General features: G+C 68.1%; 49 protein-coding genes and 1 pseudogene (1 of these 50 running past the window's edge). 26 read left to right on the forward strand and 24 right to left on the reverse strand.

Annotated elements, in window-relative coordinates:
- Positions 1-924 (forward strand): annotated as a pseudogene (locus WI697_RS22980) (IS630 family transposase); the annotation flags it as partial.
- Here WI697_RS22980 and WI697_RS22985 read toward each other — a convergent pair.
- Together WI697_RS22985 and ruvX are read right to left on the reverse strand one after the other, a co-directional pair.
- Positions 912-2,921 (reverse strand): sensor histidine kinase, encoded by a 2,010-nt coding sequence (locus WI697_RS22985; RefSeq protein ID WP_345960046.1) that lies wholly within the window; start codon positions 2,919-2,921, stop codon positions 912-914. The pseudogene WI697_RS22980 and the gene WI697_RS22985 overlap by 13 nt on opposite strands.
- 119 nt (positions 2,922-3,040) lie before the next feature.
- Positions 3,041-3,532: a Holliday junction resolvase RuvX gene (gene ruvX / locus WI697_RS22990; protein WP_062769520.1), complete on the reverse strand. Its 492-nt coding sequence runs from the start codon at positions 3,530-3,532 to the stop codon at positions 3,041-3,043.
- A gap of 333 nt (positions 3,533-3,865) precedes the next feature.
- Here ruvX and gatC point away from each other — a divergent pair, with 333 nt between their 5' ends.
- From gatC to WI697_RS23025, 7 genes are all read left to right on the forward strand, one after another.
- A complete protein-coding gene (gene gatC / locus WI697_RS22995) occupies positions 3,866-4,153 on the forward strand; it encodes an Asp-tRNA(Asn)/Glu-tRNA(Gln) amidotransferase subunit GatC (RefSeq protein ID WP_014748549.1) in 288 nt (95 codons plus the stop codon).
- Between the two features lie 5 nt (positions 4,154-4,158).
- Positions 4,159-5,652 (forward strand): Asp-tRNA(Asn)/Glu-tRNA(Gln) amidotransferase subunit GatA, encoded by a 1,494-nt coding sequence (gene gatA, locus WI697_RS23000; protein ID WP_345960047.1) that lies wholly within the window; start codon positions 4,159-4,161, stop codon positions 5,650-5,652.
- On the forward strand, positions 5,649-7,100 hold the full coding sequence (gatB, locus tag WI697_RS23005) for an Asp-tRNA(Asn)/Glu-tRNA(Gln) amidotransferase subunit GatB (protein WP_345960048.1): 1,452 nt from the start codon (positions 5,649-5,651) through the stop codon (positions 7,098-7,100). Before gatA ends, gatB begins: the two co-directional genes overlap by 4 nt.
- 228 nt (positions 7,101-7,328) lie before the next feature.
- Entirely contained in the window at positions 7,329-7,667 is a 339-nt protein-coding gene (locus WI697_RS23010) for a hypothetical protein (RefSeq protein ID WP_298650236.1), read from the forward strand.
- A 53-nt stretch (positions 7,668-7,720) separates the two neighbouring features.
- Entirely contained in the window at positions 7,721-8,230 is a 510-nt protein-coding gene (locus tag WI697_RS23015) for a copper chaperone PCu(A)C (RefSeq protein ID WP_062764636.1), read from the forward strand.
- 27 nt (positions 8,231-8,257) lie between these two features.
- The gene (locus tag WI697_RS23020; protein WP_345960049.1) at positions 8,258-8,719 is read left to right on the forward strand and encodes a GNAT family N-acetyltransferase; all 462 of its coding nucleotides are present in this window, start codon (positions 8,258-8,260) and stop codon (positions 8,717-8,719) included.
- A 24-nt stretch (positions 8,720-8,743) separates the two neighbouring features.
- Positions 8,744-9,016: a type II toxin-antitoxin system HicB family antitoxin gene (locus WI697_RS23025; protein WP_385999951.1), complete on the forward strand. Its 273-nt coding sequence runs from the start codon at positions 8,744-8,746 to the stop codon at positions 9,014-9,016.
- A gap of 42 nt (positions 9,017-9,058) precedes the next feature.
- On the opposite strand, the gene WI697_RS23030 is transcribed toward WI697_RS23025, so the two are convergent.
- Positions 9,059-9,208, reverse strand: a complete 150-nt coding sequence (locus tag WI697_RS23030) for a hypothetical protein (RefSeq protein WP_345960050.1) — start codon at positions 9,206-9,208, stop codon at positions 9,059-9,061.
- 43 nt (positions 9,209-9,251) lie between these two features.
- On the opposite strand from WI697_RS23030, the gene WI697_RS23035 reads away from it, so the two are divergent.
- Positions 9,252-16,844: a neuraminidase-like domain-containing protein gene (locus WI697_RS23035; protein WP_345960051.1), complete on the forward strand. Its 7,593-nt coding sequence runs from the start codon at positions 9,252-9,254 to the stop codon at positions 16,842-16,844.
- Between the two features lie 63 nt (positions 16,845-16,907).
- On the opposite strand, the gene WI697_RS23040 is transcribed toward WI697_RS23035, so the two are convergent.
- Positions 16,908-17,591 (reverse strand): methionine ABC transporter permease, encoded by a 684-nt coding sequence (locus tag WI697_RS23040; RefSeq protein ID WP_062764631.1) that lies wholly within the window; start codon positions 17,589-17,591, stop codon positions 16,908-16,910.
- The gene (locus WI697_RS23045; RefSeq protein WP_385999960.1) at positions 17,575-18,627 is read right to left on the reverse strand and encodes a methionine ABC transporter ATP-binding protein; all 1,053 of its coding nucleotides are present in this window, start codon (positions 18,625-18,627) and stop codon (positions 17,575-17,577) included. Before WI697_RS23045 ends, WI697_RS23040 begins: the two co-directional genes overlap by 17 nt.
- Before the next feature lie 363 nt (positions 18,628-18,990).
- Between WI697_RS23045 and queE the strand changes: the two genes are divergently transcribed.
- Genes queE through WI697_RS23065 form a run of 4 tightly spaced genes read left to right on the forward strand, consistent with a single transcriptional unit; the run spans position 18,991 to position 21,341 of the window.
- Entirely contained in the window at positions 18,991-19,623 is a 633-nt protein-coding gene (gene queE / locus WI697_RS23050) for a 7-carboxy-7-deazaguanine synthase (RefSeq protein WP_345960053.1), read from the forward strand.
- Positions 19,623-20,009, forward strand: coding sequence for a 6-pyruvoyl trahydropterin synthase family protein (locus WI697_RS23055; protein WP_296716662.1), 387 nt, complete (start codon positions 19,623-19,625; stop codon positions 20,007-20,009). The genes queE and WI697_RS23055 overlap by 1 nt, the downstream gene beginning before the upstream one ends.
- A complete protein-coding gene (queC, locus tag WI697_RS23060; RefSeq protein ID WP_345960054.1) occupies positions 20,006-20,809 on the forward strand; it encodes a 7-cyano-7-deazaguanine synthase QueC in 804 nt (267 codons plus the stop codon). The genes WI697_RS23055 and queC overlap by 4 nt, the downstream gene beginning before the upstream one ends.
- Before the next feature lie 31 nt (positions 20,810-20,840).
- Positions 20,841-21,341 (forward strand): TrmH family RNA methyltransferase, encoded by a 501-nt coding sequence (locus WI697_RS23065; RefSeq protein ID WP_345960055.1) that lies wholly within the window; start codon positions 20,841-20,843, stop codon positions 21,339-21,341.
- A gap of 373 nt (positions 21,342-21,714) precedes the next feature.
- Here the strand turns inward: WI697_RS23065 and WI697_RS23070 are convergent, their stop codons facing one another.
- A complete protein-coding gene (locus tag WI697_RS23070; protein ID WP_345960056.1) occupies positions 21,715-23,208 on the reverse strand; it encodes a class I adenylate-forming enzyme family protein in 1,494 nt (497 codons plus the stop codon).
- 92 nt (positions 23,209-23,300) lie between these two features.
- On the reverse strand, positions 23,301-23,939 hold the full coding sequence (locus WI697_RS23075; RefSeq protein ID WP_385999944.1) for a TetR/AcrR family transcriptional regulator: 639 nt from the start codon (positions 23,937-23,939) through the stop codon (positions 23,301-23,303).
- 316 nt (positions 23,940-24,255) lie between these two features.
- Between WI697_RS23075 and WI697_RS23080 the strand changes: the two genes are divergently transcribed.
- Positions 24,256-25,071: a thioesterase family protein gene (locus WI697_RS23080; RefSeq protein WP_345960058.1), complete on the forward strand. Its 816-nt coding sequence runs from the start codon at positions 24,256-24,258 to the stop codon at positions 25,069-25,071.
- Between the two features lie 67 nt (positions 25,072-25,138).
- Here the strand turns inward: WI697_RS23080 and WI697_RS23085 are convergent, their stop codons facing one another.
- A complete protein-coding gene (locus WI697_RS23085) occupies positions 25,139-25,948 on the reverse strand; it encodes a DeoR/GlpR family DNA-binding transcription regulator (protein WP_062764611.1) in 810 nt (269 codons plus the stop codon).
- Between the two features lie 120 nt (positions 25,949-26,068).
- On the opposite strand from WI697_RS23085, the gene WI697_RS23090 reads away from it, so the two are divergent.
- From WI697_RS23090 to WI697_RS23110, 5 genes are all read left to right on the forward strand, one after another.
- On the forward strand, positions 26,069-26,713 hold the full coding sequence (locus WI697_RS23090; RefSeq protein ID WP_345960059.1) for an SLOG cluster 4 domain-containing protein: 645 nt from the start codon (positions 26,069-26,071) through the stop codon (positions 26,711-26,713).
- Positions 26,714-26,884: 171 nt separating this feature from the next.
- Positions 26,885-27,667, forward strand: a complete 783-nt coding sequence (locus tag WI697_RS23095) for an ABC transporter permease (protein ID WP_345960060.1) — start codon at positions 26,885-26,887, stop codon at positions 27,665-27,667.
- 4 nt (positions 27,668-27,671) lie between these two features.
- Positions 27,672-28,703, forward strand: a complete 1,032-nt coding sequence (locus WI697_RS23100; RefSeq protein ID WP_062764602.1) for an ABC transporter ATP-binding protein — start codon at positions 27,672-27,674, stop codon at positions 28,701-28,703.
- A gap of 76 nt (positions 28,704-28,779) precedes the next feature.
- Complete coding sequence (locus WI697_RS23105) at positions 28,780-29,877, forward strand: extracellular solute-binding protein (RefSeq protein WP_385999957.1); 1,098 nt, start codon at positions 28,780-28,782, stop codon at positions 29,875-29,877.
- Positions 29,878-29,977: 100 nt separating this feature from the next.
- Positions 29,978-30,799, forward strand: coding sequence for an ABC transporter permease (locus tag WI697_RS23110; protein ID WP_014748572.1), 822 nt, complete (start codon positions 29,978-29,980; stop codon positions 30,797-30,799).
- A 39-nt stretch (positions 30,800-30,838) separates the two neighbouring features.
- Here the strand turns inward: WI697_RS23110 and WI697_RS23115 are convergent, their stop codons facing one another.
- The 4 genes from WI697_RS23115 to WI697_RS23130 all read right to left on the reverse strand — a co-directional run bounded on the left by WI697_RS23115 (position 30,839) and on the right by WI697_RS23130 (position 34,658).
- Positions 30,839-31,927 (reverse strand): TRAP transporter substrate-binding protein, encoded by a 1,089-nt coding sequence (locus tag WI697_RS23115; protein ID WP_345960061.1) that lies wholly within the window; start codon positions 31,925-31,927, stop codon positions 30,839-30,841.
- Between the two features lie 76 nt (positions 31,928-32,003).
- Positions 32,004-33,326 carry a TRAP transporter large permease gene (locus WI697_RS23120; RefSeq protein WP_345960062.1) on the reverse strand — a complete coding sequence of 441 codons (1,323 nt, stop codon included), beginning with the start codon at positions 33,324-33,326 and terminating at the stop codon, positions 32,004-32,006.
- Positions 33,323-33,835, reverse strand: coding sequence for a TRAP transporter small permease subunit (locus tag WI697_RS23125; protein WP_062761834.1), 513 nt, complete (start codon positions 33,833-33,835; stop codon positions 33,323-33,325). Before WI697_RS23125 ends, WI697_RS23120 begins: the two co-directional genes overlap by 4 nt.
- A 67-nt stretch (positions 33,836-33,902) precedes the next feature.
- Entirely contained in the window at positions 33,903-34,658 is a 756-nt protein-coding gene (locus WI697_RS23130; RefSeq protein WP_014748576.1) for a DeoR/GlpR family DNA-binding transcription regulator, read from the reverse strand.
- 168 nt (positions 34,659-34,826) lie between these two features.
- Here WI697_RS23130 and WI697_RS23135 point away from each other — a divergent pair, with 168 nt between their 5' ends.
- From WI697_RS23135 to WI697_RS23145, 3 genes are read left to right on the forward strand one after another with little or no spacing between them, the layout of a single operon-like run.
- A complete protein-coding gene (locus WI697_RS23135; RefSeq protein ID WP_345960063.1) occupies positions 34,827-36,275 on the forward strand; it encodes an NAD(P)/FAD-dependent oxidoreductase in 1,449 nt (482 codons plus the stop codon).
- A complete protein-coding gene (locus WI697_RS23140) occupies positions 36,272-37,525 on the forward strand; it encodes an NAD(P)/FAD-dependent oxidoreductase (RefSeq protein WP_345960064.1) in 1,254 nt (417 codons plus the stop codon). Before WI697_RS23135 ends, WI697_RS23140 begins: the two co-directional genes overlap by 4 nt.
- A complete protein-coding gene (locus WI697_RS23145) occupies positions 37,525-38,952 on the forward strand; it encodes an FGGY family carbohydrate kinase (protein WP_345960065.1) in 1,428 nt (475 codons plus the stop codon). Before WI697_RS23140 ends, WI697_RS23145 begins: the two co-directional genes overlap by 1 nt.
- Here WI697_RS23145 and WI697_RS23150 read toward each other — a convergent pair.
- The 3 genes from WI697_RS23150 to WI697_RS23160 form a co-directional block, all read right to left on the reverse strand.
- Complete coding sequence (locus tag WI697_RS23150) at positions 38,928-39,803, reverse strand: DMT family transporter (RefSeq protein ID WP_345960066.1); 876 nt, start codon at positions 39,801-39,803, stop codon at positions 38,928-38,930. The two genes, WI697_RS23145 and WI697_RS23150, sit on opposite strands and share 25 nt — an antisense overlap.
- A 312-nt stretch (positions 39,804-40,115) precedes the next feature.
- The gene (locus WI697_RS23155) at positions 40,116-40,994 is read right to left on the reverse strand and encodes an HpcH/HpaI aldolase/citrate lyase family protein (protein WP_345960067.1); all 879 of its coding nucleotides are present in this window, start codon (positions 40,992-40,994) and stop codon (positions 40,116-40,118) included.
- Positions 40,995-41,095: 101 nt separating this feature from the next.
- A complete protein-coding gene (locus tag WI697_RS23160) occupies positions 41,096-41,725 on the reverse strand; it encodes a helix-turn-helix domain-containing protein (protein ID WP_062761842.1) in 630 nt (209 codons plus the stop codon).
- A 357-nt stretch (positions 41,726-42,082) separates the two neighbouring features.
- Between WI697_RS23160 and WI697_RS23165 the strand changes: the two genes are divergently transcribed.
- The 4 genes from WI697_RS23165 (at position 42,083) to WI697_RS23180 (ending at position 45,938) form a co-directional block, all read left to right on the forward strand.
- Entirely contained in the window at positions 42,083-42,829 is a 747-nt protein-coding gene (locus tag WI697_RS23165; RefSeq protein ID WP_345960068.1) for a substrate-binding periplasmic protein, read from the forward strand.
- Positions 42,830-42,959: 130 nt separating this feature from the next.
- Positions 42,960-43,616 carry an amino acid ABC transporter permease gene (locus WI697_RS23170; protein WP_062761844.1) on the forward strand — a complete coding sequence of 219 codons (657 nt, stop codon included), beginning with the start codon at positions 42,960-42,962 and terminating at the stop codon, positions 43,614-43,616.
- The gene (locus WI697_RS23175) at positions 43,613-44,344 is read left to right on the forward strand and encodes an amino acid ABC transporter ATP-binding protein (RefSeq protein ID WP_062761845.1); all 732 of its coding nucleotides are present in this window, start codon (positions 43,613-43,615) and stop codon (positions 44,342-44,344) included. Before WI697_RS23170 ends, WI697_RS23175 begins: the two co-directional genes overlap by 4 nt.
- 322 nt (positions 44,345-44,666) lie before the next feature.
- Complete coding sequence (locus WI697_RS23180) at positions 44,667-45,938, forward strand: NAD(P)/FAD-dependent oxidoreductase (RefSeq protein ID WP_345960069.1); 1,272 nt, start codon at positions 44,667-44,669, stop codon at positions 45,936-45,938.
- On the opposite strand, the gene WI697_RS23185 is transcribed toward WI697_RS23180, so the two are convergent.
- The 9 genes from WI697_RS23185 to WI697_RS23225 all read right to left on the reverse strand — a co-directional run.
- Positions 45,939-46,298 (reverse strand): bleomycin resistance protein, encoded by a 360-nt coding sequence (locus WI697_RS23185; protein ID WP_345960070.1) that lies wholly within the window; start codon positions 46,296-46,298, stop codon positions 45,939-45,941.
- A gap of 44 nt (positions 46,299-46,342) precedes the next feature.
- Complete coding sequence (locus tag WI697_RS23190) at positions 46,343-47,125, reverse strand: ABC transporter ATP-binding protein (RefSeq protein ID WP_345960071.1); 783 nt, start codon at positions 47,123-47,125, stop codon at positions 46,343-46,345.
- Complete coding sequence (locus WI697_RS23195) at positions 47,125-48,765, reverse strand: cyclic peptide export ABC transporter (RefSeq protein ID WP_345960072.1); 1,641 nt, start codon at positions 48,763-48,765, stop codon at positions 47,125-47,127. The genes WI697_RS23190 and WI697_RS23195 overlap by 1 nt, the downstream gene beginning before the upstream one ends.
- Entirely contained in the window at positions 48,762-49,529 is a 768-nt protein-coding gene (locus WI697_RS23200) for a siderophore-interacting protein (protein ID WP_345960073.1), read from the reverse strand. The genes WI697_RS23195 and WI697_RS23200 overlap by 4 nt, the downstream gene beginning before the upstream one ends.
- Complete coding sequence (fhuB, locus tag WI697_RS23205) at positions 49,526-51,505, reverse strand: Fe(3+)-hydroxamate ABC transporter permease FhuB (RefSeq protein WP_345960074.1); 1,980 nt, start codon at positions 51,503-51,505, stop codon at positions 49,526-49,528. Before fhuB ends, WI697_RS23200 begins: the two co-directional genes overlap by 4 nt.
- Positions 51,502-52,392: an ABC transporter substrate-binding protein gene (locus WI697_RS23210; RefSeq protein WP_345960075.1), complete on the reverse strand. Its 891-nt coding sequence runs from the start codon at positions 52,390-52,392 to the stop codon at positions 51,502-51,504. The genes fhuB and WI697_RS23210 overlap by 4 nt, the downstream gene beginning before the upstream one ends.
- Before the next feature lie 2 nt (positions 52,393-52,394).
- The gene (locus WI697_RS23215) at positions 52,395-54,905 is read right to left on the reverse strand and encodes a TonB-dependent siderophore receptor (RefSeq protein WP_345960076.1); all 2,511 of its coding nucleotides are present in this window, start codon (positions 54,903-54,905) and stop codon (positions 52,395-52,397) included.
- 108 nt (positions 54,906-55,013) lie between these two features.
- On the reverse strand, positions 55,014-56,000 hold the full coding sequence (locus WI697_RS23220; RefSeq protein ID WP_345960077.1) for a FecR family protein: 987 nt from the start codon (positions 55,998-56,000) through the stop codon (positions 55,014-55,016).
- A 91-nt stretch (positions 56,001-56,091) separates the two neighbouring features.
- Positions 56,092-56,606: the 3' portion of an RNA polymerase sigma factor gene (locus WI697_RS23225; protein WP_345960078.1), read on the reverse strand. 1 nt of this gene lie beyond the right edge of the window; 515 of the gene's 516 nt are visible here — the last part of the coding sequence; only part of the start codon is in view: it crosses the right edge, with 2 bases visible at positions 56,605-56,606; it ends in the stop codon at positions 56,092-56,094.

Here is a 56,606-nt window from a genome sequence, read left to right on the forward strand (position 1 = left end):
TCAGCGGCCAGCCTGGGCGGCGTGGGGCTGCAGATCATTCGAGACTGGGTTCTGCGTTTCAACGCCCACGGGCCAGACGGACTGATCGATCGCAAGGCGCCTGGTGCGGTACCGAAGCTGAATGCTGCCCAGCGTCAGGCTCTGGCGGAAAAAGTGGTGTGCGGGCCAACCCCGGCGGTTGACGGTGTGGTGCGTTGGCGGCTCAAGGATCTGGCGCATTGGATCTTCGAGGAATTCGGCATCTCGATCGACGAGACGACGGTGGGACGAGAGCTGAAGGCGATGGGGTTCCGCAAGCTGTCGGCCCGGCCCCGTCACCATGCCCAGGATGTCAAAGCACTTGAAGACTTTAAAAAAAATTCCAGACCAGACTGGCAGAAATCGACGCCGCCTTACCGCCGGGAACCGGGATAGAGCTGTGGTGGCAGGATGAAGCCCGATCGGCCAAAAGAACAAGATCACGCGACGCTGGGCCAGGCGAGGAACACGTCCTGTAGCACCCCAGGATCAACGCACCAACTCCGCCTACATCTTTGGGGCCGTGTGCCCTGAACGCGGTGTCGGCGCCGCCCTGGTCCTGCGCCGCTGCGACACCCGCGGCATGCAATGGCATCTCGATGAGATCGCCACCGAGGTCGCACCCGGAGCGCACGCCGTGCTCATGATGGATCGGGCCGGATGGCATATGACCGATAAGCTGATCGTACCGGCGAACATCACCATCGTCGCCCTGCCGCCCAGATCCCTGGAACTCAATCCGCTCGAGAATGTCTGGCAGTTTATGGTGACAACTGGCTGTCCAACCGCATCTTCGAATCCTACGACCAGATCAGCGCCGTGTGCTGCCATGCCTGGAACAAGCTCATCAGCCAGCCATGGAAGATCATGTCCATCGGGTTGAGGCGCTGGGCTCATGGGTTCTGATTATTGCAGATTGGTATAAGGTCCTTTGGAGATGGCGTTGTCAGGACGCAGTCAGTGGGGAGGGTGACCACAACCGAGGTTCCAGACTTCAGAGCGCTATGGATCTCAAGCCTGCCGCGATGAAGTTTTACGAACGATGCGACGATGGACAGACCCAGTCCCGCTCCCTCTTGCCGACGGACCAGTGGGTCGATATCGAGCCGCTTGAACGGCTCCAGGGCCCGGGGAATTTCAGCTGGATCCATGCCACGGCCGTTATCCGTGACGGTGAAGGTCAGCGACCGGTCGGGCATCAGCCGCACCACCAGAGAGATGCGGCCGCCATCGGGCGTGAACTTGACCGCATTGCCCAGCAGGTTGATCAGTACCTGACGCATCTTGCGGCTGTCGCACGAGACCGCGACCGGCCGGGAGGGCGTCATCAGGTGAAGCACGTGGCCAGCCTTGCGGGCCCGGGCCGAGACGATCGCGATCGCCGGGCGGACGATGTCGTCCACCGACACGGTCTCTTCGTCGAGCGTTGCTTCGCCGGCCTCGATCCGGGCCAGATCCAGCAGATCGTTGATCAGCTCCAGCAGGTGACTGCCGGCACCTGCGATATCGCCCGCATATTCCATCTGCTTTGGCCCGAGCGGGCCGAACACTTCGGCCTTCAGCGTCTCGGCCATGCCGATGACCGCGTTCAGCGGCGTGCGCAGCTCGTGGCTCATATGCGCCAGAAAGGCGGTTTTGGCGAGGTTGGCGGCCTCGGCCTCGTCGCGTGCCGCGGCCAGATCCTGCCGTGCCCGGTCCAGTTCTTCGACGCGAAGCGCCAGCGCCGTGCGGTGGCGGCTCAACCGGCGGAGCATCCGGCGATGCGATTCGAAAGCGCCCAGGATCATCATCAGCAGCAGGGCGGCGAGGGCTTCGGGCCACATGGCCGTCAGCACGGTGGTCTTCAGCCCCGACATCGCGTCGATATGGATCAGCGACCAGGGCGTGCCGGCGATGCGGGTGTGGAAAAGCGCCGCCGCGCCCGCCGGCTTCAGAACGCCGCGGGCCTGTGCGTCCATCCGTGCCGCAAGGGCGCCGGTCCCGCCGGCCGCCTGCCAGATCCGGTCGGGCATCCCGGTGTCGTCCACGGCCGGCAGTTCGCCGTCGCCGGCCGACAGGGCGATCACATGGCCGGCCTCGTCGATCAGCATCTGGGTGCCGTCGGGCAGGTCCATCTCGTCCAGCATCCGGGCGAGCGCCTGTTCGGTCAGGTCGATGCCGATGACGCCGCGAAACCCGGCCGGCAGTGTCGCGTCGGCGGCGATCACCGGCCGCACGATCGACACGATCCGCCCCTTGCCCGCCAGGTCTTCATAAGGCGCGGTCCAGAAGGTCCGGCCGGTCGGGTTGGTGTCGGGCCGCGCGCGCACCATCAGCTCGGCCGTCATCAGCGCGTCGCTGTAACGGGCAGCCTCTCCGGCGCCGAAGGGATAGAGCAGCAGAAACCGCCGCGCCGACATGTAGTAGATCCAGGCGCTTTCCGGCAGCTGGCGCAGGGCGCCGAGCACGAAAGGCTCGATCGTCGCCACCGCCGACATTTCGTCGAGCAGGGCGGGCATGGTCGACGGATCGTCGGGCAGGCGGCCGGTCAGGCGCCCGGTCATGCCGGGGCCGGGCGGCACCTCGAAACGGTCGTTCTCGCGCAGGAAGGGCAGGCGGAGCACCGGCGGGCGGTCCATGGCCTGCGCCGCCGCCGTGCCCAGGGCATCGATTTCGGCCGCCGCTATCCGGGCCGTGGTCGTGATCACGTCGCCACCGGTTCGCAGACGGGTCTGGCGCAGGTCGATCTGATGGTTCAGCCGGTCCTGATACTGCACCATCAGCCCGGTTCCGGCGGCGCCCAGAACCAGGGCATAGGCGGTCAGCGCCACCCAGCCGGCCATCGGCCGTCGCAGCCGCCGGATCGGGGGGACTGCCGGCCGTGCGGCCGGCGGGTCGATGTCGCTGGACGTCTCGCTCGCCATGCCGAGACGCTACACGACACCCGGGATCCCGTCATCGGAAATGGCGGAGAACAGCCGGTGTCCGCAGCCTTTGCGCCACTTCGCGCACCGGGTGTCGCAATGCTGCCGCAGTCGCGGGCTCAACTGTCGCCGGCGTCCTCGTCCTCCTCGCGCGCCCAGATCGGCGGCGGGCGGTTCATGGCGTCGAGCGCACCGTCCAGGATGTAGCCGGCGGCGGCCTTGTCGACCAGCTCCGCCCGGCGTTTGCGCGACATGTCGGCGTCGATCATGTAGCGCTGCACTGCGGCGGTCGACCAGCGCTCGTCCCAGAACATCATCGGCAGGTCGATGCCGTCGGCGGTCAGGAACTGGGCCAGATTCTCGCGGAACTGGCGGATCGACTGGCAGCGCGGGCCTTCGGTGCCGTCCATATTGACCGGCAGGCCCAGCACCACCGCCACCACGCCGCGTTCGCGCACGATCGCGGCCATGCGGGCGGCATCGACGCGGAACTTGGTGCGGCGGATCAGCTCGATCGGCGTCGCCACCCGGCGCAGCTCGTCCGAGACCGCGATGCCGACCGTCTTGGTGCCGACGTCCAGCCCCATGATCCGCCCCTTGGCGGGCAGCATCCGCGCCAGCTGCCAGGGGGTGAGGTCGGGCTTGGGGGCGGGCTTGGACGGCGCCTCGGGTCCGGCCTCCGAATCTGCCTCGGAATCGGCCTCTGAGGCGGGGTTGCGGTTCGTCATGGCGGGTGTTACCTTGCGGCCTCGCTGCCGCTGAACGGGTGTGTCGAGAGCCGCCATCTGGCCGCTTTTCCGCCAGGAATGTCAAGCACGGGGACCTGTGCCTTGCGCGAAGGTGCACGGGGTGCCCGTCGACCGGCCCGGGAAGCGGCCGTCGTCAGATTGACTGCCGGTTCTCGCGAAACCGGCCGCCGGAACCATTGGAGTGGGGCAGCGACGATGACGCTCGATCGAGCCGCCGTCAGGAAGATCGCCACCCTCGCCCGTCTGGATGTGCCCGAAGACGAACTCGACGGCTATGCCCGCGAGCTGGGCGGCATCCTCGACTGGGTGGAGCAGCTGCGCGAAGTCGACACGCAAGGGGTGGCGCCGATGACCGGTGCCGCCGACAAGGGGCTGCCGCAGCGCCCCGACGTCGTGACCGACGGCAATTGCCGCGACAAGGTGATGGCCAACAATCCGGCCGGCGACCCCGTCTTCTTCGTCGTCCCCAAGGTCGTGGAGTGATCGACATGACCACCAGACCGACGGATTTCACCATCGCCGGTGCCGCCGAGGCGCTGGCGAAGGGCGACATCTCTTCGCGCGAACTGACCCGGGCGCATCTGGATGCGATGGCGGCGACCCGGTCGCTCAATGCCTTCGTCGTCGAGACACCCGAGATTGCGCTCGCCCGTGCCGACGAGGCCGATGCCCGCCGCGCGCGCGGCGAGGCCCTGGGCCCGATGGACGGCGTGCCGGTCGCGATCAAGGATCTGTTCTGCACCGAGGGTGTGGCCACCACCGCATCCTCGAAGATCCTCGACGGCTTCGTGCCGCCCTATGAATCGACCGTCAGCGCGAACCTGAAGGCCGCGGGTGCGGTGATGCTGGGCAAGACCAGCATGGACGAGTTCGCGATGGGCTCGGCCAACATCACCGCGGCGACCGGGCCGGTGCGCAACCCCTGGGGGCCGGAGGGCGACGCCTTCCTGGTGCCGGGCGGCTCGTCCGGCGGCTCGGCCGCGGCGGTCGCCGCCCGCAGCGCGATCGCGGCCACCGGCTCCGACACCGGCGGCTCCATCCGCCAGCCGGCCGCCTATTGCGGCCTGGTCGGCCTCAAGCCCACCTATGGCCGCTGCTCGCGCTGGGGCATGATCGCCTTTGCAAGCTCGCTCGATCAGGCGGGGCCGATCACCCGCACGGTCGAAGATGCGGCGATCATGCTGGGGGCCATGGCCGGTCATGACCCGAAGGATTCGACCTCGGCCGATATCGCCGTGCCGGATTTCCGCGCTGCGGTGAACCGGGGCGTGAAGGGGCTGAAGATCGGTATCCCGAAAGAGTACCGGGTCGACGGCATGCCGGCCGAGATCGAGAAGCTCTGGGCCGACGGCGTCGCGATGCTGAAGGCGGCCGGTGCCGAGATCGTCGATATCAGCCTGCCGCACACGAAATACGCGCTCGCCACCTATTACATCGTGGCGCCGGCCGAGGCCTCGTCGAACCTCGCCCGCTATGACGGCGTGCGCTATGGCCACCGTACCAAGGCCAATGTGTCGAGCCTGGCCGAGATGTACGAGAAGACCCGCGCCGAGGGCTTCGGCCGCGAGGTCAAGCGCCGGATCATGATCGGCACCTATGTGCTGTCGGCCGGCTATTACGATGCCTATTACCTGAAGGCCCAGCAGGTCCGCACCCGCATCGCGGCGGATTTCGCGGCGGCCTTCGATCAGGTCGATGCCATCCTGGCACCGACCGCGCCGTCGGCCGCCTTCCGCTTCGGCGAGAAGATGGACGATCCGGTGCAGATGTATCTGACCGACGTGTTCACCGTGCCGGCGAGCCTGGCCGGTCTGCCGGCGATCTCGGTCCCCGGCGGCATCGGCGAGAGCGGGTTGCCGCTCGGCCTTCAGGTGATCGGCCGGTCCTTCGACGAAGAGACGGTGCTGGCCGTCGGCCGCGCGATCGAGGAAGCCTCGGGCTTCGACGGCGTGCCGGCCATGGTGCGGGAGATGCGGGGATGAGCCTGATCCGCGGCAACACGGGTGACTGGGAGATCGTGATCGGTCTCGAGGTCCATGCCCAGGTGTCGAGCAACGCCAAGCTGTTCTCGGGCGCTGCCACCGCCTATGGTGCCGAGCCCAATACCCAGGTCTCGCTGATCGATGCGGCCATGCCGGGCATGCTGCCGGTGATCAACGAATGGTGCGTGGCCCAGGCCGTGCGCACCGGCATCGCGCTGAATGCGCAGATCAACCGGCACTCGGTCTTCGACCGGAAGAACTATTTCTATCCGGACCTGCCGCAGGGCTATCAGATCTCGCAGTTCAAGCAGCCGATCGTCGGCGAGGGCCAGATGGTCATCGATCTCGACGACGGCGAGACCATGACCGTCGGCATCGAACGCCTGCATCTGGAACAGGATGCCGGCAAGTCGATGCACGACCAGCGCCCCGGCGAGACCCTGATCGACCTGAACCGGTCTGGTGTGGCGCTGATGGAGATCGTGTCGAAGCCCGACATGCGCTCGCCCGAGCAGGCCGGCGCCTATATGCGCAAGCTGCGCACGATCCTGCGCTATATCGGCTCCTGCGACGGCAACATGGAAGAGGGGTCGCTGCGCTGCGACGCCAATGTCTCCGTGCGCCGTCCGGGCGGGCCGCTCGGCACGCGCTGCGAGATCAAGAACCTGAACTCGATCCGCCACATCATGCGGGCGATCGAGTTCGAGGCGCATCGCCAGATCGGCATCATCGAGGATGGCGGCTCCATCTCGCAGGAGACCCGGCTCTACGACGTCAATAAGGGCGAGACCCGGACCATGCGCTCCAAGGAAGAGGCGCATGACTACCGCTACTTCCCGGATCCGGATCTGCTGCCGCTGAAATTCGACGAGGCCTTCGTCGAGACCCAGCGCGCGGCGCTCCCCGAACTGCCCGATGCCAAGAAGGCCCGCTTCCAGGATCAGTACGGGCTGTCGGCCTATGATGCCGGCGTGCTGGTGGGCGAGCAGATCTCGGCCGATTTCTTCGAGACCGCGGCGAAGGGGCGTGACGCCAAGCTGGTCGCCAACTGGATGAGCACCGAGCTGTTCGGCGCGCTCAACCGGCTGTCGAAGGGCATCGAAGACAGCCCGGTTTCGGCCGAGGCGCTGGGCGGTCTGGTCGATCTGATCCAGGACGGCACCATTTCGGGCCGCATCGCGAAGGAAGTCTTCGCCGAGATGCTCGAGACGGGCGAGACCGCCGGTCAGGTGGTCGAGCGCAAGGGGCTGAAGCAGGTCTCGGACGAGGGCGCGATCGCCGCCGCCATCGATCAGGTCATCGCCGCCAACCCGGACAAGCTGGCCGAGTACAGGGGCGGCAAGACCAAGCTGGCCGGCTTCTTCGTCGGCCAGGTGATGAAGGCGACTGGCGGCAAGGCGAACCCGCAGGTGGTCAACAAGCTGCTGAACGACAAGCTGAACGCCTGAGCCAGGACCGTTCGGCACGCCGGCGCATGATCAGGGCCCGGTCTCCCCAGGGAGGCCGGGCCTTTCTTCTGCGCGACCGATGCGCGCGGGCCGACGCTGCCGCTTGCCAACGCCGGCGTGACGGGCGATGGTCCTGATCCTGGCCATCCCAACCGCAGGGCACCGCCCCCGATGCTCCGCCACTCGCCCCGTACAGCCCCCCGTCAATCGCGCCGCAGAGCGGCGGCGGTGACGGTGCTGCTTTGTGCGGCGCTGGCCCAGGTGCTGGGGCTGATCGTGCATCTGCCCATGGCGATCGCGATGGAGCTGGCGCCGGGGCAGGTGCTGGAGATCTGCTCGCCCACCGCCCCGGACACCCGGCCGGATGATCGCGGGCCCCTGCCGGGCATGGTCTGTCACGATTGCCTGGCGGCGCAGATGGCGATGCCGCCGGCCGATGCCCCACCGGTGCCGCTGCGCATCGGCAGCTTCATCCTGCCCTCCATGCTGCCGCCGGCAGGTCTGCCCGCCGTGACGGCCGCCGTCTCGCCGGTGCCGGCCCGCGCACCGCCCCTGTCCGAAAGCTGATCCCGACAGGCTTCCCCACAGGAATCTATGCTTTCGAACAAGGACCAATCTCCATGTCGATCATCTCTCGCACGCTCCGCACCGGCCTTGCCGCCGCAGCCCTGATCATTGCCGCCGGCACCGCCTCCGCCCACGAATACAAGCTGGGCGAGCTGCATATCGGCCATCCCTGGGCCCGTGCCTCGGTCAATGTCGGCGGCACTGCCGGCGCCTTCCTGACCGTCGAAAACCATGGCAGCGCCCCCGACCGCCTGGTCGCGGTCTCGACCCCCGTCGCCGAGGTGGCCGAGATCCACGAGAGCTTCGAGGACAAGGGCGTGATGCGCATGCGCCGGGTCGAGGGCGTCGAGATCCCGGCCGGCGGCGAGGCCAAGCTCGCCCCGGGCGGCTATCACATCATGCTGATCAAGCTGAAGCAGGCGATCATGCCGGGCGAGAAGGTCCCCGCCACCCTGACCTTCGAAAAGGCCGGCACCATCGATGTCGAACTGGCGATCGAAAAGCCGGGCGCCGGTGCCGATATGGGCCATGACATGAAGAAGATGGATCATTCGGCGCATTGATCCGATCGCGACGGCACGGAGGAGATCATGACTGCTGATGCGCCGACGATCCGGCAGGCCGGTACCGGCGATGCCGAGGCGATATCCGCGGTCATCCTCCGCGCCCTGCGGGAAACCAACGCGGCTGACTATACGCCCGAGATCATCTCTGCCGTGGCGGCCGGGTTTTCGCCGGAGGCGATCACCCGGCACATGGCCGGGCGGCGGGTTCTGGTTGCCGTGTATGCGGACGACGTCGTCGGCACGGCCAGCCTTGATGGCGCTGTGGTGCGCAGCGTCTTCGTATCGCCCGATTTTCAACGGCGCGGCATCGGGGTGGCCCTGATGACCGCCATCGAGGCGCTTGCGCGTGCGATGGCATCTCCCCGATTGCTCGTGCCCTCGTCGGTCACGGCGGAAGGCTTCTACGCCAGGCTGGGCTTCGTGGCCTTGCGCGACGAATGGCATGGCGCGGAACGCACGATCGTCATGGAGAAACCACTGGCCTGATCACATTCCCCGGAAAGGCGTGCCATGCAGTATCCGGTTCTGATCGAAAACGGTTCGGAGATCACGGCCTTCGGTGTCGTGTTTCCGGATCTGCCCGGCTGTTTTTCGGCCGGGGACACGCTGGAGGCCGCCCTTCTGGCGGCGAGAGAGGCGGCGGCAGCCTGGATCGATGCTGCGGTGGAGGCGGGTACCGCCATCCCGGCGCCCTCCGGCCCTGATGACGTTCGGAATCTGGCGGACGGCAATGTCTGGACGCTTCACCTGATCGATCTCGACCTGCCTGACGACGGTGCCTGAAAAAAGGCCGGCGTTGGAGCCGACCTGCTACGCGCCCTCTGCTCAGACCGAGGTGATCGGCCCGTCACCCGGGTAATAATACTCGTTGATGTCGTCGTCCTCCGGCTTGGAAGGTGATTGCCGCTTCGCAGCAGTTTTGTTGAAATTTCTGTCCAAAACGACTTCAGCCGTGAAATCCTGCAACCACTGCATTAGGCTTGATCCATCATAATCGCCTGATAGCGGATGGATGGATATGAATAGCCCGATCGGGACTCCCGAGCGTCATCTGGCGCGTTCGGCCGTGGAGACTGCGTCGTCGCCTCGGCGATATCAGAGCCGGGCGGCCAGGGTCGCCGAGAAACGGGCATTGCGCCAGAGCGGTCTGAAGGCCTCGCAGGCAATTCCCTTCGCCGAGATGGCCGCGGATCCGCTTTATCAGCGGATCGCCACCGCAACCTGTCCGGAGGCTCTGAAGGCAGATCTTGTACGGTTCGGCCTGGAGAATGCGGCCGAGGTGGCGGCCTGCAACTCGCTCTCCGGCCTCAACAGGCGTCTGTCGCGTCGGGCGGGCGAGGGAGAGGCGCCGGGCGAGGCGACGCAGGCGTTTTTCGACCGGGCCCGAGGGGAGGCGATCCGCAGCTATCGGCTGACGCGGCACATGCTGGCGGTGAAAGACCCGATGAACCTGGGGCTGCGCCATACAAGCTCCGATCTGCCGGTGGAGATGGAGCAGGTGGTGAGGTCGGCGGGCGGGCAGGCCTATGCCAGGCCGTCGAGCCTGCAATCGAGCCAGTCACCCGCTGCCTATCTGCGCTATCTCTATCGCATCGCCATGGGGCTGAACAAAGAGATCGGCATCACACCGCCGGAGCGGCGGGCTCGCCGGCTGGAGATGCGGCGGCCGGATCTTGCCCGGCTCGTGCTGAGCGAAACCAGTCTCAAGCAGGAAATCGCCACCATCGAGCTGGTCGACGAGGTGCTGGCGGCGGGGTTGGGCGAGATCGATATCCGCACGACCTTTTATCCGATCGCGCTGCCCTTCGATGAACAGGCCTCGGTGACGCGGGCGGCGCTCGCCCGGATCGGCGGCACGACGCTCAACGACATCGCTGCGCGGACATCCCGAAGCGTGTTCCCGCTCCGCGCCGATGTCTGCCTCGCCAGCGATCAGGCGGGGCTTCTGGGGCTGACCGGTGCTGTGGACGAGGCATCGGGCGGCGGCAGCGAAATTGCCCTGCTCACCGAGGATACCGGCATTCCTCCTGAGAGCCATCCGACCACTCTGGGCGGCCTCTACGACGTGACGAACGAGCTGGAAACCAGTACGGCCGTCAAGCTGATGTCGCGCCTCGACCTGGACTTCGACGGGCTCGTCCAGTTGCTGGGGCTCTATGTCGTTCACCAGGAGAATGGCCGGCCGGTTGCCCAGAAGGACTATGCGACGTCATTTCTCGACAACAAGGCGCCCTTCCAGCTCATCACCCGGGGCGGCCATAGCTATGTCTATCTGAATAGCATCGATGTGGCGCCGCCCGAACTGCGTGGGTTCAACTATCTCGCGCGCCTGCATCACGCGACCGGGCTGGACTTTCATCACCTCAACTGGCTGCTGGCCTGTCCGGGCGCGAGTGAGGCGGGCAATCCCGGAGCGGCGTGGGACAGGGTCGCCCCCCGGCATCTCACCGCGACCGGTCTGCGGGTGCTGGCGGGCTATCGGCTGTACCGGGATGCCTTCGATCTGGGGCCAGAGGCCTATGCGGCGCTCTTCGGCGAGATCTGCCCCTTCTGGCGGGCAGACATGGTGGCTGCCGGCTCCGAGGGCGTGACCCCCGGGCTGGAGCAGACCGAGATCTCGTTCCTACGCACGCTGTTCGGGGAGGACGCGACCGCCCTGCACCAGATGATCACCGAGGCCGCAACCCCGATCGACGACACCGGCCTTGCCGACATGGTGTGCCGCGGGCTCAGGCTTTCCGCGGTTGAGCTGGATGCGCTGGTGGATGCGCTCGATGCCGATTTCGCCCTGAAAACGGCTGTCGATGCCCGTGGCCTCGGCGCGCTGTACCGGCTTGCGACGGTTTTTCGCATCATCGGATGGCCGCTGCTGTCCGGTCTGCGGCTGGTGACGCTGGTGAGCGGGCAGTCGACCCCGGACAACCAGCTCCTGCGCGGCCTGACGGTCCGGAACGAGACCGCCGACGGCACCGGGCGCCTGTGCACGGCCCTTGACCAGATCATCGAACTGGCCCGCTGGATGACGGAGGCGGAGCTGACGCCGGATGCGCTGCTGGCGCTGCTGACGCCGGCCACCGCCGCCGGCCCGCAGGCGAGCGAGGCCGACCGCAGGTGGCTTGGCGATCTGGCCGCGGCGGTCGCGCCGGTGCTCGGGCGCGCCGACAGCTTTCGCGGCTTCGAGACCTGGGACAGTCGGGATGCGTCGCCGGTCACCATCCCCGGCGAGGCCTGGCACCAGCATATGCGGGCGGCGGGTGCCCTTTATCGGGAAACGGGCGTGTTTCATCCCGGTATGGATCGCGCGGCCATGTCGGCGATCTGCTGCGACTTTCTGCGGAACGGCCACGCCGTCGATCCCGATCTGGACGGCAACGCCGTCCGGCTGGAGCGGCTGCTTACGCTTCTTGAGAAGGCCCGTGACGCGCAGGCCCTGACCTTTGAGCGTGCCCTCAGAACTTTCGGCACCACGCTCACCGCCGCAGGCGCCGGCGCCCTGGTGATCTGGGCGCAGACCACATCGCCGGATGCCCTTGATACCCTGCTGGCCGGCGCCGACGACGTCGACGCGCTGTTCCTGCTTCGGGAATTGCGCCGCCACGCCGCAGCGGTCGACGCCCTGGGGCTGGGCGATGTCGACTTGCAGATCATCGCCTGGAGGCCGGATTGGCTGGCACCCAATGCGGCTGATATCGGGCCTGATCGGCGCCGCCCCCGGGCGCTCTGCCTTGAACAGCTCGTCGCATGCCATCGTTTCGCCACGCTTCAGGTCGGTGCCGCGACGGATGATGCCTGGCTCGGCTATCTGACGGTCGCGCGTGAGGGCCGACCAGGGGCCGAGGCCACGGCCGAGGATCTTGCGATCTGGCGCACGGCCTGCAACGACATGCTCGCGATCCTGCTCGGCTGCCCGGCTGGGGATGTTCTGGGCTATCTGGCGGTCCTCGCCGGCCCCGGCGGCGTGGCCGACGACCTGGAGACCGTCGATGCCGTGGCACGACATGCCCGTCTGGCCGACGATCTCCGCATCGGCGGCGCCGAGCTGCTCGTGTTCAAGGAGGTCGGCGGGCCGCGCGCATGCGGCGACTGGGTGGCGGCCGCGACCGCGGCGCAGGCCGGGCTCGCGCGCTTCAAGGGCGGTAGCCAGATGGCGGGCTTTCGCCGTGCCCTCGCCGAGGTCAAGCGCGACGCGCTGGTGGCGGCCTATATGTGCACCACGATCGCCGCCGATCCCGACCTCACGACGGAGGTCACCGACCGCGAGACCCTCTACGGCCATCTGTTGCTCGATGTGCAGGTGACCAGTGCCGTCCCGACCAGCCGGCTCGTCGAGGCGACCAGTGCCCTGCAGCTCTATATCAGCCGTGCGCTCAGCGGGCTTGAGCGCGGGGTCGGCTTCGTCGACCGTCCGGCCCTGGCCGCAGAGTGGCGCCTGAACAGGTATTACCGTCAATGGGAGGCCAATCAGAAGCTGCTGCTCTATCCGCAGAACTATATCGAGCCGGAGTTGCGCCAGATCACCTCACCGGAATTCGACGATCTGCTGCGCGCCATTTCGGGCGGCGATGTCAGTGAGGACGGTGTCGAGGCGGCGGTGAACGCCTATATGACGGGGCTTGCCGGCTGTTGCGATCTGAGCCTGTGCAGCATCTATGTCGAGCGCGGGGGTGGAGGCACACCAGGGCAGGCCGCCTATCATTTTCTCGCCACTGACCATTGGGAATCGGGGCGCTTCTTCTATCGCAAGCTTGAGGCGGACTACACGGCGATTGCCGCATTGGCGGACTCGTCGCAATACCTCAAGGCACTCGACTGGACATTCTGGCAGGAAGTCACGGTTCCGAAGACCCATGATCTTCTCTCCGATGTGACACTCTGCTTCTTCCTGAACAGGTATTATCTCTTCTGGCTGGAGATTGAGGAGTGGAAAGGCCAGACCGGCGACAGCGATGCGGTCTCCTGGCGGATACATCCACGCTACATGCGGTGCGATGCGAATGCCCTGACCGGCGTGGCCCATGCGCCGGGCCTTTTCATCGACGGCGGCACCGCCGGCGGCAATGAGCTGTTCATGGTCGACGGTGCGTTCCACTGGCAGGGGCAGAAGCCCAGGCTCAACGGTACCTATCAGCCGCAGCGCCTGCCCGACGTGCTGTCCTATGGTGTCCTGACGGCCGATACCGAGGCCGTCGATGGTGAGACTGGCGCGATCCTGGTCAGCTTCGGCGTCAGTCTGGCGGGCGATCCCATGGCGGACGATCCGCAGACTGTCCGGCAGACCGTGCTTCACATGCGCCTGACCGAGAAATGGGTGGATGCCATTCTCGTTCGGGACGATGACATCGATACGATGTTTCAGGATGCGGCGCCCGCCGGATATAAGAGCATCTATCCCCGCCCGGCTGCCGAAAATCAGGTGGTTTCTGATCAATATGCCGTGACGAATACGTATGGTAGTGCTCAGTTTCTTGGTAATTATTATAATTATAACAGGCCCGCCGGACAGAATGTCGCTCTTAGTGTCGTCATTAATTACGGCGGATCGGGTGATGTCGTCGTAAATACGAATTTTTCGCCATCGCCACTGGGGAGCACGACGCTCGGGACGATCAGGGTGAGTGCCCATCTGGGGCACCGCAGATATCTGAGGCGGGTTTATAACTCGACGGCGCAGGATGGCAGTTGGACGGCGCTCCGGGAAACGCGTCCGGCCGGGATCCATATGAAAATGACGATGACATATGAGGTTCCGGGGGCGCCGGCAAAGACGTTCGAGAGTGACTGGCTGGGCGGGCCGACAGCGCTCTACAAGGATGATTTCCCCGACATGCCTTTCAGGCACATGGCGACGGCGGAAACCGAGCATGTCCGCGACGAGACGATTGAGGGCATCGTGGCGCTGCCGTCTGAATGGTCGTTCGGGACTGCGACGCGCGCCGTGCTGACCGTGAAGGCGGCGATCAGAATAATACCCTCTGACCTGGTGCTTTCGCTGCTTGTGAAGGGGGAGCCGGTCGATCTCGTCTGTTCACCCGCATCGGATGTCTCGTATCTCGACGTCTCTGCGGGAGAATTCAACCTTCGTCCGGCCGAGGGAAAGTCAAACACCGGCTGGGCGCTCGGCGACGTCCATGGCAGCCACAACTTTGTCCATATCATGGATCGGGAAGACACGCCGAATGCCGGAACATTTCTGCTTCTGAACGCATCGCCGGCGCTCCATTCCCTGGCGGAGACGATGCCCCGGCCCGGCGGCTGTGCCAGCCTGTTCACCGCCGGCAATCAGGCGCTCCCGGAAGACCCCGGATCGTTCGTTGAGGCGTTCGGCCAGACCCTGCGGGAGGTCTATGCCGAGGACGAGACGGTACTTGATCCGGCCCGCACGCCCGCGCCCCTGTTCGACTTCGACGGTGCCTATGGCGGCTACGGCTGGGAAATCTTCTACCATATTCCGTCAGCCCTGGCCGCCGGCTATGTGAATGACGGGCAATACGACAAGGCCATCGGCTGGCTGGAGAAGATCTTCGATCCCGGCGCGAGCCAGCCCTGGAGAGTGGCACCCCTGGTCGGTGCCTCCAGGCCAGCCGATCATTCAGCCTTCGACACCGGTGATGTCATCGTCGATCCGGATCGGATCGCCACCGATTATCCGTTTTATTACCAGCAGGCGGCGATCCGGCATTACCTGGAGGCCATGCTTGCCGACGGTGATGCGGCCTATGAGCAGCAAAGTCAGGAGACACTGCAACAGGCAAAGGCCATCTATGTCGCCGCAAAGCAGCTCTTCAACGAGAGGCTGCCCGAGATCCTGGACGCCGTGACCAACCGGCCATGGACCAATCCGACCCTGGGCGAGGCTTCGGTCAATGGCTATGGCGGTTTCCTGCCGCCATATAATCAGGCGCTTCGCGATCTCTATGACATGATCGAGGCGCGCCTCGCCAATCTCAGGCAGTGGCTCGACATCGACGGCAACCCGCTGAACGTTCCCTTGCTGTCGGCGCCGATCGACCCCCGGGCGCTTCAGAAGGCGGCGAAAGCCGCGCTGACCGTGGCGCGGAGCGACAGTCAGGAGGAGGTGGAGCAGGATCCTCTCGTCGACTTCACCACCCTCGCCAGATCGGCCAAGCTGTATATCGGCAATCTGCAAACCACCAGCAATCGCCTGCTGGCCGCGCTGGAGAAGCTCGATGGCGCGACGGTCGGCCGGGCCGAAAAAGATGTCGAGGAGAAGAAGATCCTCAGATCCGCCGCCATACAGGATCTGACGCTGGAGGCCGCAAAGAAGGACGTGCAGATCAAGCAGGCCAATCTGAGCGGCGCCAACAGCGCGCTCGCCTTTCATCTGGGATCGGTTCTGGTTTCATTGGGGGCGTTGAATTCCTTCGCGGCCATCGATGCCGGGAAGAAGAGTGTCCAATTCGTCTATGGCAAGGCGAAACTTCGATACGACATGATCAGGGCGGTGGTGTTTTCGAATTTTCCGAATATTTATGGAACGGCATCCGGCGGGCGACGGGCTGAACAGGGGGCAATCGCGAATATACTCGGGATGCTGACGAGCGAGATATTGTACGACTCGAAGCAATCAGCCATCGAGAAATACAAGGACAGCAGTCAGAAGATCATCGATCAGGTGAAAAACACCACCGATCTGACGGCGAAGGTGGCTTCCGCCTCTCTGGAGCTTCAGAAAGCGAAGGATGCACTGAGCGAGCAGGATAAGAAGCGAGAGGCCCTGGATGACGATCTTGAGGATCTCAGGGATATCAGGAAGGTGAAGGCGGATAGTTTCGCCAATCTTGATTTCTACAAATGGCTGGTCGACGACCTCAAATCGCTCTTCGAGGAGGAATGGGCGACGACACAGGATTTCTGCAAGCTGCTGGTGAGGCTCTATGAATATGAGACCGAAGAGACCGACGGCGCCAGCTTCATCAAGACGACGAGCTTCGGCGGCGACTATCAGCGCCTGAATGCCCCCTATTGGCTTGCCCTTGATGTCGAGCGGCTTGAGGCCGCCTATTTCCGCTCGGTCCTGGATCATCAGAGCCAGAGTGCCACCATGCGCGTCGCGATCAGCGAGCTTCCGGCGCCCGGTGGCGATGGATCGGCATTGACCACCCTGATCGAACAGGGCGAGACCTATTTCGATCTCACCGACGAGATGTTCGACGCGCTCTATCCAGGCCAGTATGACCGCCGTATCCAGAGCCTGCGCGTGCGCTTTCCGGGCCTTGAGAGCGCCGGCCTCAGCCCGCATGCCCGGCTGACCCAGATCGCCAACACGCGCTATGCCACCCGGGAGCGCGATCCGAGGCGCGGGGGCCGGATCCGCAAGGACAGATATGCCTTGCAGAGCATCGTGATCAGCACGCCCACCATCGACACGGCGACGCTGGCTTACCCCGAAGGCAGTCTGAAGCGCTTTCAGAACACCGGGGTCTCGTCGCGCTGGCATCTGGTGCTGCCGACGGTGCTTGAACTGAGGCGCCACAAGAACGGTGCCGGCCGGACCAGGGCGTGGCATGACGCCGCGACCCGGCATGTCCAGGCACTCAGGCCGCATCTGGACGATGTCGTGTTGGAGGTGACCTTCTCGGGCCGTTGGTAGACGGCTGATCGCGGACGCCCGGCCTGGTCAGGGGCTGCCGCCTGACCAGGCCGGGCGTGCCCTTCACCGATGCCGCTTGTTCACCGCCCGCGCGATCCGGTCGCCCGCCGACTGGACCAGCTGGACCAGCACGATGAGCAGCACCACCACCGCGATCATCATCTCGGGCATGAAGCGCTGATAGCCGTAGCGGATGCCCAGATCGCCCAGGCCGCCGCCGCCGACCGCGCCGACCATGGCCGAATAGCCGATCAGCGACACCACCGCCAGCGTCAGCCCGTGCACGATGCCGGGCATGGCTTCGGGCAGCAGCACCTTCAGCACGATCTGGATCGGCTTTGCCCCCATCGCCTGCGCCGCCTCGATCAGGCCGCGGTCGACCTCGCGGATCGCACCCTCGACCAGCCGGGCGATGAAGGGGATGGCGGCCACCGTCAGCGGCACGATCGCGGCCGAGGTGCCGATCGAGGTGCCGGCGACCAGCCGGGTGAAGGGGATGATGGCGACCGCCAGAATGATGAACGGGATGGAGCGGGTGGCGTTGACCACCGCGCCCGCGATCCGGTTCCAGGCCGGCGCGCCGTAAAGTTCGCCCCGGCCGGTGACCGCCACCGACACGCCGATCGGCAGGCCGATCGCGGTGCCGATCAGGGTCGCGACCGCCACCATATAGGCGGTCTCGCCGGTCGCGCGCAGCAGCAGGTCGATGAGCTGGGGCGGGAAGAGCTGATCAAGCCACTGGAACATGAGCCGTAATCCGTGCGTCGAGGCCGAGGCCGTTGATGAAATCCACCACCGAGGCGCCGGCGGTCTCGCCGCCCGGCACCTCGACCAGCATCAGGCCGAAGGGCTTGCCCTGGATGTATTCGATGCGGCCATGGAGGATGTTGACCGCCACCCCCCGTTCGGTCGCGAGCCGGGCGATCGCCGGCTCGAAAGCGGCCGCTCCCTTGAACACGATCCGCACCACCGCATTGCGGTCGCCATCCCTGGCCGCGCCCTCTTCGAAGCGGCGCTTCAGCCCCGAGGGGATGGCAAGGTCCACTTCGCTCGACACGAAGCTGCGGGTGGTCGGGTGTTCGGGCGCGGTGAACACGTCGTAGACCGGGCCCTGTTCGATCACCCGGCCGGCTTCCATCACCGCCACGCGGTCGCAGATTTCGCGGATCACGCCCATTTCATGGGTGATCGCCACCACCGTCAGCCCCAGCCGCCGCTTCAGATCGGCGATCAGGGTCAGGATCTGCTGGGTGGTCTCGGGGTCGAGCGCCGAGGTGATCTCGTCGCAGAGCAGCAGCCGGGGCTCGTTCGACAGGGCGCGGGCGATGCCGACCCGCTGCTTCTGGCCACCCGACAGTTCCGACGGGTAGCGCCCGGCCTTGTCGGCCAGACCCACCAGCTCCAGCAGCGGCTCCACCTTGCGGCGCCGCTCGGCCCGGCCGACCCCGGCCAGTTCCAGCGGCAGCGCCACATTGTCGAACACGGTGCGCGACGAGAGCAGGTTGAAATGCTGGAAGACCATGCCGATCCGCCGCCGGGCCTTGATCAGCCCGGCATCGTCGAGCGCGGTCATATCGGTGCCGTCGACCGTCACCCGGCCCGTGCTCGGCCGCTCCAGCAGGTTGATGCAGCGCACCAGCGTGCTCTTGCCGGCACCGCTGCGCCCGATGATGCCGAAGATTTCTCCGGGCTCGACCCGAAGATCGATCCCGTCCAGGGCTGAAACGGCGGTCGCGGTGCCGCGGGCGGCATAGGTCTTCGCGACAGCTTCCAGCGTGACCATGGCGGTCATGCGCGCATGTCCTTCCGTCATCCGTTGCGCGGATCGACGGCAGGCGGCCGCAATGCCCGCGACAGGATACGGAAAACCCGCGGGCGGAGCGGCTGCCGGCGGGTCGATCCGCCTCTCTTTAGCGGCATTTGTATGGGCGCCCCGCAAGCTGAAGCCTCAAATCGGCGCCATTGGCCGGAGGATAATCAGCGCTCGTCGATGTTGAAAGGAAAGAATGCGCATGAGCGGCATGTGAATGCCGCATGGTGGACCGCGGGGGCCGGATGTGCTTCAACTCCGCCCATGGGCAGCCGGAGTCACCGGCGCGCGACCCTTGCCGGTCGCATCGCTGACGCCCGCAGCAACGAGGACAAGATGAGCTACACGGTCAAGGAGCTGTTCCTGACCCTGCAGGGCGAAGGCGCACAGGCGGGTCGGACCGCCGTGTTCTGCCGCTTCGCGGGGTGCAATCTGTGGTCGGGGCGGGAGCGGGACAGGGCAGGGGCCCTCTGCCGGTTCTGCGACACCGATTTCGTGGGAACCGACGGCGACGGGGGCGGACGCTTCCGCGACGCACAGGATCTGGCGGCGGCCATCGAGGGCTGCTGGGGCGGCGGCCGGATGCGCCGCTATGTCGTCTTCACCGGCGGCGAGCCGCTGCTGCAGCTGGACGAGGCGCTGATCCGTGCGGTCAAGGCACGGGGTTTCGAGATCGCGGTGGAGACCAACGGCACCATCGCGGCCCCCGAGGGCATCGACTGGATCTGCGTCAGCCCCAAGGCGGGGACCGAACTGGTCCAGCGCCGCGGCCACGAGCTGAAGCTGGTTCATCCGCAGGACGGGCTCGACCCCGCGGCGCTGGAAGCGCTCGATTTCGGGGTGATGTGGGTGCAGCCCATGGACGGGCCGGACCGGGCGGTGAACACCGAAGCCGCGGTCGCCTGGTGCCTGGCCCATCCGCGCTGGCGCCTCAGCCTCCAGACCCACAAGCTCATCGGAATCCCCTGATGTTCGAGCTTTCCAAGCAGTTCCGCTTCGAGGCGGCGCATACCCTGCATCGCGTGATCGATGCCGAGCCCAGCCGCCGCATTCACGGCCATTCCTACCGCGCCGAGGTGGTCATCCGCGGCCGCCCCGACCCCGTGACCGGCATGGTGCTGGATCTGGGCCTGTTCGAACGCGCCCTGGCCGGTGCCCGCGACGGGCTGGACCATCGCCTGCTCGACGAGGTGCCGGATCTGGGACCGGCGACCATGGAGAACCTGGCCGCCTGGATCTGGCGCCGGCTGGCCGGCCAGCTGCCCGGTCTTGCCCGGGTGATCGTCCACCGCGACAGCACGGGCGACATCTGCACCTGTTTCGGCCCGGATGCGGGCAGCGGGGTGGCGGCATGACCGGGTCCCCGCGGAATGCCGGCGCGCTGGTCCTGTTCTCGGGCGGGCAGGACAGCGCCACATGCCTCGCCTGGGCGCTGGACCGGTTCGAGCGGGTGGAGACGCTGGGCTTCGACTATGGCCAGCGTCACCGGGTCGAACTCGATTGCCGCAGCACCCTGCGCGAGCGGATGGCCGCACTCGATCCGCGCTGGGCGGCCCGGCTCGGCCCCGATCACACCCTGGATCTGGGCGTGCTGGGCGCGATGTCCGAGACCAGCCTGACCCGCGAGGTGGCGATCGGCCTGCGCGATGACGGCCTGCCCGATACTTTCGTGCCCGGCCGGAACCTGGTCTTCCTCACCTTCGCGGCCGCCCTCGGTTTCCGCCGCGGGCTCGATCATGTCGTGGGCGGCATGTGCGAGACCGATTATTCGGGCTATCCCGACTGCCGCGACGATACGATCAAGGCGCTGCAGGTGGCGCTGAACCTGGGCATGGCGAAACAATTCGTCCTGCACACGCCGCTGATGTGGCTGGACAAGGCGGAAACCTGGGCCCTGGCCCAGCGGCTGGGCGGCACGGCGCTGGTCGATCTGATCGTCGCCGAAAGCCATACCTGCTATCTGGGCATGCGGGGCGATCTGCATGACTGGGGCCATGGCTGCGGCAGCTGCCCGGCTTGCCGCTTGCGCGCCGATGGCCATGCGCGCTATCGGGAGGCCCTGACGTCGGATGGCCCCGCTTCGGATGGCCCCGCTTCGGACGGCTTCGCTTCGGACGGGGGCAGGTCGGGCGACCGGACGCCGGGCCACGAATGACAGAATGACGGGAAGGGTGACGGAGATGGAGATGCGGGGCTTCTTCGCGATCGGGCTGGAGGCGGTGACGCGGCCGATGAATGCCGGCACGCTGTTCCGCGCCGCCTATGCCTTCGGTGCCTCCTATGCCTTCGCCCTCTCGGACGACCGTCTGGGCCGGCGGGCCGCCCAGGCCGATACCTCGGCCTCGGCCCGCCATCTGCCCTTTTTCCGCTTTCCCTCGATCGACGCCCTGCCGATGCCCGAAGGCGCGCTGCTGATCGGGTTCGAGATCGACGACGCGCTCGACACCATGCCCTACATCCCCCATCCCGATCAGGCGGTCTATCTGATCGCGCCGGAAGCGGACGGGCTTTCGGCGGCCGCGCGCAGCCGCGCCTCGGCCGTGATCCGCCTGCCGGGCCGGCTCGCCCTCAACCCGGCCATGGCCGGCGCGCTGGTGATGTACGACCGGATGCTGATCCACGGCCGCTCGGCCCCCCGCCCGGTGGCGTCGAGCGCGGTGCCGGGGCGCCACGGGCGGAACGGCTGACGGTCGGCCCCGAGGAGGGGGGCGTCGGCTGTGGCGGGCATGCAGGCCTGACCGATCGCGCGAAGTGTCGGCAAGATCCGGTTCTGTGCCTTCGAGGCATGCGAGGCGGCGAGCGCCCTCGCTCCCCTCTTTCCATCCCACTGATGTTCTTGATATGTTTTCAGCCTAACGTCAGACGTTCATTCATCCGGGGGTGTCGCCATGTCGGAAGCGGAACGGCACAGGGCAGCGGTGAACGACTGCCGCGCCAGATTGGCAACTGCCATCGAAGAGGGGCTGGAGGATGAGCGCCTCGGCCGGTTGTACGATATCGAGGAGGTTCTTGAGGAATTGCTGGCGCGCTACGACGCCATGATCGCCGCGCGCCCCTCTCTCACACCCCCTGCCGCAACAGAAACTTCTGCAGCTTGCCCGTCGGCGTCCGCGGCAGGCTGTCGACCAGGCGGATGATCCGCGGGATCTTGTAGCGGGCGAGGGCGGCGGTGCAGTGGGCGGTTATCGCCGCCTCGTCGAGGCTGGCATCGGCCTTGGGCACGATGAAGGCGGTGACCGTCTCGCCCCATTCCTCGTGGGGGGTGCCGATCACCGCCGCTTCGGCGACGGCCGGGTGGGCCGCCAGCACATCTTCCACCTCTTTGGAATAGACGTTCTCGCCGCCGGTCACGATCATGTCCTTCAGCCGGTCGACGATGAACAGATAGCCGTCCGCGTCGATCCGGGCCAGATCGCCCGAGCGGTACCAGCCGTCATGGAAGGCGGCGGCGGTCGCTTCGGGATCGTCGTGATAGCCCAGCATCATCGACTGGCAGCGCATCCAGATCTCGCCGGTCTCGCCGGGGGCGGCCTCGGTGGTCTCGTCGCGCATGACCTTGAGATCGGCACCTGCCACGGCGTAGCGGCCGATCGAGCCGGCCTTGGCGACCTGTTCCTCCGGGTAGAGCGCCGTGCCGGTCGGGCCGGTCTCGGTCATGCCGAAAACCTGGTAGAACCGGTCCGACCGGTAGCGCTCCGCCAGCATCCGGGCGGTGACCGCATCGATCGGCCCGCCGCCATAGATCCAGGCCCGGACATGGGAGAGATCGAAGCTGTCGAAATGCGGCAGCATGCGCGGCGGCATCAGGAAGGCGATCGGGGCGCCGAAGAACAGGGTGCAGCGCTCATCCTGCATGGTCTGGACGAAATGCAGCGGATGGTATTCGGGCAGCAGCACCACCGTGGCGCCGACATAGACCGCATTGACCAGCATGTTGTTGAGCGGGAAGCTGTGCCAGACCGGCATGGCCAGCAGAACCCGGTCGGTGGGCCCCAGCCCGTAAACCAGGCTGGATCCCGTGCCTGCCAGCAGCACATTCGCATGCGAATGCAGGCAGCCCTTGGGCCGGCCGGTGGTGCCCGAGGTGTACAGGATCTCAACCGGTTCATCGGCGTCGAGGGCGACGGGCACCGGTGCCGTCGCCGGCGCCGGGCCGGCAAACAGCCCGCCCTCGCCGTCATCGAGCATCAGCATGCGGGCAGCCCCCGCCGCCGAGCCGTCGCCGGCCAGATCGCGATCCACCAGCCAGAGCGTCGCGCCCGAATGCTGCAGGATATAGGCGGTCTCTGGTGCCGCCAGCTTGTGGTTGACCGGCACGGTGACCGCCCCGGCCCGCACCGCGCCGAAGAAGGCCGTCACCCATTCCACCGTGTTGCGGCCATGGATCGCGACCGCATCCCCCCTGGTGACGCCTGCCGCCTGCAACCGGGCGGCGGCATCGTCGGCCGCGGCATCCAGATCGGCGAAACTCAGCCGCCGGCCGCCGCCGACCAGCGCCTCGCGGCCGGCGAATTTGCGGGCGGCACTCCGCAGCACATCGTCCAGCGTCCACATTCTTCTGTTTCCTCCAGGGGGCGGCCATTCGGGCCGTGATTTGGGACCGTGCTTGTCGGGACAATGTTCTCAAGCGATGCGGCTGCACGGGCTCAACCGGCACCGCTACGCGGACGGGGGCCCAGTGCCTGAACGCAAAAGCGTGCGATCGCCGCGCCCAGCCGGGCGTCTCTTTCCGGGTCTGTGGCCGATGCTTCCGGGGGCTGGGTCAGGGGGCTGGCCATGGCCTCGGCGATTGCTCCCACGATCGCGGCAGCCACGATGTCCGCGTCCTGTGGTGCGATCTCACCGGTGGCGATCCCTTCACGCACAAGTTGTGCAAATATATCGCGATAGGGCTGGCGATAGCGCAGCCGCTCCGCCTCGATCGCCGGGTCCACCGGCTCGGCGAGCAGGGCCCAGGCGAGGCGTGGCCCCTTCAGGGCCCGCCGGGCAAAGGTCTCGACCACGCCGGCCAGGCGCTCCCGAGCGGTTCCCGGCCCCGCCGCACGCCGGGCGCAGGCGTCTATCTCGCGCTGGCTCGCCCGGCGAAACACCTCTTCGAACAGGTCGGCCTTGGAGGGAAAATACCGGTAGAGCAGGCCGGTGGAGACCTCGGCCCTGGCGGCGATGGCCGGCATGCTGGCGGCCGCATAGCCGCCCGATGCGACCAGCGCCAGTGCTGCGGTCACGATCTCCTCCCGGGTGCGGGCAAGCCGCTCCTCCATCATTTTTGTGCGTCGGTATGCCATGCTCAAAAATTGAACCACCTTTCATTTCTTATTGCAAGCGCCGGAGGCCGTGCTTTATGGTTGCTGAAATTATAACAAAAAGAAGAAATGCATACGAGTTGACGAAACGATCGCGTTCGTATGCAATCAAGTCGAATCCGGTATGTACGGATGGTGTGTCGGGCGGGAGGCGTGCCCGAGGTCCCGATGGATGATCGCCGACAGTCTCGCCGGACGCGATCTCAGGGCCAGGGGCGTCTCCCGTTGTCCGCCAGACTCGCGAAGGTCGCGAGTCGGCACATGACATGCCGTCGCCAAAGTCATGGACATCGCCGACATGCTCGAAACAGTCGATGGGGAGAGTGTCTTCCTGTGGCGTGGGGAAGGCGAGGTGCAGCCCACCGTCCTCGCCCGTGGCCCGTGGAGCGAGACGGCCCAGCATGGCGGGGCCCCGGCCGCCCTGCTGGTTCATGCCGCCGAAAAAGCTCTGGGAGGGCCGGGGTGGCTGCTCAGCCGCATGACGCTGGAATTGCTGCGCCCGGTGCCGGTGGCCCCCCTGCGTCTGGCGATCCGCGGCCGGCGCGGCCGGTCGGTGCGTCGCGCCGAAGTGACGTTGAAAGCCGGGGATTGCGAGGTCGCGCGCGGTGTGGCCGTGCTGATGCGCGAGGAGGCCATAGAACTGGGGGCGCCAGCGGTTTGCGGTCCCCGGTTGCCGCCGCCGGCAGATTGTACCGAGCCGGTGCGGATCCCCGGGATGCCGGACGCCCGTTCCTTCCACTATACAGCGATGGAATCGCGGGTGGCGGCAGGCTCGGTGACCCGCCCCGGACCGGCCGCGGTCTGGTTCCGGCTTGCCGTGCCGCTGGTCGACGGTGTTCCGAACTCGCCGGCCATGCGGGTGATGGCGGCTGCCGATTTCGGCAACGGCATCAGCTGGGTGCTGCCGCCCGACCGGTTCACCTTCGTCAACACCGATCTGACCGTCCATCTCCACCGGGCGCCGGTCGGGGAATGGGTGGGGGTGGATGCGACCACCGTCATGCAGCCCCACGGTGTGGGGCTGACCACCTCGCGCCTGGTCGATGAGCTGGGCGAGATCGGCATCGCCATGCAGGGGCTGGTGGTTCGCCAGCGGGCCGCGGCGGCCGCCTGACGACCGCTGCCGCCCGACTCGCTGTCAGGTGGCGCCCGATCCGCCGTCAGGCCAGCACGACCCGCCGTCAGGCCAGGACGATCCGGGTTCCGGCCTGTTCCGCCGCCTCGCTCAGATGCCGCGGCGGGGCGCGGTCGGTGACCAGCCGGTCGATCTCGGGCAGATCCGCAATCCGCACCGGGGCGCTGCGGGTGAATTTGGACGCCGCCCCCACCGCCACCACCATGCGGGCGGCGCGGATCATCGCCTGTTTGGCGGCCACCTTGTGCAGGTCGAAATCCATCAGCGCGCCGGTTTCGTCTATCCCTGAGAAGCCGATGATCGCGACATCGCAGCGGAAGCGCGCAAGCCCCGCCTGGGTGGTGTCGCCGATCAGCGATCCGTCGGGGCCATGGATGCTGCCGCCGGTGACGAAGATTTCGGACCGGGGGCAGTTTTCCGGCCTGCCCGCCGCCAGCAGCATCGCCGCGGGCAGGCTGTTGGTCACGATGGTCAGCCCGCCGCGTGGCGCCAGCGCGCGCGCCACCGCTTCCACCGTCGTGCCGACATCCAGGAAAACCGCGGCGCCGTCGGGCACCAGCTCGGCCGCGCGCCGGCCGATCGCATCCTTGGCGTCGGTCTGGCTCAGGCGCTTTTCGGCATAGGCGGGGCGGATCGCCGGCTCCACCACACCCGCGCCGCCATGAAAGCGTTGCAGCAGTTTCAGCGCATCCAGCCGGATGATCTCGCGCCGTATGGTCTGGGCCGAGACGTCGAACTGCCGCGCCAGCGCATCGATGGTCGCGAAGCCCTGCTCGCGGACGATGCGCAGAATGTCGTACTGGCGCTGGCTCACCGCCTCGCCACTGTCCAGGATCACGTTCTCTCCGGTCGGCACCTGCCGTGCATCCTTCGTCACCGATGGCGTCGCCGCACTGGACGGCGACAGAATTGGAAGATAATTTACACAGACCCCCGCCGGGCCGCGAGCCCGGTTCCGTTCCGACCGGAGATCTTCATGGAACCGTCGCTCTTCGTGGCAGAAGGCAGGCTGTGGCGCAATGATGATGCGCAGTGCCGCGTGTTCGACCCCTGGTCCCTGATCTGGCAGCCGGTCGATGCCCTGCCGGCAGGGGCCCGTGCGATCACGGCCGAGGCGGCGCTCGCCGAACTGGCTGCCGCCAACCGCATCCGCCGCCTGCCGGTCGCGGTGATCGGCCCGCGCGAACCGGTGGGCGACCAGGAAGCCACCGCCGCCGCCGTCGGTGCGGCGATCGCCTCTCTGGGCCTGGTTCTGCTCACCGGCGGCAAGGGCGGCGTGATGGCCGCGGCCAGCCGCGGTGCCGCGGAAAATGGTGGTCTGGTGCTGGGTTACGTGCCGGATGAAGACTGGCGGATGGCCAACCCCCATGTCACCGTGCCGCTCGCCACCGGCATCGGCCCGGTGCGCAATGCGTTGATCGCCCGCGCCTGCCCGGTGCTGATCGCGGTCGGTGGCGGCTACGGCACGCTGTCGGAAATCGCCTATGGCCTGCATTTCGACAAGCTGGTGCTGACCATCGCCGACGCGCCGGTGGTGGACGGCGCCGTCATCTGCCGCGATGTGGCCGACATCCGCGCCCGGGTCGCCCGGCGCATGCTCGCCCTCGACGGGCCGCTCTGACCGGCCCTGCCCGGGCATCGCTCCTCCCGTCGTCGTTCCGTCGCCAGATCTGTAATCAAACGATCATTGGCGGCTGGAATGGAAGAAAACGATAATGCGCCGGTCTCGCCCCGCCGGTCTCATGTCCGTTGACCCGGGCGTGGCGGGGTTTCCCGGCACCGGACGGTTTCAATGGCGCTCGTCACCGCATGCTACCTGCTCTACCTGGCGGCGCCGATCGCGCTGCTGGTGCTGGGCTCGTTCGGCGACAGCTGGACCGGCACGCTGCTGCCTTCGGGTTTCACCACCCGCTGGTATGAAGAACTGCTCGCCGATGCCAGCTTCCGCCGCGCCTTCTTCACCAGCCTGAAGGTGCTGGCGGCCACGGCCATGATCGATGCACTGATCGCCGTGCCCGCCGCCTATGCCATCCATTCCGCCGCCAGCCGCGGCGTGCGCACTGCGGCGCGCATCGCCTCGCTGATGCCGGTGGCGGTGCCGGAACTGGTGCTGGGCTTCGGCTTCATCCTGGTGTTTTCCTCGTCGACCCTGCCATGGCTCGGCACGTTCGAGCTGCTGGTGGCTGCCCATGTGGTCCTGACCCTGCCCTATCTCATGAACACGCTTCTCGCCGATATGCAGACGCTGGGCCTCGCCCGGATCGAGGCGGCGGCGGCAACGCTCGGCGCCGGTTTCCGCCGGCGTTTCGTCGACATCGTGCTGCCGTCGCTGCGCCACAGCCTGACCTCGGGGCTGGTGATGGTCGCCGCGCTCTCGATCGGCGAATTCCAGCTCTCCAACCTGGTCGCCGGCTTCCTGGACCGGACCTATCCGATCGTGCTGCTCCAGGCCTTCTACGGCGCCACCGGCTTTGCCTGTGCCGCGACCGTCGTGCTGCTGGCGCTGGCGACGCTGGCCGCCGGTGCTTCCGCACTTGCCGCCGCCGGCGGCCGGCGCGCCCGGGCGGGAGGCTGATCCCATGAGCGTGCATTTCGATGCGGTTTCCTTCCGCTATCCCTCGGGCGGTGCCGGCGTGTCGGACATCGATCTGGAGATCGGCGATGGCGAGCTGCTGGCGGTGATCGGGCCGTCGGGCTCGGGCAAGACCACTCTGCTGCGCCTGCTTTCGGGCTTCGTGGTGCCCGATCGGGGCCGGATCCTGATCGACGGCCGCGATGTCGCCCGGGTGCCGGTCAAGGACCGGGCGCTGGGCGTGGTGTTCCAGGCCTATGCGCTGTTCCCGCACATGACCGCGGCCGAGAACGTCGCCTATCCGCTGAAGCTGCGCGGGGTGGGCCGCACCGCCCGCATGGCCCGCGCCGCCGAGGCGCTGGAGAAGGTGGGGCTCGGCGGTTTCGCGAACCGCCAGCCGGCCTCGCTGTCGGGCGGCCAGCAGCAGCGCGTGGCCCTGGCCCGGGCCCTGGTCTTCGGGCCGCGGGCGCTGCTGCTCGACGAACCGCTCTCGGCGCTGGATGCCGGGCTTCGGGCCGGCATGCGTGACGAGATCCTGCGCGTTCAGCGCGCGGCCGGCATCGCCACCCTGTTCGTGACCCATGATCAGGAAGAGGCGCTGTCGATGGCCGACCGCGTCGCCGTGCTGAAAGACGGCCGCCTGCTTCAGGTCGACACGCCCCGCGGGCTGTACGAGCGGCCGGTGGATGCGACCGTGGCGGGCTTTGTCGGCCACGCCAATCTCTGGCCGGGCCGGGTGGCGGCCGACGGGCTGGTCGAGACCGCGATCGGGCCGATCCGCACCGCCACGGGCGGTTTCGCCCCGGGCGACGCCGTCACCGTGATGGTCCGCCCGGAAGAGGTCTCCGCCGAACCCGCCGCAGATGCCGCCAACCGCTTCGCCGGCCGGATCGCGGCCGATCGTTTTCTCGGCAATCTCCGCCGCCTGGACCTCGAGGTTCCGGGCGGGCTGGTGAAGGTCGAGACCCGCCGTCGCGATGCGATCGATGCGGTCGCCATCGCGCCCGAGGCCGTCCGGCTGCTGCCGGCCGGTCTCTGACCGTCACCGTCTCCCTGCACGCTGATCCCCCAGCACCCGACCACAGCACCAGTCGAACGGGACCGATCCGATGACCATGAGCCTCTGGAAGAAGACGGCCGCCGCCCTGATGATGGCGGCCGGCACCTTCGCCGCCACCACCGCCGCAACCCCGGCCCTCGCCCAGCCGCTGGATGGCGGCGAGCTTTATCAGGGCGAGCAGGCCCTCTACGACGCCGCGCGCGACGAGGGGCTGGTGGTCTCGTTCGACACCGGCCCGACCTGGGCGAACTGGGCCGCCCAGTTCAAGGCCTTCAAGGCCCGCTATCCGGGCGTCGAGATCGTCTATAACGATCTGGGCTCGGCCGCGACCGTGGTGGCACTCGACAAGTCGCGCAACCGGCCGCAGGCGGACACCGCCTATTACTTCGCGGGTTCGGCCCTCGATGCCGCCGAGAAGGGCGTGGTCGCCGATTTCAAGCCGGTGAATTTCGACCGTCTGCCCGAACCCTTCCGTCATCCGGCCGGCCAGTGGTTCACCATTCACACCCTGAACGTGGCCTTCCTGGTGAATACGAAGCTGGTCAAGCAGGTCCCCCAGAGCTGGGCCGATCTGCTGGGCGAGGCCTATCGCAATTCGGTGGTCTATCTGGATCCGCGCACGGCCGGTCAGGGCCAGGTGGTGACCATCGCCGCCGCCTTCGGCAATGGCGGCAGCATGGACGACGTCCAGCCGGGCATCGACTATCTGGGCAGGTTGCACAAGGCCGGCAACGTGCTGCGCACCGTGGGCACCACGCCTTACGCCCAGTTCGTGAAGGGCGAGATCCCGATCTGGATCGGCTACGAGAATGACGGGCTGAAGGCCAGATATGTCGACGGCATGGGCGACGACGTCGCGGTGGTGATCCCTGCCGAAGCCTCGGCCGCGGCACCCTATGCGATCAGCCTGGTCAAGGACGGCCCGAACCCGAATGCCGGCAAGCTCTGGCTGAACTACATCATGACCGACAAGGGCCAGACCACCTTTGCCGAGGGGTTCGTGCGCCCGTCGGTGCCGGGTGTGAAGCTGCCCGAAGAGGTGCTGGCGAAGCTGCCCGAGGCGCCGCAGATCCGCCCGGTGGATGTCGCCAAGGCGCGTGATGCCAAGCCCGCCATCGATGCCGGCTGGGCCAAGGCCGTGCTCGGCCAGTAATCCGCCCGCGTCCTCGCGCCTGCTGCGGCACGGTGCCGGCCGATCCGGTGCCGTGCCCGCCGGCGTTTTCAACCGTCTCTCTTCTTCAGGACCAGCCCCCATGACCCTGCCGCCCCGGCTCCTGATCCTGCTGTCGCTGCCGGCGCTCGTCACGATGGCGGTGTTTTTCGTGCTGCCGCTCGCCGTGCTGGTGGGGGAGACGGGCGAGGGGGGCGGTGCCGCCTATCTCAGGCTCGTCGACGATCCGGTCTTCTGGCAGGGGCTGAAGGGCACGCTGGTGCTGGGCACGGTGGCCCCGGCGCTCTCGGTCGTGGTCGGCTTCTGCGTGGCGCTGCATCTGGCGCGGCTGCCCGAGGGCCGGCGCCAGGGGCTGCTGTTCCTGCTCTCCCTGCCGCTCACCTTCTCAGGGCTTATCGTCGCCTACGGCTTCATCCTGGTCTTCGGCCGCGCGGGCTTTTTCACCCTGCTGCTGGCCGAACTGGGCGCCGATCCGGCGGTGGTGGGGGCGATGATCTTCACGCCCGCGGGGCTCGGCTTCGCCTATTGCTATTACCTGATCCCGCGCGTGGTGCTGGTGATGCTGCCGGTTCTGGTCAATTTCGACACGCGCCAGATGGATGCGGCCGAAAGCCTGGGCGCGGGCCGCTTCGCCGCCTTCCGCGACGTGCTGCTGCCCCAGGTGACCCCGGCACTGATCGCCGCCTTCTGCCTGACCGCGGCGGTGGCGATCGGTGCCTATGGCACGGCGCTCGCCCTGGTCGGCACCCAGGTGCAGATCCTGCCGCTGCTGCTGTTCTCGAAGATCTCGGAAACCGGCGCCGATCTGCCGGCGGCGGCCGCGGCCTCGGTGGTGCTGATGGCGGTCTGCTGTGCGGTCATGGGCCTGGCCGAAGCCCTGGGCGGGCTCCGGCGCAGGGGGTGAGGGGGGAGGCGAGGTTTCCTCCCCCGGTCGGCGGAACGATCAGCGATAGGGGAAGCCGGCCTTCTCCATCAGGGCCGAATAATCCTTCAGGATCTGCACCACCTTGCCGGCGCGCGGGCTGGTCGCGGCGATCTCGTCCCAGAACCGTTCGGCATCCTTTTCGACCTGCGACCATTCCTCGCGCGGGATCGAGGTCAGCTCCATCTTCTTGCCGTTGACGCGCAGATTGGCCTCGCCGCCCCAGTACCAGACCTGGCGGTAGTAATGCGACTGGTCGATCGTGGTCAGGAACAGCTGCTTCAGGTGCGGCGGCACCTTCTCCCAGCTCTTGCTGTTGGCGAAATAGGATCCGCACCAGGCGCCGCAGATATTGTTGGTCAGCGCGTAATTGCAGACATCCGCCCAGCCCACTTCATAGGCCTCGGTGAAGCCGCACCAGGCGACGCCGTCCAGCTGGCCGGTCTGGATCGCGACCTCGACATCGTCCCAGGGCACGGTCACCGGGATCAGGCCGTAGCGCGACAGGAACTTGCCGGCGGTCGGCACGCCGAAGACGCGCTTGCCGCGCATATCGGCCAGCGAGCGGATCGGCTCCTTGGTGAAGACATGCAGCGGATCCCAGGCGCCGGCCGACAGCCATTCCACGCCGTCGATCTCGTCATAGGCTTCTTTCCAGATCTCGTTCAGCCCATAGCGCTGGAACAGCACCGGCAGGTCCAGGCTGAAGCGGCAGGAGAAGGGGAAATAGCCGCCGAACACCGCCACATCGGCGGGCGAGGCCATGGTCGCGTCGTCCGACTGCACCGCATCGATGGTGCCGTTCTGCAGCGCGCGGAACAGTTCGGCCGTCGGCACCAGCTGGTCGGCGTAATAGAGCTCGATCTCCATCTCGCCATTGGCCGCCGCATTGAAGGCCTCGATCTGCGGCTTGATCACATGGGCGCCCAGCGGCGCGCCCGAATAGGTCTGCAGCCGCCAGCGGATCTTGGACTGGGCATGCACCGCCGGGGCGGCGAAGGTGGTGCTGGCCGCCAGCGCCGCGCCGCCGATGCCGGCGGTCTTCAGGAACTGTCGCCGGCTTCCCGCGACCGGATCGGCCGAGGACGTCTTCTTCTCGATGTCGCTCATGTCGTTCGTCTCCTGGAAGCGGTGCGCATGTCTCCCCATGCGCCCGCCATGGCCGTGTCGGGGGTGTGGGTGAAGACTACTTTCCGTAGACGAGATCCGGCAGCCAGAGCGCGATCCCGGGGAAGACCATCAGCAGGGTGATGGTGATCACCATCATGATCACGAAGGGGATGATCGACTTGTAGATGTCGATCAGGGTGATTTCCTTTGGTGCCATCGCCCGCATCAGGAACAGGTTGTAGCCGAAGGGCGGGGTGATATAGGCGATCTGGCAGGTGATGGTGTAGAGCACGCCGAACCAGATGACGTTGAATTCCAGCGCCTTGACCAGCGGCACGTAAAGCGGCGCCACGATCACCAGCATGGCGGTGTCGTCCAGGAACATGCCCATCAGGATGAAAGATGCCATCATCATCGCCATCACCTGCCAGCGGGTCAGTTCCCAGTTGGTGATGAACAGCGATTCGATCGCCCGCGCCGCGCCGATGCCGTCGAACACCGCCCCGAAGGCGAGGGCGGCCAGGATCAGCCACATGAACATGCACGAGATCGACAGCGTCTTCTTCGACGTCTCCTTGATCAGGCGCCAGTTCAGCCGGCCCTTCAGGGCGGCGGCGATGGTCGCCCCGGTGGCGCCGATCGCCGAGCTTTCGACCAGGCTGGTATAGCCCATCACGAACAGCCCCATCATCGTGAAGAAGATCACGAAGGGGATGAGGCCGGCGCGCAGCAGCTTCAGCTTCTGCCCGATCGGCATGTTCAACTCGTCGTCGGTGACTGTGGGGGCGAGTGCGGGGTTCAGCCGGCAGCGCACCACCACATAGGCGGTGAACATCGCCGCCATCATCAGCCCCGGCACCATGCCCGCCAGCCAGAGCTGGCCCACCGGCGCCCGGGCGATCATGCCGTAGAGCACCAGCACCACGCTCGGCGGGATCAGGATGCCGAGCGAGGATCCGCCCTGGATGACGCCGGTGATCAGCACCTTGTCATAGCCCCGGCGGAGCATTTCGGGCAGGGCAATGGTGGCACCGATCGCAAGACCCGCGACCGACAGCCCGTTCATGGCCGAAATCACCACCATCAGCACGATCGTGCCGATGGCGAGCCCGCCCCTCAGCCTGCCGAACCAGACGTGGAAGGCCTTGTAGAGATCTTCTGCGATGCCCGCTTCCGACAGGATGTAGCCCATGTAGATGAACAGGGGCAGCGTGAGCATCGGGAACCAGTTGAACAGCTTCAACGTGGCATTGAACGGCATCTCGACGGCGCCGTTGCCGTAGAGCAGCAGGGCGGCGCCTGCCGCCACGAAGCCGATCGCGCCGAAGACCCGCTGCCCGGTAAGCAGCATCAGGGCCATCGTCGCGAACATCAGGATCGCGATCAGTTCATAACTCATGCCACGTCCACCCGGCGGATCGTCGCGATGTGTTTGAACACCAACGACAGTGTCTGGAGCAGCATGATCACCAGGCAGACCACAAGCAGCGCCTTGATCGGGATCATCGACGGGTTCCACATCGAGAACCGGCGCTCATTGGTCTGGATCGCATATTGCAGGCTCGACACCGAGCCGATGGTCATGACCACCAGGTAGAACATCAGGCAGGCGGAGGTGATCAGGTCCAGGATCGCCTTGCCGCGCGTGGAAAGATGCTGATAGATCAGGTCCATGCGGACGTGATCGTCATTCTTCAGCGTCATCGCGCCGCCCATGAAGAAATAGGCGAGCAGCGTGAACTGGGCGACCTCGACACACCAGTGCAGCGGGATGTCGAGCGCGTTGCGGGTGACCGCGTCCAGCAGCAGGACGCCGATCATCACGAAGACCAGAGCCATCGCCACGATGCCGACATAATCGGACAATCGGTCGACGACCCGCACATACCATCTGATTGCAGCCGGCATCGGCCAGTCCGTCCCCCGTCTCGTCAGGCGGCCTGCCCCTCCCCAGTGGCCGGCCGCCCGGTTTTGCCTAGATCAGCTCGGCTCCCGCCGCTCTCAGGGCGGCTTCATGTATCGCGCCGGGCGGCGCATCGGTGACGACGGTGTCCACCTCGTCCAGGCCGCAGACCCGGAAGGCCGCCTTGCGCCCGAACTTGGCCCGTGCCGCCACCAGGATCAGGCTGCGCGCATTGCCGATCATGGCGCGCGCGACCTGGGCTTCGTCGAAATTGGAATCCATCGCCCCCACCTCGGCATCGATCGCCGCCACCGTCAGGATGGCGTGATCGGCCTGGAAGTCGCGGATCTGCTCGATCACCAGCGGGCCGACCGTCTGGTCGTTGTCGCCCATGAAGGTGCCGCCCAGCAGATAGACCCGTCCCGGCTGCGGGGCCGCGCCGAAGACCCGGGCGATGCGCAGCGAATTGGTGATCACGGTCAGCCCGCCGATGCCGGCCAGCGCCTCGGCACAGGCGAGGGTGGTGGAGCCGGTGTCGATGAACAGCGTGTCGCCGGGCTCGATCAGCGGCACCAGCCGGCCCGCGATCACCTGCTTCGCCTCGGCCTCTTCGGCCATGCGGTCCTTGAAGCTGCCCTCGGCATGAAGCTTGGGCCGGCGGGCGCCGCCATGGACCTTCTGAAGCACGCCGTCACTGGCGAGCCCGGCCAGATCGCGGCGGATCGTTTCCGCCGAAACCTCGAAAGCCTGGGCGAGCGCGTCGACCGACATCTCGCCCTGCTGCCAGATCATGTCCGCGATCCGCGCCTGCCGTTCCCTGCGTCGCATTCCCGTCCTCCGTTCATCAAAGTAGGACATCGGCCAATGCCCGAGTCAAGGTGCATGTGCCGGCATGAATGCCCGAACGGTCATAATTCTGTGGCTAAGTTGACCATTCGGGCATTTTAGGGCAGGCTGATCGCAGGGTAGACCGCCCTGAACCGCAGGAGGACAGGCATGGCCCCGGCTGGTGACGCATCCCGCCACGGAAGCGGTGACGGCATCTTCGACGTCGCGATCATCGGCGCCGGGGTGATCGGCTGCGCGCTTGCCCGCCGCTTCACGCTGGCAGGCGCCCGGGTGGTGCTGATCGAAAAGGCGGCCGATGTGCTCGACGGCGCGTCGAAGGGCAACAGCGCCATCCTGCATACCGGCTTCGACGCCCCGCCCGGATCGGTAGAGGCGGCCTGCATCGCCGAAGGCTATCGGGAGTATCTGGAAATCCGCGCGCGGCTGAACCTGCCGTTGCTGAAGACCGGCGCCCTGGTCGTGGCCTGGACGGATGAAGAGGCGGCGACCCTGCCCGATCTGATCGCCCAGGCGCGGGCAAACGGTGTCGACGATGTCGAGCCGCTGACGGAAGCCGAAGCCCGCCGGCTGGAGCCGGCGCTGGGGCCGGGGGTGCGCGCCGCGTTCCGCGTGCCGCGGGAATATGTGATCGACCCCTGGTCCGCCCCCCATGCCTATCTGCGCCAGGCGGTGGAGAACGGCGCCCGGCTGATGACCTCCGCCCCCGTCACCGCCGGGGTGTTCGACGGCGGCACCTGGTGCCTGGAAACCCCGCGGGGTACCGTGCGGGCCGGGCTGGTGATCAATGCCGCCGGCCTCTGGGGCGACCGGGTGGACGATCTGCTGACCGGGACCACCGATTTCACCATCCGGCCGCGCAAGGGCCAGTTCGTGGTCTATGACAAGCCGGCGGCGGCCCTTGCCGGCCACATCCTGCTGCCGGTGCCGAACAAGGTGACCAAGGGCATCGTCGTCTGCCGCACCGCCTTCGGCAATCTGCTGGTCGGCCCCACCGCCGAGGAGCAGGAGGATCGCGAGCGCGCCGGGCTGGTGCCCGAAACCCTGGAGGCGCTGATCCGCCGCGGCACCGAGATCCTGCCGGCGCTGAAGGATCACGAGGTGACCGCGATCTATGCCGGGCTGCGCCCCGCCACCGAGTTCAAGGACTACCGGATCCGGGTAGAAGCCGCACGGCGCTATGTCACCGTCGGCGGCATCCGCTCCACGGGGTTGAGTTCGGCACTCGGCACCGCCGCCCATGTCCACCGGCTGACGGCCGGCCTGCTGGCGGGCCACCAGGCGATCGCCGATCCGGTCTGGCCGCGCATGCCCATGCTGGCTGAGCACGAGACCCGCGACTGGCAATGCGCCGGCAATGGCGGCATCGTCTGCCATTGCGAGCGGGTGACCCGGCGCGAGATCGAGGCCGCCCTCGATGGCCCGACCGGCGCCCGCAGCCTGGCGGGGCTGAAGCGGCGCACCCGCGTGACCATGGGGCGCTGCCAGGGTTTCTATTGTTCCGAGGCCCTGGCCGCCATTACCGCCGGGCGGCTGGCGGTACCGATGACGGCCGATCCGACGACCGCCCCACCGGCAGCTGCGGGAGGCGAGGCATGACCGCGGAGCATTGGGATGTGGTGGTGATCGGCGCGGGCCCGGCCGGGCTCGCCGCCGCGACCGAGCTGCGCCGCCAGGGCGTCGACCGGGTGCTGGTGCTGGACCGCGAGGCCGAGGCCGGCGGCATTCCGCGCCATTGCGCCCATTCCCCCTTCGGCCTGCGCGAATTCCGCCGGCTGCTGACCGGTCCCGCCTATGCCCGCCGGCTGGTGGGCACCGCCGCAGCCGCCGGGGTCGCGATCCGCACCCGCACCACCGTGGTCGCGATCCGCCCGGGCTCCGCTCCGGGCTCCGGCCCTGAACTTGATGTGTCCACGCCCGAGGCGGGGCTGGGGGTGATCTGCGCCCGGCGCGTGCTGGTGGCAACCGGCGTGCGCGAGACCAGCCGCGCCCAGCGGCTGATCGGCGGCACGAAGCCCGGCGGCGTGCTCTCGACCGGCGCACTTCAGGGGCTGGTGCACCTGGACCATCTGAAACCCTTCAGCCGACCGGTGGTGCTGGGCACCGAACTGGTCTCGTTCTCGGCCCTGATCACCTGCGTCCAGGCGGGCATCCGGCCGGTGGCGATGATCGAGCCCGGCCAGGGCACTGTCGCCCGCTGGCCGGCCGGCCTGCTGCCACGGCTGCTCGGGGTGAAACTGTTGACCGGGTCCGCGCTTCGGACCATCGAGGGGCGGGACAGGGTCACCGCCGTCACCCTGCGCGATGCCGACGGCGCCGAGCGGGTGATCGAAACCGACGGCGTCGTCGTGACCGGCGGCTTCCGGCCCGAGGCGACGCTGTTCGCCGGCAGCCATCTGGAGCGCGATCCCCGGACCGGCGGCCCGGTGATCGACGAATTCGGCCGCTGCTCGGACCCGACCGTCTTTGCCGCCGGCAATCTGCTGCGCCCGGTGGAAACCGCGGGCTGGAGCTGGAAAGAGGGCCGCCGCACCGGCCGGGCGATCGCGCTCGATCTGGCCGGCCGGCTGCCTGCGGCCGGCGGGCTTGCGGTGGTCGTTGCGGGGGCGCCGCTCTGTTTCGCCCTGCCGCAGCTGATCGCCGGGGGCAGGCCGGGCCTGCGTGTCCACGACCATATTCAGTTCCGGGTCGACAGCCGGGTGGCGGGACGGCTGGTCCTGACCGATGATGGGCGGGAGATCTGGTCGCAGCGCCTGCGCAGCCGGCCGGAACGGCGGATCCTGGTGCCGATCGACGCCCTGCCGGCGGTGCGGTCGGGCCGTTACACCTTCGGCTGGGACGCGCGGTGATGACCATCCTTGCCATCGACCAGGGCACCACCACCACCCGCGCCGTGCTGGTCGGGCCCGATGGCGGCACCCGGATCGTGGCGAGCCTGCCCCATCGCCAGATCCACCCGGCCCCCGGCCATGTCGAGCACGACCCGGAAGAGCTGATCCGGAACCTCCGCAGTTGCCTGGATGCGGCCCGGGCGGCGGGCGCGCCGCTTGCGGTCGGCATCGACAATCAGGGGGAAAGCTGCCTCGCCTGGGATGCGGCGACCGGCGAGGCCATCTCTCCGGTGCTGGTCTGGCAGGATGACCGGACCCGCGACGTCGTTGACCGGCTGCGCGCCGACGGGGCCGAGGATATGGTGCTGGCGCGGGCCGGCCTGCCGCTCGACCCCTATTTCTCGGCCTCCAAGCTTGCCTGGATCCTGCGCGAGGTCCCCGCCGCGCGGCGGATGGCGGGGCAGGGGCGGCTCAGGCTCGGCACCACCGATGCCTTCTTCCGCGACCGGCTGACCGGGCGGTTCGAAACCGACGTCACCACCGCCTCGCGCACCGCGCTCATGAACCTCGACAGCTGCGACTGGGACCCTGATCTGTGCCGGCTGTTCGGCGTGCCGATCGAGGCGCTGCCGCCGATCGGCCCCAGCACCGGCGATTTCGGCACTCTGGCCGGCACCGGCCTTCGCCTGACCGCAAGCCTGGTCGACCAGCAGGCCTCGCTCTACGGCCATGGCTGCCGGCAGGCGGGCGACGGCAAAATCACCTTCGGCACCGGCGGCTTCGCCCTGGTCGTGACCGACCGGCGGATGGCGGCCGGCCGTGACGGGCCCTTGCCCACCATCGCCTGGCAGAAGGCGGGGGAGGCGCCGGTCCATGCGCTGGAAGGCGGGGTCTATTGTGCCGCCTCGGCGGTCAACTGGGCCCTGGGGCTGGGGCTGTTTGCCGGCCATGACGATATCGGCGCCTTCGACGGCGCCCCGGCCACGCTCGACGGGCCGGTCTTCGTGCCGGCGCTGGCGGGGCTCGCCTGCCCGCATTGGGACCGGCGGGCCCGCGGCGCCTGGCTGGGGCTTGGTCTCGATACCGGGCCGCGCCGGATGATGCAGGCGCTGCTGGAAGGGGTCGCCCTCAGCATGGCCGGGGTGGTGGCGGTGATCGCCCGGCATCAGCCGCTCACCGACCCGATCCCGATCGATGGCGGCATGGCCGCCAATGGCTATTTCTGCCGGATGCTGGCCGATTGCCTGGACCGGCCGGTGATCGTCTCCGACGAGCCGGAGCTGACCGCGGTCGGCACCGCAGCCCTGGCCGCCGGGGTGGCGGGGGTGACGGTCGGCACCCCGCGCCGCGGCCGGAGGATCGACCCCCGGCCGCTGCCGCCCGGCCTGCGCGCACGCTTCGATGCGGCGCGTGCGGCGGTTCAGGCCTTCGCCGCCGCCGGCTGACCGCGGCCGAAGACCAGCCCGACCCCACCCAGGATCGCCGCCATGCCGCAAAGGGCGAGCGGGGCCGGCACCGTGCCGAAGACCGCGAAATCGAGCAGCACGGTCCCGGCCGGCACCAGATAGAACAGGCTGGTGACGTTGACGAGATCACCGGCCCGGATCAGCCGGTAGAACAGCAGCTGGGCGCCGACCGAGATCACCAGGGCCAGCCAGAGCAGTGGCAATGCCGCCGCCGGCACCGGATCGAACCGCACCGCCTCGCCCGGCAGCGCCAGGAGACAGAGGCCGAGGGCCGCAAGATATTGCACCGGCATGGCCGCGAGCGGATCGATGGCGGAACGCTTCTGAAGCAGGGCGCCTGCGGTCATCGAGACCAGGGCCGCGAGGGCGAGGGCGGCACCCGCCGGGGTGAGCGTCGCGGCGGCGAGGCTCTGCCAGACCACGGCGACGAGCCCCGCAAGTGCCAGGGCAAGGCCCGCGATCCGCCGCGGGCTGCGCGCCCCCCCGGTCATCACCAGGGTCAGCACCGGCTGCAACCCCATGACGGTGGCGACGGCACCGGGCGTCATGCCCTGATCCATCGCCGCCATGTAGCAGACGGCATAGGCGCCGACCAGCAGCAGGCCGGTGGCAAGCAGGCGCGGCCAGGCCCGGAACCGCGGCCAGCGCTGCCCCTGAAGGCGCAGGATCACCGCGATGGCGAGCAGGGCCAGCGCAAAGCGCAGGCTGAGGAAGGCAAGCGGGCTCGCATGATCGAGCCCGAGCCGGATGAAGATGGCGCCGCTGCTCCACAGGCAGACGAACGCCGCCGTCGGGCCGAAACGGCCCGCGGCACGAAGGAAACCGGTCATCGGATCTGGAAAAAACCGTCTTTGCCGGATGTCACGACAACCCTGCCGGCCCGGCCTGCATCAACGTGCAGCCGGGGGCGACCCGGGCGGATGGCTCAGGATCTGGCGGGCAGGGTCGTGAAAGGGGCGGCCGCCGGTCAGGCGGCGGCGCGGCCGGCGGGCGGCGGCGGGGTGCCGGCCCGGGCAATGGCCGGCGGGGGGACGACACAGGACATCATGTGCGGCACCATGGCGGTCATGATCGGTCGCCCCCTGGACGGTTGCAGGATCGGGTGAAGTATCGGCCGAGTATGGCGGCGCGCGGGCCGCGCATCAACCCCGTTGCGCGGCTTCCCAGGTGTTGACGATCCGGGTCATGCTGCGCAGCACCGGCTTTTCGATCAGCTTGCCGTCGACCACCAGCAGCCCGCTATCGGCGGCGGCGAAGGCATCCAGCACCTTGCGGGCATGGGCGACGGTGGCGTCGTCGGGGGTGAAGACCCGGTTGATATGCGGGATCTGCTTCGGATGGATGGTGCCCTTGCCCGAGAAGCCGAGTTCGGCCGCGGCCTCGGCCTCGCGGATCATGCCGGCCTCGTCTTCCAGGTCGAGCCAGGGCACGTCGATCACGTCGACACCGGCCGTGGCCGCGGCGTGGACGACGCGTGAGCGGGCATAGAGCAGGGCGTTCCAGACATTGCGGCAGCGCAGATCGGCGGCCATGTCGACGCCGCCGAAGAACAGCGCCTCGATCCGGTCGCTGGATGTCGCGATCTCGACCGCGGCTTCCAGGCCCTCATTGGTCTCGATGATCACATGCAGCCGGGTGGGGCGCTGGTAGTCGTCCAGCAGGTCGGCAAGGTTGCGGACCTCTTCCGGCCCCTTCACCTTGGGCAGCATCACGGCCGGCGCCGGGTGTTCCGCCTCGATCAGCGCCTTGACGTCGGCCATGCCTTCGGGCGTGCGCAGGCAGTTGATGCGGATCATCCGCTCCACCCGCTGGTCGCCTTCGGTGACCGGCACATAGGCGAAGGCCTTGTCGCGCGCCTCGGCCTTGTCCTTCGGCGCCACCGCATCCTCAAGATCGACGCAGACGATATCGGTGCCCGAGGCCAGCGCCTTGGGGAACATGTCCGGCCGGGTGCCGGGGGTGAAGATGAAGCTGCGGCGCGACTGGATACGGGCGGGGGGCTGGATACGGGCGGGGGACATGGCGGCTCCTGACGGGATGGTCGGGCGATCATAGGCGCGGGCGCAGACCATCGCAAACCGGCGGTCCGTGAGGTGAACCCTGCGGGCGCCCTGTCCCCCCGTCACCAGACCGGCGGGGTGGTGATCCACAGAATCCGGGTGCGGCCATTGGCGAGGTTGCGGAATTTGTGCGGCGAGGCGCTTTCGAAATGGAAGGCGTCGCCCTCGCCCAGGCGGTAGACCGCGCCGTCGACATACAGCTCCAGCCGGCCTTCCAGAACCACGCCGCATTCCTCGCCTTCGTGGTTGTAGGCATCCTCGCCCGATCCGCCATCGGGGTCGAGGGTCAGCTCCATCACCTGAAGCATGCCCTGGTCGTGGACGGTCAGGAATTCCTTCACCATGCCCTTGTCGCCGAAATCGACCCGGCGGCGCTGGCCGGCGCGGACGATGCGCCGGGCCTCGTTGTTCGGGTCGCCCTCGCCCCCGCCCAGCAGCTCCAGCACCGGCACGTCCAGAATGGCGCAGATCGCCCTGAGCGCGCGAACCGAGGGCGAGGAGATCCCGCGCTCGATCTGGCTGAGAAAGCCCACCGAGACATTCGCGGCATCGGCCACCTGTTTCAGCGACAGCCCCCGTGCCTGACGCGCCCGGCGCACGGCGAGGCCGAGGCTGAGATCATCCTCTTCGGTCAGTGGCTCGACGACGGGCGTCTCTGGGATGGAAGCCGGAGGCGACTCAGGGGGTGTCATCGGTGGTGGATACCTTCAGGTTCACTCTGTTGAAAGGAGGGCCATATTTTTTCACGAATTTCCAGCCCGACCATGCGTTCCGCAACGCCCCGACCGCCGGTGACCACCGCGGCAGGCGAACGGAATCGCCTGTCGTGCAGGCCTTTTCACGAAAATGAAATCGGCTGACCAATTTCATTGCACCCCTCGATAATTTCACTACCATGAAAATCAGTCAACGCCGAAGCCGATCCGCATCGCAGGGCGGGGGTCTGCGCCACCAGCACGGGACAGCCGGTGGTGTGGGCGGTCGTCGGGGGGAGCCCGGCGCCGCGGTGCCCTGCGATGGTCGGCAGGACAACGAACAGGGGACATTTCATGAGGCTGAAGACGCTTGCCGCGGCAATCACGGCACTGGCCATCGGCGCGGTGGCGCCGGCTTTCGCGGCGGAGACGGTGAAGGTGGGCGTGACCACCACGGGCGTGCCCTTCACCTTCGTCGACACGTCGAGCCAGAAGCCGACCGGCGCGATGGTCGATCTGGCCCAGGCGATCGGGGCCGAGGCGGGGCTTGCCACCGAATTCGAGGTGGTCGCCTTCTCGGCGCTGATCCCGTCGCTGACCACGGGCAAGATCGACCTGATCTCGGCCGGCATGCTCGCCACCGACAAGCGGCGCGAGGTCGTGGATTTCTCGGCCCCGGTCTACACCTATGGCGAGGCGATGTTCGTGCCGGCGGACGAGCCGGCGAACTACACGCTCGACGATCTGAAGGGCGCCACCATCGGCGCCCAGGTCGGCACCACCTTCGCCGACGCGCTCAACGCCCGCGGCACCTTCGGCGAGGTGAAGCTCTATGACAGCATCGCCGACATCATGCGCGACGTGAAACTCGGCCGGATCAAGGCCGGCTTCGGCGACAAGCCGATCGTGGCCTATCAGATCGCCCAGAACCCCGGGATCGGCCTGCGCCTGGTCGATGGCTATCAGCCGCTGAAGGCCGGCGACGTGGCGCTCGCGGTCTCGAAGGAGAACCCGGCCCTGCTGGAGAAGGTCAACGCCGCGATCGCGAAGCTGAAGGAGAGCGGCGAGCTTGCGAAGATCTTCGCAAAATACGGGCTCTGAGCGCCACGTCTTGCGAATTTCTTCACAAACGCGATCCGGACGGGTGTCGGGCGGCGGCCCGGCGCGGGCTTCCGCCTGACCGCCCACCGCTCGCTCCGGCACCCCGCTCCCCACCACCCAGGGATCTTCGATGAGCGACTTCCTCAGCCGATCCGCCGAATACATGCCGCTGCTGTTCGAAGGCATGTGGCGGACCGTGGCGGTGACCCTGCTGGCGCTGTGCCTCGCCACCCTGCTCGGGCTGGTCTGGGCGCTGCTGCGGACCTCGGGCGTCCGGGCCCTGGCGGTGCCGACCCGGATCCTGGTCGAGTTCGTGCGCGGCATCCCGATCCTGGTCATCCTGTTCTACATCTATTTCGTGATGCCCGAGATCGGCCTGGATCTCACCGCCTTTCAGGCCGGGGTGATCGGTCTGGCGCTCACCTATTCCTGCTATATCGGCGAGACCTTCCGCGCCGGTATCGAGGCGGTGGACAAGGGCCAGATCGAGGCTGCGAAATCGATCGGCATGCGCCGGCCGCTGATGATGCGCCGGGTGGTGCTGCCCCAGGCCTTCCGGATCGTCGTGCCGCCCTATGCCAACAACCTGGTCATGCTGCTGAAGGACAGCTCGCAGGTCTCGGTCATCTCGGTGGCGGAGCTGACCATGCAGGGCAAGATGCTGGCTTCGTCCACCTTCGACAACATGACGGTCTTCACCCTGGTGGCGCTGCTCTATCTGTGCCTGACCATCCCGCTGAACATGGTCATGCGCCGGGTCGAACTTCGGATGGGGAAGGCGCGATGATCCGTTTCGAGGACGTGCACAAATCCTATGGCAGCCACGAGGTGCTGAAGGGCATCGATGCCGAGGTCGCCAAGGGCCAGGTGGTCTGCCTGATCGGCCCTTCCGGCTCCGGCAAATCGACCCTCTTGCGCTGCGTGAACGGGCTCGAGACCTATCAGCGCGGCCGGATCACCATCGACGGCGCCCTGGTCGATGCCGAGGGGCCCGCCATTCACGGGCTGCGCACCCGGGTGTCGATGGTCTTCCAGCGCTTCAACCTGTTTCCCCATCGCACGGCGCTGGAAAATGTGATGGAAGGCCCGATCCACGTGCTGCGGGAGCCTGCAACCGAGGTCCGCGCCCGGGCCGAGGCGCTGCTGGCGCGGGTGGGGCTGGCCGACAAGTTCCACGCCTATCCGGGCGCGCTGTCGGGCGGGCAGCAGCAGCGTGTGGCCATCGCCCGCTCGCTGGCCATGCGGCCCGACGCGATCCTGTTCGACGAGCCGACCTCGGCGCTCGACCCCGAAATGGTCGGCGAGGTGCTGCAGGTGATGCGCTCTCTGGCCGACGAGGACATGACCATGCTGGTCGTGACCCACGAAATCCAGTTCGCCCGCGAGGTTGCCGATGCGGTGCTGTTCCTGGATGGCGGCCGCATCGTCGAACAGGGCCCGGCGGCCGAGGTGCTGCGCAATCCGCGCCACGAACGCACGCAGGACTTCCTCCGCCGCGTAACCCATCCTGTTTGAGAGTCTGTCTGGCCCTCGCCGGGCGGGTGCTGCCGCACCCTTGGCCGCCGCCTCAATGGCGGGAGTCGTTTAGCCCCTCGCCGGGCGGGTGCTACCGCACCCTTGGCCGCCGCCTCAATGGCGGGAGTCGTTTAGCCCCTCGCCGGGCGGGTGCTACCGCACCCTTGGCCGCCGCCTCAATGGCGGCTTGGCGCTGCGCGCCGGGAGTCTGTCTGGCCCTCGCCGGGCGGGTGCTGCCGCACCCTTGGCCGCCGCCGCAATGGCGGCCTGGTCCCGCACCGGGGTGCGGGACGGGATTGTTGTCTGAGCATCGGGGGCATCCATGCCATCCTTCTCTCCTGCCGCTTCCGTCTGGGCTGCCACTGCGGCGCCGGGGCCTGATCTGCCTGCCTTTACCGGCGAGCGGCGGGCCGATGTCGCGATCGTGGGGGCCGGGTTCACCGGGCTGGTCGCGGCATTGACCCTTGCCCGGGGCGGGGCCTCGGTGATCGTGGTCGACATGGTCGAGCCGGGCTTCGGGGCCAGCGGCCGCAATGGCGGCCAAGTGATCCCCGGGCTCAAGGACGATCCCGACACGCTCGACCGGGTGTTCGGCGAGGCGACCACCGCCTTTGCCGGCGGCACCGCCGATCTGGTGTTTTCGCTGATCGACGAGCTTGGCATCGACTGCGACCCGGTGCGCGGCGGCTGGATCCAGGCCAGTGTGAAACATCTGCACCTGCCGCGGCTGGAAAGCCGGATGGCGCAGTGGCGCGCGCGCGGGGCCGCGGTCGAGATGCTCGATGCCGCGGGCATGGCGGCTGCGACCGGCGGGCGGGGCTTCGTCGGCGGCTGGATCGATCGCCGTGGCGGCAGCGTGCATCCGCTCGCCTATGCCCGTGGCCTGGCCCGGGCGGCGCTAGAGGCCGGGGCGGAGATTTTCCGCGACGCCGAGGCGGTCTCGATCACCAGAGGCACCGGCGGCTGGGTGCTGGGCTTCGCCGATGGCGGCCGGCTGACGGCGGGCCAGGTGGTGATCGCGACCAATGGCTATACCGGCCGGCTCTGGCCCGGGCTGAAGGCGACGGTGATCCCCGCCAACAGCATCCAGGTGGCGACGGCGCCGCTGCCCGAGGATCTGCGGGCCCGCATCCTGCCGGGGCGGCCGGTCGTTTCCGACAGCCGGCGGATCGCGAACTACTTCCGCATCGGCCCGGAAGGCCGGCTGATGATGGGCGGGCGCGGCGCTTTCCGCGAGCCGCGGGATGCCACCGACTATCGCCGGATCGAGGCGGCGCTCGCCGCCTTCTATCCCGAAGCCGCGCGCCTGCCCGTGGGTTTTCGCTGGGCCGGACGGGTGGCCATGACCCGCGATCACCTGCCGCATATCCACCAGCCGGCGGCGGGTGTGACCATGGCGCTCGGCTATAACGGCCGGGGTGTGGCGCTGGCGAGCGCCATGGGCCGGGCGATCGGCGCCCATCTGCTGGATGCCGCCAACCCGTTGCCGCTGGCGCTCTCGGCCATCAGGCCGATGCCGGTGCACGGCCTGCACCCGCTTTATGCCACCGCGATGATCGAGGCATACCGGGTGCGGGACATGCTGGAGCGCTGATCAGCCGCGCAGCTCGCGGGTCGAGCCGCCGAAGCGCAGCAGGTTGCCATGGGGATCGTGGATGTGGAATTCGGTCATCCCCCAGGGCTTGTCCTCGATGGCGGACAGGCCCGGCACCCCGCGGGCGCTGAATTCGGCATGCAGGTCCAGGATCTCGCCGCCGCGGATATAGCAGGAGGTGTGTTCCGGATAGCGGCGGTCGTCGGCCAGCCAGAAATGTATCTCCATCCGGTTGCGGTGGACGAGCAGATAGTCGCCATGGCGCTCGGCGGCGAAGCCCAGCTGGTCCTGGTAGAAAGCCTGGCTTTCGGCGATGTCGAGCGAGGCCAGGACGGGGATGCAGATCGCGGCGTCGGTCATCTTGCCTCCGCGGATGAGTGGGGGGACAGGATAGCCGGGTGCGGTCAGGCCGCGAAGGCCCGGATCCTGCCTGCCGCCGAACGGGTGACCTCCATGTCGATGCCATAGATCGCCCGCAGCTGCGCCGGGGTCATGATCCGCGCCGGCGTGTCGTCGGCGATCACCCGGCCGGACCGGAGTGCGATGATCCGGTCGGCATGGTCGGCGGCCATGTTGATGTCGTGCAGCACCAGCACCGCCGCGAAGCCACGCGTGCGGGCCAGATCGCGGATCAGCCCCAGCACCTCCGCCTGATGGGCGATGTCGAGCGCCGAGGTCGGCTCGTCGAGCAGCCAGCAGCTTGCATCCTGGGCGATCATCATCGCCACCCAGACCCGCTGACGCTCACCCCCCGACAGAGTATCGACCTGGCGATCGACGAAGCCCCCGATGCCGGTGAGGGCGATGGCTTCGTCCACCGCCCGGCGATCGGCGGCGGAGAAGCGGCCGAGGGTGCCGTGCCAGGGGAAGCGGCCGAGGGCGACCAGTTCGTGCACCAGCATGCCCGGTGCGGCCGGGGTCGCCTGCGGCAGCAGGGCGAGATGTCGGGCGAGGTCGCGGGCCGGCCAGCGGCCGATCGGCCTGCCCGCGAACTGCACCTGCCCGGTGGTCGGTGCCATCTGGCCCGACAGGATGTCGAGCAGGGTGGATTTGCCGGATCCGTTATGGCCGATCAGCGCGGTCAGCCCCTCGCATGCCAGATCGAGGGTGATATCGGCCAGGATCGGCCGGCCGCCGACGGTGAGGCCGACCCCGTCCAGGGTGAAGCCGCTGGTCCCGGCTGCCATCAGCCATCCCTCCGGGGCGTGGTGAGGTCGACCATCCCGGTCACCCGGCCATCCTTCATGCGGATGATCCGGTCGGCGGTGTCGAAATAGCGGTCGTCATGGGAGATCACGATCAGGGTCCGGCCCTCGGCCTTCAGCGCCGGCAGCAATTCGGTATGGAAGACATGGCGGAAGCCCGGATCCTGATCGGCGGTCCATTCGTCGAACACCACCACCGGGCGGCGGTCGACCCAGGCATGGATCAGCGCCAGCCGCTTGCGCTGGCCGGTGGAGAGATCGGTGGTCGAGAACCGGCCATTCGCGACATCGACTTTGGTCCCGAGGCGCAGGCGCTCGAGATGGGCGCTGAGCTCGTCATCGCCGATCCCGGCGCCGGGCATCACCTCGTCGAAGAGGTGATAATCGGTGAGGATGGCCGAGAACATCTGCCGATAGGCATCGCGCGTCGCATCGTCCACCGCCCGGCCGCCGACGATGATCCGGCCGGCATCCGGGCGATAGAGACCGAGCAGCAGCTTGATCAACGTGGTTTTGCCCGATCCGTTATCGCCCACGATCATGGTGATCCGGCCGGGTGCGAAGCCGAGATCGAGCGGCCCCAGCCGGAAACCGGGACCGTCCTCGGTGGCGGGGAAGGCGAAAGCGAGACCGTCGAGGCGGATTTCGGCCGGTTCCGCCGGCATCGCCGCCGATGCGGCGGCGGCGGGTTCTGCGGTCGCGAAGCGGCCCGACAGCTCGTCGATCCGGCGGAGCGCGATCTGCATGCGGGTGATCGCCGGCATCGAGGTCATGATCTGCTCCACCGGCCCGCGCAGGAACAGAAGCAGGATCAGGAAGCCCGAATAGACGGCGGGGTCTTCGGCGCTGAAGGCGGCCCAGGCCAGCAGCACCCCGATCACCGCGAAGACCAGCGCCGAGCCCAGCGCATTGGCGATGACGAAGATCGCGATCGCCCGGCCGTTGATGCGGCGGATGTCGGCGATGGTCGCCAGGATGTCGCCATGGATCTTCTCGCGCCGGGGCTTGTAGATCTTCAGCTCCTTGGCGCCGCCGGTGATGGTGGCATAGGCGGCATGCAGCCGGTCCTCGCCCTCGCGCGCTTCGTCGAACCCGCGCACCGCCCGGCGGCGGGCGCGGTACTGCAGCCAGCCGCCGGCGGCCAGCACCAGGATCACCGCGGCGGAGAGTGCCGGCGACAGCCAGATCAGATAGGCGAAGGCACCGATCACCGTGATCGCCGAAATCGCGAGCGGGGCCGCGACGAAGGCCACATCGCTGATCATGTCGACATCGTGGTTCAGCACCGGCAGGATCCGGTTGCGGCCCCAGCCTTCCAGCGCCGGCACCGGAGCATCGATGATCCGCCGGGCAAGCCGGGCGCGCAGATCCGCCACCACCGCCTGGCCGGCGGCGTTGGTTGCGAGATCGGATGCGGCACGGGCGGCGAAGGTGACGGCGGCCAGCACCAGAAAGCCGGTGACGAAGCCCGCCGGCAGCACGAAATCCCGCGCGATGGCGTCGTTCACCCGGTGGAGCAGCAGGATGGTCCCCGCCGCGGACAGGCCGCCCGCCAGCACGGCGAGGGCGAGGCGGCGCCAGTGGCTGGCGACGAGGCTGGCGAACAGGCTTGCGGAGGTCATGAGCGGGGCGTCCCGGCTTCGGGGCGGCGCCAATAGGGCACGCAGAGCTGACGGGCCCGCGGCAGGGCGGCGAGCCCGGGTTTGAGGGTCTGGAGCTGATCGAATTCGCCGGCGATCCAGACGAAATCATCGGCGCCGCCGAAACCGGGCAGCAGGGGCCCGAGGGCCGCGGCCAGCGGATGGCGGCCGGCATCGCGGCGGAAGATCCAGCTGACGGCAAGCCCCGGCGGGTGATCGAAGGGCAGCACGTCCTCGGGGCCCTCCACCTCGATCAGGGCGATGCCGGTGACATCGGGCCCGAGCCCTTCGGCGATGCGGGCGATGGCGGGCAGGGCGGTCTCGTCCCCCCCCAGCAGCAGGCGGCGGGCGGACGGCACGCCGTGGCCGCAGGGGCCCGACATGCCGCAGATGGCACCGGGCACCGCCCGGCGGGCGAAATCCGCGCCCGGGCCGGCGGCGTCGTGCAGCACGAAATCGACCTCCAGCCAGCCGGAGGCCGCATCGATCCGGCGGATGGTGTAATAGCGCATGGCGCCGCCCATGCCGCGGGCCACCCCCAGCGGCCGGCCGTCGGGGCCGAGCGTCGGGCGCGGCGGCGGGGCGCCGGCACCGGCCGGAAGCCAGAGCCGGACATGGAGATCGTCATCCGTCGCGAAGCGGGCGAGAGCCGGACCTTCCAGCCTGAGGCGGCGCAGATGCGGCCCGGGATCGGTGATCGCGGTTACCCGGAGCAGGCGGTAACCGTCATCGGGGGTGTCGGTCATGCACGGCGTCCGATCAGCAGCAGCAGCACCGGCCCGCCGATCAGGGCGGCGAGCAGGCCCGCGGGGATCTGGTAGGGGAAGATGGCCACCCGGCCGGCCCAGTCGGCGGCGAGCAGGGTGAGCCCGCCGAAGAGTGCGGCGCCGACCAGCTGTTCCGCCGGCCGGACCAGCCCGGCCAGACGGGCGAAATGCGGCCCCATGATGCCGACGAAGGCGAGCGGGCCGACCAGGATGGTGGCACTGGCGGAGAGCAGGGCGACCAGAAGCAGCAGCCCGGCATTCACCCGGGCGACGGACATGCCGAGCGTGCGGGCAAACCGGCCGCCCAGCGGCAGCAGGTGCAGCCAGCGCAGCATCAGGGGGGTGAGGGCCAGCGCCGCAAGGCCGAGGCCCAGCGCCAGCACGGCTTCGGTCAGCGAGGTGGCATAGGTCGAGCCCGACAGCCAGGCGAGCAACTGGCCGAGACGCGGATCCTGAAAGGTCTTGAGCACGGCGACGACCAGCCCGGTGATCGAGCCCATGGCGATGCCGGCCAGCAGCAGGCGCAGCCCCGAAAAGGCCTGACGCCGGGTGAGCGCCAGGATCGCCCCCAGCATCAGGACGGCGCCCGCGGCCCCGCCGGCGATCTGCAGCGGCCGGGTGGGGCTTGCCGCCAGGAACATCACCGCGATGATGCCGAGCATGGCGCCCGAGGAGATGCCGAGCACTTCCGGGGCGGCGAGCGGGTTGCCGGTCATGCGCTGGAGGATGGTGCCGGCAATGGCCAGCGACAGCCCGCCCGCGAAGGCGGCGAGCGCCCGCGGCAGGCGGTAGGCCAGGATCTCGTCCCAATGGCCGGCGACCGGCCCTGTGGCATCGCCGGTGGTCAGCAGTGCGCCGGCAAAGACGATCAGGGTCAGGCCGGCGATCAGGGCGACCAGACGCCAGGGGTGGGCGGCCCGGTGGACGGGCGCATGCCGGCGCAGCACCGGCGGCTCGGCCGCCGCCAGCCGGGGCAGCAGGATCAGCAGCAGCGGCGCACCCAGGATCGCGGTCATGGCACCGGTCGGGAAGGCGCGATAGGTGGTGGGCAGCAGCAGCACCAGCTGATCGGTGATCAGCAGCAGCAGGGCGCCGATCACCGGGGCCGCCACCAGCTGGGCGACCGGGCGCCGCGCCCCGGCCAGCCGGGCGATCGCCGGGGCGGCGAGCCCGATGAAGCTGATGATGCCGACCGCGGCCACGATCACCGCGGTCAGCGCGACGGCGGCCCCCATCGCCGCCAGCCGGAACCAGGCGACATTCAACCCCAGCCCGCGCGCGGCACGATCATCCAGCCCAAGCAGGGTGATCGGCCGGATCAGCAGCAGGGCCAGCAGGGCCAGCGGCAGCACCTGGGCGAGCAGGGTGTGTGTGGTCTGCCAGTCGCCCTGATCCAGATAGCCGGCGCCCCAGAGGAACAGCCCGATCAGCAGATCATGGTTGAACAGCGTGACCACGGCTGCGGCCATACCGCAGAACAGGCTGACGATCAGCCCGGCAAGCGTGACCGAAACGGGGGAAAGCCCGCGTGCGGCGGACAGCCCCAGCACCAGGCAGAAGGCGAGGGCGGCGCCGAGCAGGGCCACGCCCTCGCGCCCGATCGCAAAGGCCCAGGGCGCCTGAAGCGTGGCGAGGGTGAGTGCCAGCTGCGCCCCGGCGGAAATGCCGAGGGTGGCGGGCTCCGCCAGCGGGTTGCGCAGCACGTATTGCAGCATCGCCCCCGCCAGCGCCAGACCGCCGCCCGAGAGCAGCGCCACGCTGACCCGCGGCAGAAAGGCGTAGTGGGCCAGAACCTGCATGGTGTCGGCAGGGTCGGGGGCGAGCAGCGCATCGGGCCAGAGGGCGGGCGGCACCAGGGCGGCAAGATTGGTTCTGACCAGCAGCAGCGCCGCGACCGCAAAGCCGGCGATGGCGAGCGGAAGCAGGATCGGCGGCCGGCGGAAGGCGGCGGTCATGCGGCATGCTCCGCCTGCAGGGCATCGGTCAGCAGATGCAGGAAGCGCAGCGCCGCCGGGATGCCGCCATAGAACAGCACCTCGGGCAGCAGGGTGACGCGGCCGGCCCGGATGGCGGGCAGGCTGGACAGCACCGGCTGGCGCATGGCCAGCGCCGCGCGCACCAGGGGCACATGGCCGATATTGATCAGCCGCGCCTCGGGCCGGGCGGCCAACTGGTCGAGCGTGACGGTCAGATGGCCGAAGGCCGATCCCGTGCCCGTCCAGGCATTGGCGATGCCCAGCCGGTCCAGCACCGCCTGGAACAGGCCGTCGGCCGTGAAGACCAGGCAGCGGCGGCCATCGATCAGGCTGATCACATAGGCCGGCCGCCGGTCGATATCCGGCAGGCGGGCCGCGCCATCGAAGGCGGCTTGCGCCCGGGCCAGATAGTCGTTCACCTGCCGCTCCAACCCGACCGTGCGCCCCAGATCGTCGAGCGCCGCCATGCCGGTCGCGATCTGGTCGCGGCCGTCGAAGGCATGGGGCTGAAAGCGATGGACCGGCGCGATCCGGTTGAGCCGGGCCTCCAGCGGGGCCAGTTCGCCATCGGTCAGGATGGCATCCGGCCTGAGCCGCGCGATGCGTTCCAGATTGGGCTCGGCACGCAGGCCAAGCTCCTGCACCCCGGGCGCCAGCGCCGGTTCGACCACGATCTGGGCGTAGCGCGGCAGTTCCGGGGCGGCGACCGGCATCACGCCCAGCGCCGCCAGGCTGGCGGCACTCACCCAGTCCAGCGCCACGATGCGCGGCACCCCGGCCCCGGCAAAAGCCGGAACCGGGGCGGTCAGCGCGGTGGCGACGAGGCCGCCCAGCACGGTGCGGCGGCTTGGCGTGCGGGCCGTCATGCTCACCACCGGTAGGTGAGATTGCCCTTGATCGCCCGCCGCTTACCGGCGAGCACCGAGTTCGAATAGAAGCCGGGGGTGTAATATTCCTCGTCGGTCAGGTTGGTGCCACTCACCCCCAGCGACAGGCCGGCAAGACCGGGATGGACCTCCGACAGGTCGTAGCTCGCCGAGGCATCGAACAGGGTGTAGCCGTCGATCTCGGCCTGGGTGCCCGTCCCCGTATCCATCGCGGTCACCGAGCTGCCGACATAGCGCAGCCCCGCGCCGATGCGCAGCCCTGCCAGGGCGGCGGTCTGGAAGTCGTGGTTCACCCAGAGACCGGCAGTGTGATAGGGCACCGCCTGGGTGCGGGTGCCGACCTTGCTGATGTCCGATGCGTTCGGGTTGTCCTTGGTGACTTCGGAATCGGTATAGGCATAGCTGGCGACCAGGCTCCAGCCATCGCCAAGATCACCCTTGGCCTCCAGTTCGAGGCCGCGGGAGCGGACTTCGCCCTCTTGGACCGAATAGCCCGAATGCTGCTGATCGGTGGTGAGGACGTTCTGTTGCGTGAGCTGAAACACAGAGGCGGTGACCAGCAGGTTCATGCCCCGCGGCTGGTATTTGACGCCGGCCTCATACTGTTCGCCCGTGGTCGGTTCGAAAGGCCTTTTGTCGAAGTCACGGCCTGTCAGCGGCTCGAACGAGGTGGAGTAGGCGATATAGGGGGCGAAGCCGTTTTCGAAGAGATAGGCCGCGCCAACCCGGCCGGTGAAGGCGTGGCTGCTTGCCTTGTCGACCGTGTCCGCGGCACCTGCGTATTCGTATTCCGAGCCCTCCGCCCAGTCCTGCCGGCCGTTCAGGGTCAGAACCCAGTTGTCGATCCGGATCTGATCCTGGGCATAGATACCGATCTGCCGGATGATCGACTTGCTGTCGGTCCAGGGCGCGCCATAGACGGGGTCGAAATCATAGACGGGGTTCAGGATGTCGATATGGGCGTCGTTGGTCGAATTCGTCCGGGTCTCGCGGATGCGTGAATAGCCGTAATTCACCCCGAAAGTCAGATCATGGGCAAGCGGGCCGGTTTCGACGACGCCGTTGACATTGGCGTCGGCCACCAGCGTGTCCGAGGTCCGCGGCCGCTTCTGCACACCGACATTCACATAGTGGCCGTCGACCACCGCGATCGGCCACTCCCAGTTGAAGGCACTGACATAGTCAAGCTCTGCATGGGTGTAGCGGAGGTTGTTGCGGAAGGTCCAGGTGTCGTCGATCTCCTGCTCGAAGGCGTAGCCGACGCTGCTCGATTCGACGTCCCAGTCCGTGAGGCCGGGGATGCCCATGTAGAAGTCGCTCGGGATCTTGATGCCGTTGGAATAGACGCTGTTGTCGAGCGGCAGGCTCTGTTCCGATCCGCCCTGGGTCCAGTTCTGGTACTGGGCGAGCAAAGTGAGACGGGTGCCTTCGCGGCTGTCGAGGGTGACGGCGGGGGCGATATAGACCGAATCATCCCTGGAGTGATCGATCTGGGTGTCGGCATCGCGCTTGAGCGTGGTCAGCCGGTAGAGGATGTGGCGATCCTCGTCCAGCGGTCCGCCCAGATCGATTGCGACCTGCTTGCGGTCGAAGCTGCCGTAGTCGAGCCGGATTTCGCCGAAGGGATCCTCGGTCGGGCGCTTGGTGGTCATCGAGACCAGGCCGCCGGGGGCGGCATCGCCATAGAGCACCGACGAGGGGCCGCGCAGCACGGCGACGCTTTCCAGCCCATAAGGCTCGACGAAGGAGTCATAGGGGTTGTAGCCATTGCGCAGACCGTCGCGATAGAAGTCGCGCTGGCTCTGGGCCCGGAAGCCGCGCAGATACATGAGCGGCATGCCCTGCCCGCCGGGATAGTCGATGGCGCGGATGCCGGGGGCATAGGCGATGGCATCGTTCAGGTCGGTGACGCCGCGATCGTCCATCTCCTGGCGGGTCACGATGCTGAGCGATTGCGGCACCTCGATCACCGGCGTGTCGGTCTTGGTCGCGAGCGAGCCGTTGCGGGCGACATAGCCGGTGGTGGCGGTGGCCGGATCATTGCGGCCACCCCGCCGCCCCGCCTCCACCATCAGCGGGTCGAGCACCGTTTCGCCGGCAGCGGCGCCGGCCCCGGCGAAGAGGGCGGCGGAGCCGGGGGCGCTGATCCGCACCGAAATTCCGCTACCCGAAACCAGGCGGCGCAGGGCCTCTTCGGCCGTCATGCTGCCCGAAACCGCAGCCGAGGTCTTGCCCGCCACCAGGGCCGAGGAATAGCTGATCTGCCAGCCCGAGGCGCCGATGAAGGCGTCGATCGCGGCGGCGAGCGGCTGGGCGGGGATTGCGAACGCCCGGGTCTCGGCCGCCGTCGCCGGTGCGGTCTGCTGCGCGCCGGCGCCGGCCGGCACCAGGACTGCACAACCGAGCATGCTGGTGGTCAGCAGCAGCCGGGTGAGACCGGCGACCCCGCGCCGTCGTGATGCCACAGGCGATGCCGCCATCCGGTGTGCCATGCCCAACCCTTTCTTCGTCTCTGGTCAGCGGCCCGGCGTTTCGTGTTGCGGGCCTTCTGACCGGTTGGACGCGGCAGGGATCGGGATTCGGCAAAAAAAATGGAGATTTCACTCCAGGACGAGAATCCCGCCGGGCAGTGTGCGCAGCGAGAGACCGGCGGCATCGGCCAATCCGGCAAAGCCGGCGCCGACATCGTCGAGCCGGTAGCTGCCCGAAACGGCGAGACCCGCGGCCTTGCGGTCGGCCAGGATCACATAGCCCGGGTGATAGCGGGCCAGGCTGTCGACCACCTCTCCGAGCGGGCGGTCGTGGAAGACCAGCCGGCCCTCGCGCCAGGCAAGGGCGCGGCTTGTATCGACCGGGCGGGCGGGATCGAGGCCGGCCGCCGAGGCGATGACCTGCTGGCCCGGCACCATCACCACCGGCCGGCCCAGCCCGTCGCGCCGGGCGACCTCCACCCGGCCACGCTCCAGCACGATCTCGTCCCGGTCGTCGCGGGCCTCGACCGCGAAGGCGGTGCCGAGCACGGTGACGGTGGTGAAGCCGCCGGTCACCCTGAACGGATGATCCGGGTCGTGGCGGACATCGAACCAGGCTTCACCCTTGAGCAGGGTGACCAGGCGCCGGCCGCCGTCGAAATCCACCGTCACGGCAGAGGCCGTGTCGAGCATCATGGTCGAGCCGTCGGGCAGGGTGATGGTGGCGCGCGCCCCCGTCGCCGTGCGGTGATCGGCCTCCAGCCTTATCATCAGCGCCGGCCCCTGCCAGAGGGCGAGGGCGGCGAAGCCGGCGGCCATGGCAAGGCCGGCCATCCGGCGCAGCATCGGCCGGCGGCGTGGTGCGGCGGCGGTTGCGGCGGCCGGCAGCTCCTTCACGGCGGCTGCGAAACTCTCGGCACCCCAGGCGGCCGTGACCCGCCGGAATTCGGCCGCATGGCGCGGATCCCGGCCCTGCCAGCGGGCGAATTCCGCCCGCGTCGCGGCATCGGCGGTGCCGTCGCGCAGGGTCAGGAACCAGTCGAGCGCCTGATCGGCCGCCGGGTCGTCATGGGGCTCCGGACCGGTCGCGTCCGGGGAAGGGGGGTCTCGTCTCACGCGGGGGTTCCAGTCTGCCGTCTTTCGCCGTCCCTTTTGATGAGACGTTCGAGCGGCCCAATTCTGGAAAAAAGATCGTCGGCGGTCAGCTTCATTTTCGCTCCAGCCGTGCGAGGGCATCGCGGCAATGGCCCAGGGCGAGTTTCAGATCGTTGAACACCGTGCGTTCCGAGATGTCGAGATGGCGGGCGATGCGGGTATTGCTCCAGCCCTCGATCCGCGCCAGCACCACCACCTTCTGCGCGCGCTCGGGCAGTCGGGAGAGGGCGGCGCGGACATGGTCCAGCTCTTCCCGTGCCGCCAGGCGGTCATCCACGGCCGGCTGATCGGCGGCGATGTCGCGGATGTCGTGGTCCGGCGTCTCGGGCCGTTCCACCGCGGCCCGGGTCTGCCGCCGACGCAGATGATCCAGCGCCAGATTGCGGGCAGTGCGATGCAGATAGGCCTCCATCTGCTCCACCGTCCCGGTCCGGGCGGCATGGGCGGCGCGGATATAGGTCTCCTGGGCGAGGTCTTCCGCGATCTGCGGATCCCAGACGATGCGCCGCACCCGTCGGATCAGCCTTTGCCGGCTGTGCAGAAAGATCTCGGTGAGGGTGGTCGTCA

It is taken from the genome of Tistrella mobilis (assembly GCF_039634785.1).
Classification (GTDB): Bacteria; Pseudomonadota; Alphaproteobacteria; order Tistrellales; family Tistrellaceae; genus Tistrella; species Tistrella mobilis.

Bases quoted from the DNA above. Each gene is read 5' to 3' on its own strand.
- WI697_RS22985 (WP_345960046.1), bottom strand. From the start codon at position 2,921: ATGGCGAGCGAGACGTCCAGCGACATCGACCCGCCGGCCGCACGGCCG.
- ruvX (WP_062769520.1), bottom strand. From the start codon at position 3,532: ATGCTGCCCGCCAAGGGGCGGATCATGGGGCTGGACGTCGGCACCAAG.
- gatC (WP_014748549.1), top strand. From the start codon at position 3,866: ATGACGCTCGATCGAGCCGCCGTCAGGAAGATCGCCACCCTCGCCCGT.
- gatA (WP_345960047.1), top strand. From the start codon at position 4,159: ATGACCACCAGACCGACGGATTTCACCATCGCCGGTGCCGCCGAGGCG.
- gatB (WP_345960048.1), top strand. From the start codon at position 5,649: ATGAGCCTGATCCGCGGCAACACGGGTGACTGGGAGATCGTGATCGGT.
- WI697_RS23015 (WP_062764636.1), top strand. From the start codon at position 7,721: ATGTCGATCATCTCTCGCACGCTCCGCACCGGCCTTGCCGCCGCAGCC.
- WI697_RS23020 (WP_345960049.1), top strand. From the start codon at position 8,258: ATGACTGCTGATGCGCCGACGATCCGGCAGGCCGGTACCGGCGATGCC.
- WI697_RS23025 (WP_385999951.1), top strand. From the start codon at position 8,744: ATGCAGTATCCGGTTCTGATCGAAAACGGTTCGGAGATCACGGCCTTC.
- WI697_RS23030 (WP_345960050.1), bottom strand. From the start codon at position 9,208: ATGCAGTGGTTGCAGGATTTCACGGCTGAAGTCGTTTTGGACAGAAAT.
- WI697_RS23035 (WP_345960051.1), top strand. From the start codon at position 9,252: ATGAATAGCCCGATCGGGACTCCCGAGCGTCATCTGGCGCGTTCGGCC.
- WI697_RS23040 (WP_062764631.1), bottom strand. From the start codon at position 17,591: ATGTTCCAGTGGCTTGATCAGCTCTTCCCGCCCCAGCTCATCGACCTG.
- WI697_RS23045 (WP_385999960.1), bottom strand. From the start codon at position 18,627: ATGGTCACGCTGGAAGCTGTCGCGAAGACCTATGCCGCCCGCGGCACC.
- queE (WP_345960053.1), top strand. From the start codon at position 18,991: ATGAGCTACACGGTCAAGGAGCTGTTCCTGACCCTGCAGGGCGAAGGC.
- WI697_RS23055 (WP_296716662.1), top strand. From the start codon at position 19,623: ATGTTCGAGCTTTCCAAGCAGTTCCGCTTCGAGGCGGCGCATACCCTG.
- queC (WP_345960054.1), top strand. From the start codon at position 20,006: ATGACCGGGTCCCCGCGGAATGCCGGCGCGCTGGTCCTGTTCTCGGGC.
- WI697_RS23065 (WP_345960055.1), top strand. From the start codon at position 20,841: ATGCGGGGCTTCTTCGCGATCGGGCTGGAGGCGGTGACGCGGCCGATG.
- WI697_RS23070 (WP_345960056.1), bottom strand. From the start codon at position 23,208: ATGTGGACGCTGGACGATGTGCTGCGGAGTGCCGCCCGCAAATTCGCC.
- WI697_RS23075 (WP_385999944.1), bottom strand. From the start codon at position 23,939: ATGGCATACCGACGCACAAAAATGATGGAGGAGCGGCTTGCCCGCACC.
- WI697_RS23080 (WP_345960058.1), top strand. From the start codon at position 24,256: ATGCTCGAAACAGTCGATGGGGAGAGTGTCTTCCTGTGGCGTGGGGAA.
- WI697_RS23090 (WP_345960059.1), top strand. From the start codon at position 26,069: ATGGAACCGTCGCTCTTCGTGGCAGAAGGCAGGCTGTGGCGCAATGAT.
- WI697_RS23095 (WP_345960060.1), top strand. From the start codon at position 26,885: ATGGCGCTCGTCACCGCATGCTACCTGCTCTACCTGGCGGCGCCGATC.
- WI697_RS23100 (WP_062764602.1), top strand. From the start codon at position 27,672: ATGAGCGTGCATTTCGATGCGGTTTCCTTCCGCTATCCCTCGGGCGGT.
- WI697_RS23105 (WP_385999957.1), top strand. From the start codon at position 28,780: ATGAGCCTCTGGAAGAAGACGGCCGCCGCCCTGATGATGGCGGCCGGC.
- WI697_RS23110 (WP_014748572.1), top strand. From the start codon at position 29,978: ATGACCCTGCCGCCCCGGCTCCTGATCCTGCTGTCGCTGCCGGCGCTC.
- WI697_RS23115 (WP_345960061.1), bottom strand. From the start codon at position 31,927: ATGAGCGACATCGAGAAGAAGACGTCCTCGGCCGATCCGGTCGCGGGA.
- WI697_RS23120 (WP_345960062.1), bottom strand. From the start codon at position 33,326: ATGAGTTATGAACTGATCGCGATCCTGATGTTCGCGACGATGGCCCTG.
- WI697_RS23125 (WP_062761834.1), bottom strand. From the start codon at position 33,835: ATGCCGGCTGCAATCAGATGGTATGTGCGGGTCGTCGACCGATTGTCC.
- WI697_RS23130 (WP_014748576.1), bottom strand. From the start codon at position 34,658: ATGCGACGCAGGGAACGGCAGGCGCGGATCGCGGACATGATCTGGCAG.
- WI697_RS23135 (WP_345960063.1), top strand. From the start codon at position 34,827: ATGGCCCCGGCTGGTGACGCATCCCGCCACGGAAGCGGTGACGGCATC.
- WI697_RS23140 (WP_345960064.1), top strand. From the start codon at position 36,272: ATGACCGCGGAGCATTGGGATGTGGTGGTGATCGGCGCGGGCCCGGCC.
- WI697_RS23145 (WP_345960065.1), top strand. From the start codon at position 37,525: ATGACCATCCTTGCCATCGACCAGGGCACCACCACCACCCGCGCCGTG.
- WI697_RS23150 (WP_345960066.1), bottom strand. From the start codon at position 39,803: ATGACCGGTTTCCTTCGTGCCGCGGGCCGTTTCGGCCCGACGGCGGCG.
- WI697_RS23155 (WP_345960067.1), bottom strand. From the start codon at position 40,994: ATGTCCCCCGCCCGTATCCAGCCCCCCGCCCGTATCCAGTCGCGCCGC.
- WI697_RS23160 (WP_062761842.1), bottom strand. From the start codon at position 41,725: ATGACACCCCCTGAGTCGCCTCCGGCTTCCATCCCAGAGACGCCCGTC.
- WI697_RS23165 (WP_345960068.1), top strand. From the start codon at position 42,083: ATGAGGCTGAAGACGCTTGCCGCGGCAATCACGGCACTGGCCATCGGC.
- WI697_RS23170 (WP_062761844.1), top strand. From the start codon at position 42,960: ATGAGCGACTTCCTCAGCCGATCCGCCGAATACATGCCGCTGCTGTTC.
- WI697_RS23175 (WP_062761845.1), top strand. From the start codon at position 43,613: ATGATCCGTTTCGAGGACGTGCACAAATCCTATGGCAGCCACGAGGTG.
- WI697_RS23180 (WP_345960069.1), top strand. From the start codon at position 44,667: ATGCCATCCTTCTCTCCTGCCGCTTCCGTCTGGGCTGCCACTGCGGCG.
- WI697_RS23185 (WP_345960070.1), bottom strand. From the start codon at position 46,298: ATGACCGACGCCGCGATCTGCATCCCCGTCCTGGCCTCGCTCGACATC.
- WI697_RS23190 (WP_345960071.1), bottom strand. From the start codon at position 47,125: ATGGCAGCCGGGACCAGCGGCTTCACCCTGGACGGGGTCGGCCTCACC.
- WI697_RS23195 (WP_345960072.1), bottom strand. From the start codon at position 48,765: ATGACCTCCGCAAGCCTGTTCGCCAGCCTCGTCGCCAGCCACTGGCGC.
- WI697_RS23200 (WP_345960073.1), bottom strand. From the start codon at position 49,529: ATGACCGACACCCCCGATGACGGTTACCGCCTGCTCCGGGTAACCGCG.
- fhuB (WP_345960074.1), bottom strand. From the start codon at position 51,505: ATGACCGCCGCCTTCCGCCGGCCGCCGATCCTGCTTCCGCTCGCCATC.
- WI697_RS23210 (WP_345960075.1), bottom strand. From the start codon at position 52,392: ATGACGGCCCGCACGCCAAGCCGCCGCACCGTGCTGGGCGGCCTCGTC.
- WI697_RS23215 (WP_345960076.1), bottom strand. From the start codon at position 54,905: ATGGCACACCGGATGGCGGCATCGCCTGTGGCATCACGACGGCGCGGG.